This is a genomic window from Paraburkholderia sp. EG286A, from assembly GCF_040965375.1.
In the GTDB taxonomy this organism is placed as follows: domain Bacteria; phylum Pseudomonadota; class Gammaproteobacteria; order Burkholderiales; family Burkholderiaceae; genus Paraburkholderia.
In genome coordinates, this window is sequence record NZ_JBFRCB010000009.1 from 230,049 (window position 1) to 286,903 (window position 56,855).

Annotated in this window: 51 protein-coding genes and 2 tRNA genes (2 of these 53 cut by a window edge); 20 read left to right on the forward strand and 33 right to left on the reverse strand. The window is 65.6% G+C overall.

Translation table 11 applies throughout. From position 1 onward, the window contains the following. Both AB4Y35_RS34545 and AB4Y35_RS34550 read left to right on the forward strand, forming a co-directional pair. Positions 1-187, forward strand: the 3' end of a protein-coding gene (locus tag AB4Y35_RS34545) for a DNA-binding transcriptional regulator (protein ID WP_069268209.1). Its footprint begins 1,025 nt before the window's first position; only the last 187 of its 1,212 coding nucleotides appear in the window; its start codon lies beyond the left edge, outside the window; its stop codon occupies positions 185-187. Positions 188-245: 58 nt separating this feature from the next. After that, positions 246-1,346 carry an aldose epimerase family protein gene (locus AB4Y35_RS34550; protein WP_368707930.1) on the forward strand — a complete coding sequence of 367 codons (1,101 nt, stop codon included), beginning with the start codon at positions 246-248 and terminating at the stop codon, positions 1,344-1,346. Between the two features lie 16 nt (positions 1,347-1,362). Here AB4Y35_RS34550 and AB4Y35_RS34555 read toward each other — a convergent pair whose 3' ends face one another. From AB4Y35_RS34555 to AB4Y35_RS34565, 3 genes are all read right to left on the reverse strand, one after another. Further along, on the reverse strand, positions 1,363-2,223 hold the full coding sequence (locus AB4Y35_RS34555; RefSeq protein WP_069268182.1) for a 3-hydroxybutyryl-CoA dehydrogenase: 861 nt from the start codon (positions 2,221-2,223) through the stop codon (positions 1,363-1,365). 185 nt (positions 2,224-2,408) lie between these two features. Then, positions 2,409-2,729, reverse strand: coding sequence for a DUF190 domain-containing protein (locus AB4Y35_RS34560; protein ID WP_342923633.1), 321 nt, complete (start codon positions 2,727-2,729; stop codon positions 2,409-2,411). A gap of 107 nt (positions 2,730-2,836) precedes the next feature. Next, entirely contained in the window at positions 2,837-3,406 is a 570-nt protein-coding gene (locus tag AB4Y35_RS34565; RefSeq protein WP_368707931.1) for an acyloxyacyl hydrolase, read from the reverse strand. A gap of 637 nt (positions 3,407-4,043) precedes the next feature. Here AB4Y35_RS34565 and AB4Y35_RS34570 point away from each other — a divergent pair. Next, a complete protein-coding gene (locus AB4Y35_RS34570) occupies positions 4,044-5,447 on the forward strand; it encodes an MFS transporter (RefSeq protein ID WP_368707932.1) in 1,404 nt (467 codons plus the stop codon). 138 nt (positions 5,448-5,585) lie between these two features. On the opposite strand, the gene AB4Y35_RS34575 is transcribed toward AB4Y35_RS34570, so the two are convergent. The 16 genes from AB4Y35_RS34575 to AB4Y35_RS34650 all read right to left on the reverse strand — a co-directional run bounded on the left by AB4Y35_RS34575 (position 5,586) and on the right by AB4Y35_RS34650 (position 20,884). After that, a complete protein-coding gene (locus tag AB4Y35_RS34575; protein WP_368707933.1) occupies positions 5,586-6,524 on the reverse strand; it encodes a DMT family transporter in 939 nt (312 codons plus the stop codon). Between the two features lie 261 nt (positions 6,525-6,785). After that, positions 6,786-6,862 (reverse strand) — tRNA-Pro (locus AB4Y35_RS34580). A 93-nt stretch (positions 6,863-6,955) separates the two neighbouring features. After that, complete coding sequence (locus tag AB4Y35_RS34585; protein ID WP_133181584.1) at positions 6,956-7,354, reverse strand: MerR family transcriptional regulator; 399 nt, start codon at positions 7,352-7,354, stop codon at positions 6,956-6,958. Positions 7,355-7,551: 197 nt separating this feature from the next. Next, positions 7,552-7,962 carry an integration host factor subunit alpha gene (locus AB4Y35_RS34590; protein ID WP_028204248.1) on the reverse strand — a complete coding sequence of 137 codons (411 nt, stop codon included), beginning with the start codon at positions 7,960-7,962 and terminating at the stop codon, positions 7,552-7,554. Positions 7,963-8,053: 91 nt separating this feature from the next. Beyond that, entirely contained in the window at positions 8,054-10,510 is a 2,457-nt protein-coding gene (gene pheT / locus AB4Y35_RS34595) for a phenylalanine--tRNA ligase subunit beta (protein WP_368707934.1), read from the reverse strand. 109 nt (positions 10,511-10,619) lie between these two features. Next, positions 10,620-11,633 carry a phenylalanine--tRNA ligase subunit alpha gene (pheS, locus tag AB4Y35_RS34600; RefSeq protein ID WP_368686277.1) on the reverse strand — a complete coding sequence of 338 codons (1,014 nt, stop codon included), beginning with the start codon at positions 11,631-11,633 and terminating at the stop codon, positions 10,620-10,622. 223 nt (positions 11,634-11,856) lie between these two features. Then, positions 11,857-12,216 carry a 50S ribosomal protein L20 gene (rplT, locus tag AB4Y35_RS34605; RefSeq protein ID WP_004192938.1) on the reverse strand — a complete coding sequence of 120 codons (360 nt, stop codon included), beginning with the start codon at positions 12,214-12,216 and terminating at the stop codon, positions 11,857-11,859. A gap of 30 nt (positions 12,217-12,246) precedes the next feature. After that, positions 12,247-12,444: a 50S ribosomal protein L35 gene (gene rpmI, locus AB4Y35_RS34610; protein WP_004191477.1), complete on the reverse strand. Its 198-nt coding sequence runs from the start codon at positions 12,442-12,444 to the stop codon at positions 12,247-12,249. A gap of 289 nt (positions 12,445-12,733) precedes the next feature. Continuing rightward, the gene (gene infC, locus AB4Y35_RS34615; RefSeq protein ID WP_342923698.1) at positions 12,734-13,255 is read right to left on the reverse strand and encodes a translation initiation factor IF-3; all 522 of its coding nucleotides are present in this window, start codon (positions 13,253-13,255) and stop codon (positions 12,734-12,736) included. A gap of 50 nt (positions 13,256-13,305) precedes the next feature. After that, positions 13,306-15,213, reverse strand: a complete 1,908-nt coding sequence (gene thrS, locus AB4Y35_RS34620; RefSeq protein ID WP_368707935.1) for a threonine--tRNA ligase — start codon at positions 15,211-15,213, stop codon at positions 13,306-13,308. 289 nt (positions 15,214-15,502) lie between these two features. Continuing rightward, positions 15,503-15,579 (reverse strand) — tRNA-Val (locus AB4Y35_RS34625). Between the two features lie 87 nt (positions 15,580-15,666). Next, complete coding sequence (locus AB4Y35_RS34630) at positions 15,667-17,916, reverse strand: bifunctional (p)ppGpp synthetase/guanosine-3',5'-bis(diphosphate) 3'-pyrophosphohydrolase (RefSeq protein ID WP_368707936.1); 2,250 nt, start codon at positions 17,914-17,916, stop codon at positions 15,667-15,669. Between the two features lie 78 nt (positions 17,917-17,994). Further along, positions 17,995-18,348 carry a RidA family protein gene (locus tag AB4Y35_RS34635; protein WP_028216802.1) on the reverse strand — a complete coding sequence of 118 codons (354 nt, stop codon included), beginning with the start codon at positions 18,346-18,348 and terminating at the stop codon, positions 17,995-17,997. Positions 18,349-18,443: 95 nt separating this feature from the next. Then, positions 18,444-19,337 (reverse strand): alpha/beta fold hydrolase, encoded by an 894-nt coding sequence (locus AB4Y35_RS34640; RefSeq protein WP_368707937.1) that lies wholly within the window; start codon positions 19,335-19,337, stop codon positions 18,444-18,446. A 170-nt stretch (positions 19,338-19,507) separates the two neighbouring features. Further along, positions 19,508-20,149 carry a CoA transferase subunit B gene (locus AB4Y35_RS34645; RefSeq protein WP_324141618.1) on the reverse strand — a complete coding sequence of 214 codons (642 nt, stop codon included), beginning with the start codon at positions 20,147-20,149 and terminating at the stop codon, positions 19,508-19,510. Positions 20,150-20,164: 15 nt separating this feature from the next. Continuing rightward, on the reverse strand, positions 20,165-20,884 hold the full coding sequence (locus tag AB4Y35_RS34650) for a CoA transferase subunit A (protein WP_368707938.1): 720 nt from the start codon (positions 20,882-20,884) through the stop codon (positions 20,165-20,167). Positions 20,885-21,141: 257 nt separating this feature from the next. Here AB4Y35_RS34650 and AB4Y35_RS34655 point away from each other — a divergent pair, with 257 nt between their 5' ends. Beyond that, positions 21,142-21,714: a LuxR C-terminal-related transcriptional regulator gene (locus AB4Y35_RS34655; RefSeq protein ID WP_324160093.1), complete on the forward strand. Its 573-nt coding sequence runs from the start codon at positions 21,142-21,144 to the stop codon at positions 21,712-21,714. A gap of 47 nt (positions 21,715-21,761) precedes the next feature. On the opposite strand, the gene AB4Y35_RS34660 is transcribed toward AB4Y35_RS34655, so the two are convergent. Then, positions 21,762-22,202, reverse strand: a complete 441-nt coding sequence (locus tag AB4Y35_RS34660; protein ID WP_028204259.1) for a thioesterase family protein — start codon at positions 22,200-22,202, stop codon at positions 21,762-21,764. 64 nt (positions 22,203-22,266) lie between these two features. Next, positions 22,267-23,046 carry an SDR family oxidoreductase gene (locus AB4Y35_RS34665; protein WP_028204260.1) on the reverse strand — a complete coding sequence of 260 codons (780 nt, stop codon included), beginning with the start codon at positions 23,044-23,046 and terminating at the stop codon, positions 22,267-22,269. A 176-nt stretch (positions 23,047-23,222) separates the two neighbouring features. Here AB4Y35_RS34665 and AB4Y35_RS34670 point away from each other — a divergent pair, with 176 nt between their 5' ends. Next, on the forward strand, positions 23,223-24,896 hold the full coding sequence (locus tag AB4Y35_RS34670) for an electron transfer flavoprotein-ubiquinone oxidoreductase (RefSeq protein ID WP_368686284.1): 1,674 nt from the start codon (positions 23,223-23,225) through the stop codon (positions 24,894-24,896). Positions 24,897-24,992: 96 nt separating this feature from the next. On the opposite strand, the gene aroC is transcribed toward AB4Y35_RS34670, so the two are convergent. The 3 genes from aroC to AB4Y35_RS34685 all read right to left on the reverse strand — a co-directional run bounded on the left by aroC (position 24,993) and on the right by AB4Y35_RS34685 (position 28,774). After that, positions 24,993-26,093, reverse strand: a complete 1,101-nt coding sequence (gene aroC, locus AB4Y35_RS34675) for a chorismate synthase (RefSeq protein ID WP_368707939.1) — start codon at positions 26,091-26,093, stop codon at positions 24,993-24,995. Between the two features lie 135 nt (positions 26,094-26,228). Beyond that, positions 26,229-28,214: an MFS transporter gene (locus AB4Y35_RS34680; RefSeq protein WP_368707940.1), complete on the reverse strand. Its 1,986-nt coding sequence runs from the start codon at positions 28,212-28,214 to the stop codon at positions 26,229-26,231. Between the two features lie 104 nt (positions 28,215-28,318). Next, entirely contained in the window at positions 28,319-28,774 is a 456-nt protein-coding gene (locus AB4Y35_RS34685) for a CBS domain-containing protein (protein WP_069268653.1), read from the reverse strand. A 295-nt stretch (positions 28,775-29,069) separates the two neighbouring features. Here AB4Y35_RS34685 and AB4Y35_RS34690 point away from each other — a divergent pair, with 295 nt between their 5' ends. The 3 genes from AB4Y35_RS34690 (at position 29,070) to AB4Y35_RS34700 (ending at position 31,668) form a co-directional block, all read left to right on the forward strand. Continuing rightward, on the forward strand, positions 29,070-30,416 hold the full coding sequence (locus AB4Y35_RS34690; protein ID WP_368707941.1) for an O-acetylhomoserine aminocarboxypropyltransferase: 1,347 nt from the start codon (positions 29,070-29,072) through the stop codon (positions 30,414-30,416). Continuing rightward, a complete protein-coding gene (locus AB4Y35_RS34695; protein WP_368707942.1) occupies positions 30,413-31,252 on the forward strand; it encodes an alpha/beta fold hydrolase in 840 nt (279 codons plus the stop codon). Before AB4Y35_RS34690 ends, AB4Y35_RS34695 begins: the two co-directional genes overlap by 4 nt. Positions 31,253-31,347: 95 nt before the next feature. Beyond that, positions 31,348-31,668 (forward strand): Mpo1-like protein, encoded by a 321-nt coding sequence (locus tag AB4Y35_RS34700; protein ID WP_342924562.1) that lies wholly within the window; start codon positions 31,348-31,350, stop codon positions 31,666-31,668. A gap of 46 nt (positions 31,669-31,714) precedes the next feature. Here AB4Y35_RS34700 and AB4Y35_RS34705 read toward each other — a convergent pair whose 3' ends face one another. Further along, positions 31,715-33,016: a YihY family inner membrane protein gene (locus tag AB4Y35_RS34705; protein ID WP_368707943.1), complete on the reverse strand. Its 1,302-nt coding sequence runs from the start codon at positions 33,014-33,016 to the stop codon at positions 31,715-31,717. A 199-nt stretch (positions 33,017-33,215) separates the two neighbouring features. Between AB4Y35_RS34705 and wrbA the strand changes: the two genes are divergently transcribed. From wrbA to AB4Y35_RS34725, 4 genes are all read left to right on the forward strand, one after another. Then, positions 33,216-33,833 carry an NAD(P)H:quinone oxidoreductase gene (gene wrbA / locus AB4Y35_RS34710; RefSeq protein WP_368707944.1) on the forward strand — a complete coding sequence of 206 codons (618 nt, stop codon included), beginning with the start codon at positions 33,216-33,218 and terminating at the stop codon, positions 33,831-33,833. 68 nt (positions 33,834-33,901) lie between these two features. After that, positions 33,902-34,246 carry a DUF2069 domain-containing protein gene (locus AB4Y35_RS34715; protein ID WP_051481968.1) on the forward strand — a complete coding sequence of 115 codons (345 nt, stop codon included), beginning with the start codon at positions 33,902-33,904 and terminating at the stop codon, positions 34,244-34,246. Positions 34,247-34,390: 144 nt separating this feature from the next. After that, complete coding sequence (locus AB4Y35_RS34720; RefSeq protein ID WP_368707945.1) at positions 34,391-35,827, forward strand: FAD-binding oxidoreductase; 1,437 nt, start codon at positions 34,391-34,393, stop codon at positions 35,825-35,827. A 30-nt stretch (positions 35,828-35,857) separates the two neighbouring features. Then, on the forward strand, positions 35,858-36,664 hold the full coding sequence (locus AB4Y35_RS34725; protein ID WP_368707986.1) for a metallophosphoesterase: 807 nt from the start codon (positions 35,858-35,860) through the stop codon (positions 36,662-36,664). 22 nt (positions 36,665-36,686) lie between these two features. On the opposite strand, the gene AB4Y35_RS34730 is transcribed toward AB4Y35_RS34725, so the two are convergent. Next, positions 36,687-36,830 carry a hypothetical protein gene (locus AB4Y35_RS34730; protein WP_342924566.1) on the reverse strand — a complete coding sequence of 48 codons (144 nt, stop codon included), beginning with the start codon at positions 36,828-36,830 and terminating at the stop codon, positions 36,687-36,689. A gap of 172 nt (positions 36,831-37,002) precedes the next feature. Further along, the gene (locus AB4Y35_RS34735) at positions 37,003-37,941 is read right to left on the reverse strand and encodes a LysR family transcriptional regulator (protein WP_368707946.1); all 939 of its coding nucleotides are present in this window, start codon (positions 37,939-37,941) and stop codon (positions 37,003-37,005) included. A gap of 156 nt (positions 37,942-38,097) precedes the next feature. Between AB4Y35_RS34735 and AB4Y35_RS34740 the strand changes: the two genes are divergently transcribed. The 6 genes from AB4Y35_RS34740 to AB4Y35_RS34765 all read left to right on the forward strand — a co-directional run bounded on the left by AB4Y35_RS34740 (position 38,098) and on the right by AB4Y35_RS34765 (position 46,066). Then, a complete protein-coding gene (locus AB4Y35_RS34740; protein ID WP_368707947.1) occupies positions 38,098-39,726 on the forward strand; it encodes an efflux transporter outer membrane subunit in 1,629 nt (542 codons plus the stop codon). A gap of 11 nt (positions 39,727-39,737) precedes the next feature. Continuing rightward, positions 39,738-41,984 (forward strand): FUSC family protein, encoded by a 2,247-nt coding sequence (locus tag AB4Y35_RS34745; protein WP_368707948.1) that lies wholly within the window; start codon positions 39,738-39,740, stop codon positions 41,982-41,984. After that, complete coding sequence (locus AB4Y35_RS34750) at positions 41,974-42,174, forward strand: DUF1656 domain-containing protein (protein ID WP_042271036.1); 201 nt, start codon at positions 41,974-41,976, stop codon at positions 42,172-42,174. Before AB4Y35_RS34745 ends, AB4Y35_RS34750 begins: the two co-directional genes overlap by 11 nt. 40 nt (positions 42,175-42,214) lie before the next feature. Continuing rightward, on the forward strand, positions 42,215-43,078 hold the full coding sequence (locus AB4Y35_RS34755) for an HlyD family secretion protein (protein ID WP_069268663.1): 864 nt from the start codon (positions 42,215-42,217) through the stop codon (positions 43,076-43,078). 304 nt (positions 43,079-43,382) lie between these two features. After that, a complete protein-coding gene (locus AB4Y35_RS34760; RefSeq protein ID WP_368707949.1) occupies positions 43,383-43,979 on the forward strand; it encodes a hydrogenase maturation protease in 597 nt (198 codons plus the stop codon). 188 nt (positions 43,980-44,167) lie between these two features. Then, positions 44,168-46,066 (forward strand): propionate--CoA ligase, encoded by a 1,899-nt coding sequence (locus tag AB4Y35_RS34765; RefSeq protein ID WP_368707950.1) that lies wholly within the window; start codon positions 44,168-44,170, stop codon positions 46,064-46,066. Positions 46,067-46,085: 19 nt separating this feature from the next. On the opposite strand, the gene AB4Y35_RS34770 is transcribed toward AB4Y35_RS34765, so the two are convergent. Next, a complete protein-coding gene (locus tag AB4Y35_RS34770) occupies positions 46,086-46,904 on the reverse strand; it encodes a 5'-methylthioadenosine/adenosylhomocysteine nucleosidase (protein ID WP_342924572.1) in 819 nt (272 codons plus the stop codon). A gap of 43 nt (positions 46,905-46,947) precedes the next feature. Next, positions 46,948-49,326 (reverse strand): UvrD-helicase domain-containing protein, encoded by a 2,379-nt coding sequence (locus AB4Y35_RS34775; protein ID WP_342924573.1) that lies wholly within the window; start codon positions 49,324-49,326, stop codon positions 46,948-46,950. 285 nt (positions 49,327-49,611) lie between these two features. Here AB4Y35_RS34775 and AB4Y35_RS34780 point away from each other — a divergent pair, with 285 nt between their 5' ends. Together AB4Y35_RS34780 and galU are read left to right on the forward strand one after the other, a co-directional pair. Beyond that, positions 49,612-52,479 carry a valine--tRNA ligase gene (locus tag AB4Y35_RS34780; RefSeq protein ID WP_368707951.1) on the forward strand — a complete coding sequence of 956 codons (2,868 nt, stop codon included), beginning with the start codon at positions 49,612-49,614 and terminating at the stop codon, positions 52,477-52,479. A 79-nt stretch (positions 52,480-52,558) separates the two neighbouring features. Beyond that, the gene (galU, locus tag AB4Y35_RS34785) at positions 52,559-53,440 is read left to right on the forward strand and encodes a UTP--glucose-1-phosphate uridylyltransferase GalU (RefSeq protein ID WP_028208043.1); all 882 of its coding nucleotides are present in this window, start codon (positions 52,559-52,561) and stop codon (positions 53,438-53,440) included. Between the two features lie 85 nt (positions 53,441-53,525). Here the strand turns inward: galU and AB4Y35_RS34790 are convergent, their stop codons facing one another. The 4 genes from AB4Y35_RS34790 to AB4Y35_RS34805 all read right to left on the reverse strand — a co-directional run. Beyond that, positions 53,526-53,753, reverse strand: coding sequence for a sulfurtransferase TusA family protein (locus tag AB4Y35_RS34790; RefSeq protein WP_028208042.1), 228 nt, complete (start codon positions 53,751-53,753; stop codon positions 53,526-53,528). A gap of 106 nt (positions 53,754-53,859) precedes the next feature. Then, positions 53,860-54,927, reverse strand: coding sequence for a Gfo/Idh/MocA family oxidoreductase (locus AB4Y35_RS34795; RefSeq protein ID WP_368707952.1), 1,068 nt, complete (start codon positions 54,925-54,927; stop codon positions 53,860-53,862). 58 nt (positions 54,928-54,985) lie between these two features. Beyond that, the gene (iolG, locus tag AB4Y35_RS34800) at positions 54,986-56,008 is read right to left on the reverse strand and encodes an inositol 2-dehydrogenase (protein WP_368707953.1); all 1,023 of its coding nucleotides are present in this window, start codon (positions 56,006-56,008) and stop codon (positions 54,986-54,988) included. Continuing rightward, positions 56,001-56,855, reverse strand: the 3' portion of a protein-coding gene (locus tag AB4Y35_RS34805; RefSeq protein WP_342924577.1) for a MurR/RpiR family transcriptional regulator. 36 nt of this gene lie beyond the right edge of the window; the window shows 855 of its 891 coding nt (coding positions 37-891); its start codon lies beyond the right edge, outside the window; the stop codon is at positions 56,001-56,003. The genes iolG and AB4Y35_RS34805 overlap by 8 nt, the downstream gene beginning before the upstream one ends.

Below are 56,855 nucleotides of genomic sequence, written 5' to 3' on the forward strand. Positions count from 1 at the left end.
CCACAAACTCGACGCCGCCAAGGCGATGCTCGCGAGCCGCGACGCCTCGAGTGCGGAGGTGGCGATCCGCTGCGGATTCACGTCGCTGCAGTACATGTATGCCGTCTTCCGGCGCGAACTGGGATGCACGCCGCGCGAATATCAGGACAGCGTCGCGAACGCTTCGGGCCCGCGCCTGTCCACTTGATGAAGCGGCTTCGGCCACCCCGGACAATCACGCTTTCTTCATACGTTCTCTTCACCTCATGAACACTCTTGCTGCCCATCTGACTTCCGAACCGTGGGGCGCCCTGCCCGGCGGCGACGCCGTGCGGCTCTACACGCTGCGCAACGCGCAGGGCATGAAGGTGACAGTCAGCGACCTCGGCGCGACGCTCGTTTCATGGCTCGCGCCCGATCGCGCCGGCCGCCTCGCGGACATCATGCTCGGCCACGACACCCCCGCGGACTATCTCGCCGCCACCACGTACATGGGCGGCCTGGTCGGGCGCTGGGCCAACCGCATCGCCGGTGCGCATTTCACGCTGGACGGCATCGACTATCCGCTCGATCGCAACGAGAACGGCAATCTGCTGCACGGTGGCGCGAACGGCTTTCATCGGCAGATGTGGCACGTGGAAGAGGATCGGGGCTCGCTGGTGCTGCGGCTCGACTCGCCCGAAGGCGACGGCGGCTTTCCGGGCAACGTGAGCGTGCAGGTGCGCTATACGCTCGACGACGACGGCACGCTGACGCTCGAATACGAGGGGGTGACCGACGCGCCTACGCCGCTGAATCTCACGAGCCACGGCTACTTCAACCTCTCCGGCGAGGCGAGCCCGGACATTCGCGGCCACGTGCTGACGATCGACGCGGACGCCTTCCTCGAAGTCGATCCGCAGTTGATTCCCGTGCGCATCGCCGACGTCTCGGGCAGTGCCTTCGACTTCCGCCATGGCGCGCCGCTCGGTGCGCGGCTCGACTGGCCGCACGCGCAACTCGAGCGCGCACGCGGTTTCGACCACTGCTACGTGCTGCGCGCGCCCGAGAGCACGGCGGGCACGCTGCACGCCGCGCCGGGTCGCTGGCCCGTGCGGCCGGTGGCGCGCGTCTACGAGCCGGGCAGCGGACGCGAGCTTGCCGTCGCGACCGACCAGCGCGGTCTGCAGCTCTATACGGGAAATTATCTGGAGGGACAGCCGGGACGCCGCGGCGCGACCTGCGCGCGCTATGCGGGGCTGTGCCTCGAAGCGGGCGGCTTCCCGAACCAGATCAACATGGAAGCGCCCGCCTGCGACGAAGTGGTGCTGCAGCCCGGCAAGACCTATCGGCAGGTCACGCAATACCGCGTGAGCGTGCTCGCCTGATGCCGGGCGCCAGGCCTTACGACACCTTGTCGTACTGATACACGCCGCGGCCGGTCTTGCGGCCGAGCTGGCCCGCCGCGACCATCTCGCGCAGCAGCGGGCACGCACGATACTTCGAGTCGCCGAAGTCCTTCAGGAACACATCCATCACCGACAGACACACGTCGAGTCCGATCAGGTCCGCCAGCGCGAGCGGGCCGATCGGATGATTGGCGCCGAGCTTCATGCCGGCGTCGATTTCCTCGGCGCTCGCAATGCCCTCGGCGAGCACGAAAAACGCTTCGTTGATCATCGGCACCAGAATGCGGTTCACCACGAAGCCGGGCGCGTTCTTCACGGCGATCGGCGTCTTCTCGAGGCGCAGCGCCATTTCGCGCACCGACTCGGCCACCTCCGGGCGCGTCTGCAGGCCGCGGATCACCTCGACGAGCGGCATCATCGGCACCGGGTTGAAGAAGTGCATGCCGATGAAGCGCGACGGGTCGGCGAGCGTGGTCGCGAGCGCCGTGATCGAGATCGACGAGGTGTTCGACGCGACGATCGCGTCGGGGCGGGCCGCGGCTTCGATCTGCTTGAGAATGCGCGTCTTGAGCTCGGCGTTCTCGGTCGCCGCTTCGATCACGAGATCGACGCTCGCGAGGCGCTGGTAGTCGGTGGTCGTTTCGATGCGTGCGAGCGCGGCGTCGCGCGCGCCGGCTTCGAGCTTGCCCTTCGAGACGAGCCGCTCGAGGCTATGGGTGAGCGTGGCGACACCCTTGGCGAGCGCCGCATCGGTGACGTCGATCATCACCGCCTTGAGCCCCGCCACTGCCACCGCCTGGGCGATGCCGTTGCCCATCGTGCCTGCGCCCACGATCCCTACCGATTCGATTGCCATGCCTCGTCCTCACTCCTTGTCTGCGACCCCGGCGTGTCGCTATGGAAAATGCCGGTCGTGCGGCGCAACCCGTGGTGCACCGCACCAATACCCACAGTGTAACGGGTTGCGCGAATCGACTGGCACTCGCGTGACGGGGGAACCTGCGGCAAAGCGCCTGCGCGGCGACCTGAAGGGCCTGGCGCTCAGGCGCCGCCAAGCCGGCCGTATTCGATTGGCGTGCGCGTATAGAAGAGCTCGACGCCGCCCGCTTCGAGTGTGACGAGGAGCGCATCGATGGAGGGCTCGTCGGCGACGATCAGCACCACGGCGGGCTCGTCGGCCAGATCGAAGAAGTGGGCGGCGTGCATCTTTCCGTGGGCGTCGAGGCCTTCGTAGCCTTCCAGCACGGTGATGCCGAAGACGCCCTGCGCCCGCGCGGCGTCGATGATCCACGCGACCGCCGACTTGTGGCCCTTCTTGTGCTTGCGGCTCGTGTAGAGCGTGAGTTGACTGCCTGCGGGCATGGGCACCTCCATGCAGCCGGAAATAGCGTCATCAAGCGCCGCGCGACAGGCGGCATGAAAAAAGTCTAGCACGCGCCCTGATACGCGCCGGCACGCCCGCTGCCGCCCTAGAAGTTGTACTGGAAGTAGATCTGACTGAAGTTCGTACCCGGATTCGGCTCCTTGATATCGGCGTTCGACAAATGCTGGAAACGGAACCCGGCCTGATAGTTGCCGTGCTCGCCGAACTGCGCGCCGACGCCGATCACGTCGACGAACTGGAACGACGTCGACGTCGCGCGATCGGGCGTCTGCCGGACGTGCGAGAGAAAGTGAAAGCCCACGCCCGCCTCGATGAACGGCTTGAACCAGCCGCTGTCCTTGATGAAGCGAAAAACGGGCGTCACGCCGTATTCCCAGATATGCGAGTAGACGGCATCCGGCGCGTTCAGCTTCCAGTAGGCGACATGCGCCTCGCCCACCAGCGTGAAGTGATAGCCGCCGAGATGCCACCACTGCAGGCCCGGATCCCACACGAGGCCGAGATCGAGCTTTTTCACGTCGTGGTCCGCTACGCCCGCTCCGAGCTGCACGCCGAACGTGTTGTCCGCCTGCGCGCCAGCCGTGCCGAAGGCGCAAAGCGCGGTGAGCGCCCCACCCACTGCATGAGCGCGCCAGACGAATCTTCTTACTTTCATATATTTCCCCGATTCGCTCGATTCAGCATGACGCCATGCATCGGGCACTCCCACGCTTTGCGCGGATTCGGTACCAGCGCAAATGCCATACAAAATGCGCTACGCGCTTGTCATCTGGATAGAACAAATACCATCACACTCCAATATTCACTAATGACTGGCGCACATATGAGAGCGAAGTTTAGCGTCGAAAAATCGGGCACGCTCGCTGGCGTGCCAACAGACCGTGCCCGTGCAGGGCCTGCGGCTTGATAAAGACTGACTGGCAGCTTTCAGTTTCGATTATCGAGTCGCGTAAATGGTGCTGAACGATTATTTACGGAAGGATTTACGAAATATGGAATCACCTTGTTAACGAATCCGTCTCAATTACCGCCCGTCGATTTACCGGGTATTCACGTTTGTGATTAGCGATTTTCTGGTTAGCTGCCCATCCCGATAATCCTCAGCGTAAAGACGGCATGACATCTGGACCCGGGTATTCCCGAACATCGCGGAATGCGCTGCGCAGCTGTACCCAAATTGAGGACAGACAGCGCGCGGGCCCCTCGCATAATCCGCGTGAATTGTGATCCGCGGCAAACAACAACGTCATAACCCTTGCCACGCTCACGTCCCGGTGCTTAGGAGGAGACACATGAGCCCAATCCCGCAAGGGCATGCTTCGCGCGTGCCGCAAACGTCCGCGCAGGCGCAGTCGAACTGCGCAGCCGCCACCGAACAAGTCACGCGCAAGGTATCGCGCCATTTGCTCGGCTTCCTGTTCCTGCTGTTCGTCGTCTCGTTCCTCGACCGCATCAACATCGGCTTCGCGGGCCTGACGATGATGAAGGACCTCGGCCTGTCGAGCACGCAGTTCGGCTTCGCCACCACCCTCTTCTATGTCGCCTATATCGCGTGCGGCATTCCCGGTAATCTCATGCTCGCGCGCGTGGGTGCGCGCCGCTGGATCAGCTTCATCATGATTGCGTGGGGCCTCGCCTCCACCGCGACGATGTTCGCCACCAACGCCACCACGCTCTACTGGCTGCGCATGCTGGTTGGTGTGACCGAGGCGGGCTTCCTGCCCGGCATGCTGCTCTATCTCACCTGCTGGTTCCCGAGCGCGTGGCGCGCCCGGGCCAACGCCCTCTTCATGATCGCGATGCCCGTGACGGCCGCGCTCGGCTCCGCGGTCTCGGGCTTCATCCTCAAGCTCGACGGCCATGCGGGACTCGCGGGCTGGCAATGGCTCTTCGTGCTCGAAGGCATGCCGGCCGCACTGCTCGGCTGCGTGGCGTTCTTCTACCTGGACGACACGCCGCGCGCCGCGCGCTGGCTCAGCGCGCAAGAGAAACGCACGCTCGAAGCCGCGCTCGCCGAGCCGGCCGATGCCCTCGCTGCGCCCACGACGCACGCCGCGAGCGAGCGCAGCCTCTGGCAGCAACTGCGCTCGCCGGTGGTCCTGCGCTTCGCGGCGGCGTACTTCTGCCTCGTCAATACGCTCGCGATGGTCGCGGTGTGGGCACCGCTGATCGTGAAGGGCTTCAGCGCCGGGGCGAGCAACGTTACCGTGGGCCTCGTCGCGACGATTCCGCAGATCGTCACCATCGTCGCGATGATCGTGTGGGGGCGCCGCTCGGACCGGCGTCAGGAACGCAAATGGCACCTCGCCGCGCCCATGCTGCTCTCCGGGCTCGGCTGCGTGCTGACGGCGCAAGGCGGCGCGCCGCTCGTGCAGCTGCTCGGCGTGTGCCTCGCATCGGCGGGGTCGTACACGGCGATGTCGATCTTCTGGACCACGCCCGATCAGGCGTTCACGCCGCAGGCGCGCGCGGTGGGCATTGCCGTGATCAATGCGATCGGCAATATCAGTTCGGCGGCGAATCCACTCGTGGTCGGGTGGCTCAAGGATGCGACGCACAGCTATGCCGCGGGGCTCATCTATTCCGCGGTGTTGCTCGTGCTGGGGGCGGTGATCGTCGCGACGTTGCCGATCGGGCGCGGTGGCCGCAGCAATCGGGAGAAGGAAGTGAAAGCCGTGCCGCGTGCGGCGGCTTGAGCGAGCTTCGGAGTGCAAATCGCGCGACGGTGGGCGCCGCGCGATTTCGTTGAGGCAGCTCGCAAGGCAGTGCGTGGCGGTTCGCCCGCATCGCGCTCGCAGCACCCGCTTCGAGCGCGCCGTGCGGGCGCTACCCTGCTAGCGTTCCGCGCCTGCGCCGCTGCGGCGCGCGGTGAAGCCCGGCAAGCGCTTCACGAAACCGGTGGCGAGCGAGGTCCCCACGAGAATCGCCGCGCACGCCTCGACCATGCCCATCGACACGCGTTCGCCGAGAAAGAGCGCGCCCCACAGAATGCCGAAGATCGGGATCACGAACGTCACCGTGATCGCGCGCGCCGGGCCCACCGCTGCGATCAGGCGGAAGAACAACAGATACGCGATGCCCGTGCACGCCACGCCAAGGCAGAGCACCGCGCCCCACGCATGCAGCGAGATGGGCGTCGCCGGCCAGGTTGCCACGGCGAACGGCGCGAGGACGAGCGTCGCGCCCGTCATCGTCCCGGCAGCGACCGTGAGCGGATCGACGCCCGTGAGATGGCGCTTCGTGTAGCTCGCGGCAACGCCGTACAGCGCCGCGGCAACGAGCGCCGCGAGGGCGGCGAGCGCAGCGCTGGTGGATGACGCGCCGTCGCCGGCGTGCGTCACGACCTGATCCCAGACCAGTGCGAGCACACCGGCGAAGCCGATCGCGAGCCCGACCACCCGTAGCCCGCTCAGACGATCCTTGAGCCAGACATACGCGACGACCGCGCCCCACAGCGGCGTGGTCGCGTTGATCACGGACGTGACACCCGCGGAGAGCGTGAGTTCGGCCCACGCGAAGAGGCAGAACGGTGCGGCCGAATTGAGGATGCCGACGATGAAAAGCGGCCACGCGCGTTCGCGCAGCGTGCCGAGCGCTTCGCGTGCGGGGCGCCGGGAAAACAGCACGAGCAGCAGGAACAGCGCGCCGATGCCGACACGCAGCGCCATCAGCGGCGCGACGCCGAAGTCGGTCACGCCGACGCGGATGAACAGAAATGACCCGCCCCACAGGGCGGCGAGGATGACCAGTTGCGCGAGTTCGATCGGGTTCATGTGAAGTGGCGCTGAATGAGCACGGGTTTTGCGCGCGGGCGCGCGATTGCACGAATCACCGGCGCGAAGGTATGCGTATCGTAAGGCGAGCGGCACGCGCCGTATAACGAAGGATTCTCACCGATATGTGAGAAAAATTAACAGCCGGATCTTGCGGTCTCGTTCTACGCTTCCTGCGCTTTCTTGTGCTTGCTATGTATTTGCTTTGCGGCGCACAAAAGACAAAGCCCGCGTAATCTTTCGATTACACGGGCTCTATTCTGGTCGGGGCGAGAGGATTTGAACCTCCGACCACCTGCACCCCATGCAGGTACGCTACCAGGCTGCGCTACGCCCCGAGAGCTAGAAAGTATAACAGAGAGTTTCTCTAATTAGAACCGCTTCGCACGTAATTCGTGAACGACTCACATGCATGCGTTCAGCGAGGTGTTTCAGCGCCCAAGCAGATCGAGCACATGCAGCAATTCCTTGCGCAACTGATCGACGTCCACGAGGGCGGTCGTGCCTTCGGCAACCGGCGCTCCCACGGCTTCCGACTGCCCGGCTTCGTCGGCCGCCGCCCCGTGCGAGTCGAGCCGGTTGCGCGCGCCGTTGATCGTGAACCCCTGCTCGTAGAGCAGTTCGCGAATACGACGGATCAGCAATACTTCGTGATGCTGGTAATAGCGACGATTGCCGCGCCGCTTCACCGGCTTCAACTGCGTGAACTCCTGCTCCCAATACCGCAGTACGTGAGGCTTCACGCCGCACAGCTCGCTCACCTCGCCAATGGTGAAGTAGCGCTTGGCGGGGATGGGAGGCAAGACGACCTTTTCGCTTGTCGATGTCATCGCCGGGTTGCCGTCGTGGTGGTTGCGCAATGAGGCGTCGCCGCCTGGGTCCTTGAAGTCTGCTATTTCTACTTATACGTTCACGCCCGCCATATTGCCACCGGCGCGGGCATACCGGCGCGGGCATACCGGCGCGGGCGTACCGGCGCGGGCGTACCGGCGCGGGCATACCGGCGCGGGCAAACAACCTCAACGCATCAACGCGGGAAGCTCGCCTCGGCGCCGCTCTCCACGAGCGCCTTCAACTTCTGGCTCGCATGGAACGTCACCACGCGACGCGCCGCGATGGGTATCGCCTCGCCCGTCTTCGGGTTGCGGCCGGGTCGTTGCGGCTTGTCGCGCAACTGAAAATTGCCGAAGCCCGACAGCTTCACGCTGTCGCCGCTTTCAAGCGCGTCGCGAATCACTTCGAAGAAGGCTTCGACCATGTCTTTCGCTTCGCGCTTGTTGAGACCGACGTTGTCGAACAGCAGCTCAGCGAGTTCGGCTTTCGTCAGCGTGGGCGTGTCGTTCGTGGCGCTTGCCGACGAGGCAGGAATGTCGCGAATCATGGCGCTACGCTGTGCCGCAAGAAGGGCTTCGAAATCACTCGAGTTCATTTCGTTCATCTATCTATGCAATGGCGCGCTGCCGGTTGCGGGGTTCACTTGCTACCTCGCAAACCGGAAGCCGATGTCGGTACGTGAAGAGCCGAGGAGCTTATCCGCGCAACCGGGCGCCATACACTCGAGCCAGGCGATCCACCAGGGACTTGATGGCCGTATCGACCGTCTCGTCCTGAAGGGTTCCGCCAGTATCTTGCAGGGTCACCCGGAAGGCAAGGCTTTTCTCGTCCGCGCCAAGTCCGGAAGTATTTGATTTTGCACGAAATTCATCGAATAGCGCAACCCTCTGCACAATCCGGCAAGGCTCGTCTTGCATACCCTTCTGGAACTCGTCGAGCAACGCTTGCACCTCGATCTTTTGATCGACAACAAGAGCAATGTCACGGCGGACCGGCGGGAATTTCGAGACTTCGCCAGGCGCAGGCAGTTCGCGCGCCATCAGTGCGTCGGCCTCGACTTCGAAGAGCATCGGTGCGTGCGGCAGGTCGTACTTCTGCATCCAGCGCGGATGCAGTTCGCCAATCCAGCCCACGGCACGGCCATCGACTTCGATGCGCGCGCTACGTCCCGGGTGCAGCGCGGGGTGTTCCGCCTTCACGAAACGCGGCGTCTTCGCGGCGCCGAGCGATGCGAACAACGCTTCGAGATCGCCCTTCACGTCGAAGAAGTCCACGCCGCGCGTCTGCGCGCCCCACTGCTCTTCGAGCGCGGGACCATACGCGAGCGCGCCGATCATCTTCGGTTGTGCGAAGCCTTCCACCGTCAACTCGCTCGCCTTGATCGACGGATCGTGCAGGAACACGCGACCCGCCTCGAACACGCGCACGCGGTCCGCGCGGCGGTTGAGGTTGTGGCGCAGCACGTTGATGAGGCTGCCGAACAGCGTCGTGCGCATGACCGAGAGCTGGCTCGCGATCGGATTCAGCAGCTTCACGGGATTCGCGTTGCCGGCGAAGTCCTGCTCCCACTCGGCATCGACGAAGCTGAAGTTGATCGTCTCGGCGTAGTCGCGCGCGGCGAGCGCGTGGCGAATCGCGTGGATCGAGCGGCGCGTTTCGTGGGTCGCACGCATTTCGCTGCGCGCCACCGGCGGCAACGCCGGAATCTTTTCGACGCCGTAGATCCGCGCAACTTCTTCGATCAGGTCTTCTTCGATCTCGATGTCGAAGCGGTACGGCGGCGGCGTGACGCTGAAGCTCTCGTCGCCCTCATCGTCAACGCTACGCGTGAACGTGAGACCGAGGCGCGTGAAAATCTGCGCGATCTCGTCGGCGCCGATCTTCACGCCGATGATGCGGTTCGCGCGCGCCACACGCATCTTCACCGCTTCGCGCGTGGGTACGTTCACGGTTTGATCGTCGACCGGGCCGGCAGCGCCGCCGCAGATATCGAGGATCAACTGCGTGATGCGCTCGATGTGCTCGACCGTCGTCGACCAGTCCACGCCGCGCTCGAAGCGGTGGCCCGCATCGGTCGAGAAGTTGTAGCGGCGCGAGCGGCCACGAATGCTGTCCGGCCACCAGAATGCGGCTTCGAGATAGATGTTGGTGGTGTCGAGCGTGACGGCCGTGCTGTCGCCGCCCATGATGCCCGCGAGGCTTTCGATCTCGCGCTCGTCGGCGATCACGCCAACCGTTTCATCGACTTCGACGGTGTTGCCGTTGAGCAGCTTGAGCGTTTCGCCCTGCTTGCCCCAGCGCACGTCCATGGAGCCGTGGATCTTGTCGAGATCGAACACGTGCGACGGGCGGCCGAGTTCGAGCATCACGTAGTTCGAGATATCGACGAGCGCCGAGATGCTGCGCTGGCCCGAACGCTCGAGGCGCTCGACCATCCACATCGGCGTCTTCGCGTGCGCGTTCACGCCGCGGATCACGCGGCCCGAGAAGCGGCCGCACAGGTCCGGCGCCGAGATTTTTACGGGCAGCTTTTCATCGAGCTTCACTTCGACCTTCGGATACACGGGCGCCTGCAGCGGCGCGCCGGTGATCGCAGCGGTTTCGCGCGCGATGCCGTACACCGAGAGGCAATCGGCCTTGTTCGGCGTGAGCTTGACTTCAAAGATGGTGTCGTCGAGATTGAGCGCTTCGCGGATGTCCTGACCGATCGGCGTATCTTCCGGCAGGATCATCAGGCCGCTGTGGTCTTCCGAGAGCTTCAGTTCGCGAGCCGAGCACAGCATGCCCTGGCTTTCCACGCCACGCAGCTTCGAGAGCTTGATCGCGAAAGGCTTGCCGCCTTCTTCGGCGGGCGGCAGTTCGGCGCCCACGAGCGCCACGGGCACCTTGATGCCGGGCGCGACGTTGGGCGCCCCGCACACGATCTGCAGCGTCGCGCCGGTGCCGGCATCGACCTGCGTGACGTTGAGCTTGTCCGCGTCCGGGTGCTTCACGACTTCTAGCACGCGCCCTACGACAATTTTCGTGGTGGGGGGCGCCGCCGGGCTCAGGCCTTCGACCTCGAGGCCGGCCATGGTGAGCGCGTGGGCCAGTTCATCGGTCGTGAGCTTCGGATCGACAAAGCTTCTCAGCCAGGATTCGGGGAATAGCATTTGGTTTTACGTTCCAGACAGATTGTGACCGTCGCGTAGGCGGGTGCTCGCGCACCTTCTTCAGGTGCTGCGTCCGCCTCGCGCTCTGCAAGCGAATGCGTCGCTTCGCTCAGGCGAACTGACGCAAAAAGCGCAGATCGCCTTCGAAGAACAGGCGCAGGTCCTGCACGCCATAGCGCAGCATCGTCAGGCGTTCGAGGCCGCTGCCGAACGCAAAGCCGATGTAGCGCTCCGGGTCGAGGCCCATGTTGCGGATCACGGTCGGATGCACCTGGCCCGAGCCCGAAATCTCGAGCCACTTGCCGGCGTTCTTGCCTTGCTCGAACATCATGTCGATTTCGGCCGACGGCTCCGTGAACGGGAAGTACGACGGACGGAAGCGCACCTTGATATCGTCGCGCTCGAAGAACTTCTTGAGGAAGTCGGTGTAAACACCCTTCAGGTCTGCAAAGCTGATGTTCTCTTCGATCCACAGGCCTTCGACCTGGTTGAACATCGGCGAGTGCGTGGCGTCGCTGTCCACACGATAGGTGCGGCCCGGCACGATCACCTTGATGGGCGGCGTGTGCGTGCGCGCGTAGCGCACCTGCATCGGACTCGTGTGCGTGCGCAACAAAAGCTGACGGCCATCGGCGTCCTTGCCGTCCACGTAGAACGTGTCCTGCATGGAGCGCGCCGGATGGTTCTCCGGGCTGTTGAGCGAGGTGAAGTTGTACCAGTCGGTTTCGATCTCGGGACCGTCGGCCACGTCGAAGCCGATCGAGCCGAAAATGCGCTCGACGCGTTCCCACGTCTGCATCACGGGGTGCAGGCTGCCCGTGCCCGTGCCGCGGCCCGGCAGCGTGACGTCGATCGCCTCGGCGGCGAGACGCTGGTTCAGGAGCGCGTCCGCGAGCGCCTGGCGGCGCGCGGTGAGCGCAGCTTCCACTTGCTGCTTGACGGCGTTGATGCGTGCGCCTTCGGTCTTGCGCGTTTCCGCGTCGAGCTTGCCGAGACCCTTGAGCAGTTCGGTCAGCGCGCCGGACTTGCCGAGAAAGCGGGCCTTTTCGTTTTCAAGCGTGTTGACGTCGGGGGCGCAAGCGAACGCGCTTTGCGCGTCGGCGACAATCTGGTCCAGATCCATTGATCCCATCTTTTCAGCGTCAGAGTTTGAGACTTGGAGCCTCTCCGCGCTCACGGCACGCCATGATGACGCCTGGCAATGACGGTGCGAAGACACTCCATGAAGCGGCGCAAGAAGCGTAATTACCAACAAAAACGGGGCTCGGTGAGGAGCCCCGTTTTTGTTGCAGCATCACCGAGACTACCGGAATGTCTGCTGCAACGAACCTGCGCAATACCTGCTATCAGGCAGCGACGGCGGCCTTCACCTGCTTGACGATCGCAGCAAATGCAGCCTTGTCGAACACAGCCATGTCAGCCAGAACCTTGCGGTCGAGTTCGATCGAAGCCTTCTTCAGGCCGTTGATGAACACGCTGTAGGTCATGTCGTGCTGACGCACCGCCGCGTTGATACGCGTGATCCACAGTGCGCGGAACACACGCTTCTTGTTGCGGCGATCGCGATAGGCGTACTGGCCTGCGCGCATGACCGCCTGCTTGGCGATGCGATAGACGTTATTGCGACGGCCGCGGTAACCCTTGGCCAGGTTGATGATCTTCTTGTGGCGGGCCCGTGCGGTAACCCCACGTTTGACTCGAGGCATGTTTCGCTCCTATGAGTTATCGGTTGAGGATTACGCGAACGGCAGCATTGCGCGCACGGAGTTCAGATCGGAATCATGAACGGCCGTTGCACCACGCAGATGACGCTTGTTCTTGGTGGTCTTCTTGGTCAGGATGTGACGCTTGAAGGCTTGACCGCGCTTGACGGTACCGCCCGGACGAACCACGAAGCGCTTTGCAGCGCTCTTCTTGGTCTTCATCTTCGGCATGACAGACAACTCCATTATTTGATGGACATGGGTGTGCGGTTGGCGCGGTGTTCGCACACCTTGCCGGGACTCCGCCCTTCGAAACCCACTCCACTTGTTTTGGCGACTGGCTGGCCTTTTAAAACAAGCTCGCCGCCGCTTCCAGGAAAAACGCCCGTTTGCCGCACTTTACGTGCAGCGCGCGGGCGCCGTTCCGGAACCTGCTTGCCGCCTTCCGCGCCTGGGCGCCGAAGGCGGCATTGAAAACTGCTGTTGACCGCCGCGCAGGTCGAACCGCGCGGCGCGCCAATTACTTCTTCTTCTTCGGAGAGAGCACCATGATCATCTGGCGCCCTTCCATCTTCGGCATTTGCTCGACCTGACCGACTTCTTCGAGGTCGGTGCGCAGGCGCTCGAGCATGCGCATACCGATTTCCTGGTGGGCCATTTCGCGGCCCCGGAAACGCAACGTGATCTTCGTCTTGTCGCCATCGTCAAGGAAGCGCATGAGATTACGCAGCTTGACGTTGTAATCGCCATCGTCGGTACCCGGGCGGAATTTGACTTCCTTGACCTGGATGACCTTCTGCTTGAGCTTGGCCTCGTGCTGCTTCTTCGATTCCTGGTACTTGAACTTGCCGTAGTCCATCAGGCGGCACACGGGAGGCACGGCCTGCGGGGCAATTTCAACCAGATCGACGTCCTGCTGTTCCGACATGCGGAACGCATCGGCCAGCTTTACGATGCCGAGCGGCTCGTTCTCGATTCCGACGAGACGCACCTCGGGTGCAGTGATTTCACCGTTGATGCGATGCGACTTATCCGTAGCGATGTTACGTTTCCTCTAAAAATTAAAAAAACGAGCCGCGCTGCCGCAGTGGCTTACCTGAACGTCTTGATGTCTTCCGCAAGACGCGCTGTAAAGGCATCGACGGGCATGACACCCAGATCGACGCCGCCACGGGCACGCACGGCTACCGTTTGTGCTTCACGCTCCTTGTCGCCGACGACAAGCAGGTACGGGACCTTCTCAAGCGTGTGCTCGCGTATTTTATAGCTAATTTTCTCGTTGCGCAAATCGGCCACCACTCTAAGCCCTTGTTTTTGCAACGATTGGACCAGATTCGCGGCATATTCGGCCTGACTTTCCGCGATATTCATCACAACGGCCTGCACCGGAGCGAGCCACGGCGGCATCGCGCCGGCATGGTGCTCGATCAGAATTCCGAGGAAACGCTCCATCGAACCGAGGATGGCCCGGTGCAGCATGATCGGGCGGCGGCGGCTGTTGTCCTCGGCCACGTACTCGGCGCCAAGGCGCTCCGGCAGGACCATGTCGAGCTGCAGCGTACCGCACTGCCACGAGCGGCCGAGCGCGTCCTTGATGTGGTACTCGACCTTCGGACCGTAGAAGGCGCCCTCGCCCGGCAGCTCTTCCCACTGCAGGCCGCAGGCCGTGAGCGCCTCGCGCAGGCCCTGCTCGGCGCGATCCCACGTTTCATCCGTCCCCGCGCGCGAATCCGGACGCAGCGAGAGCTTGATGTCGATGTGATCGAACCCGAAATCCTTGTAGATGCTCATCGCCAGCGTGTTGAAGGCAATCGACTCGCTGATGATCTGGTCTTCCGTACAGAAGATGTGCGCATCGTCCTGGACGAAGCCGCGCACGCGCATGAGGCCGTGCAGCGCGCCCGACGCCTCGTTGCGGTGGCACGAGCCGAACTCCGCGTAACGCAGGGGCAGATCGCGATACGAGCGCAGGCCGTGGTTGAACACCTGGACGTGGCCCGGGCAGTTCATCGGCTTGATCGCGTAGTCGCGCTTTTCCGACTCCGTCGTGAACATGTTTTCACGATAGTTCTGCCAGTGACCCGACGCTTCCCAGAGCGAGCGGTCCATGATCATCGGCGTCTTGATTTCGTCGTAGCCGGCCAGGCGCAGGCGGCCGCGCATGTACTGCTCGACCTGCTGCCAGAGCGTCCAGCCCTTCGGGTGCCAGAACACCATACCCGGCGACTCGTCCTGCATGTGGAACAGGTCGAGCTGCTTGCCGAGCTTGCGGTGATCGCGCTTTTCGGCCTCTTCGAGCATGTGGAGGTACTGATCCTGGTCTTCCTTCTTCGTCCAGGCCGTGCCGTAGATGCGCTGCAGCTGCTCGTTCTTCGAGTCGCCGCGCCAGTAGGCGCCCGCGACCTTCATGAGCTTGAAGACCTTGAGCTTGCCCGTGGACGGCACGTGCGGGCCGCGGCACAGGTCCGTGAAGCCGCCGTGCGAGTACAGCTTGATTTCCTCGGCGCCCGGAATCGACTCGATGATCTCGGCCTTGTACTTCTCGCCGATGCTCTTGAAGTAGTCCACGGCTTCGCCGCGCGTGACGACGCGGCGCGACACCGGCTCGTCCTTCTTCGAGAGTTCCTGCATGCGCTTTTCGATCTTCTCGAGATCTTCGGGCGTGAAGGGACGGTTGTAGGCGAAGTCGTAGTAGAAACCGTTGTCGATGACCGGCCCGATCGTGACCTGCGCTTCCGGGTACAGCTCCTTCACCGCATAGGCGAGCAAGTGCGCCGTCGAGTGACGGATGATGTCGAGGCCGTCGGCGTCCTTGTCCGTGACGATGGCGAGCGATGCGTCGTGATCGATCAGCGTCGACGTATCGACCAGTTCGCCGTCGAGCTTGCCGCCGAGCGCCGCCTTGGCGAGGCCGGGGCCAATCGAAGCCGCCACTTCGGCGACCGTGACGGGATGATCGTACTGTCGAACCGAACCGTCGGGCAGACGTATCGCAACCATGTTTTTCTCCAGAAGTGCCAGGCAGGCACATCGTATTGTTCGTGGGAACAGACTGCGGAAAACTTCACAGCGAAAAAAAATGCGGCCCCGCTTTCGAGGGGCCGCATTCACTTTTCAAACCTGCCTACAGAGGCGAAAGAGGTCCTCGACTAGCGTCGCTCCGAAGTAGTTTCGGTAAACGTTCGCGGTGTCATAACCGTATTCGCCTTATGGCGCTTCCTTTGCAGGCGCAGCGCGCTGTGTGCATTTACTGCCTTGAGCCCCGGCAAAGCCAGGATCTCGATTTCGTTGGTAGGCTCGATTGGACTCGAACCAACGACCCCCACCATGTCAAGGTGGTGCTCTAACCAGCTGAGCTACGAGCCTGAAGAAGAGAGATTATATGAAGTGGCCGCAGACTTGGCAAGCATTTTTTTGCAGCGCGGCAATCTTTGGCTGCCTCGTGTGGCCGCTTCAGCCCCTGCGCGACGCCCGCTGCACCCCGCCCACCTCGCCGAGCAGCACGCAGGCGCGCTGGATCTGCGCCGAACTCGACACTTCCACCGTGAACTGCATGTACGCCGCATTGCGGCGAGACTGCGTCTTCACGCCGATCACGTTCATCTTCTCGCGCGCGAACACTTCGGAGATGTCGCGCAGCAAACCCTGGCGGTCGGTCGCCTCGATCGAGATGTCGACCGGATAGACCGACTGGCCGCGCCCGCCCATCACGTCGGCGGACCACGTGGTGTGCAGCACGCGCTCGGGCGCGCGGTTGGCCATGCGCCGGAAGGTCGGGCAGTCGCTGCGATGGATCGACATGCCCTTGCCGCGCGTGACGAAACCGCTGATCGCGTCGGGCGGCGCGGGCCGGCAACAGCGCGCGAGCTGCGTAAGAAGCGCGTCGACGCCCACCACCAGCACGCCCGACGACCCGCCATGCGCGACGTTCGCGCCGCTCGCGCGCTTGGTGAGCTGCTCGGGCGTCTCCTCTTCGGGCTCGGCTGTGGGCGCGTCGTGCAGCGCGTGCTCGACGTTGCGCAGGCTGAACTCTTCCTTGCCGACCACGCTGAAGAGGTCGTCGGGCGACTTGAAGCCCAGCTTGGCCGCGAGCTGGTCGAGACTGACCGACGTGCGGCCCTCGCGCTGCAGCGTCTTTTCCACCATCGCGCGGCCGTTGGCGATGTTCTCCTGCGCCTCGATCGCGTTGAACCATGCACGCACCTTCTGGCGCGCACGCGGGCTATGCAGATAACCGAGCTGCGGATTGAGCCAGTCGCGCGACGGGCCGCCCTCTTTTACCGAGACGATCTCGACCGTCTGGCCGTTGCGCAGCTGGGTGTTGAGCGGCACCATCGCGCCGTCCACGCGCGCGCCGCGGCAGCGATGGCCCAGTTCGCTGTGCAGGTGATAGGCGAAGTCGAGCGGCGTTGCGCCCTGCGGCAGCGCGATCACGCGCGCCTGGGGCGTGAGGACGTAGATGTGGTCGTCGTCGAGCGTGGCCTGGCGCAGCTGCTCCCACGGCTGGCGCCCATCCGACACATCGTCCTTCCAGGCGAGCAGCTGGCGCAGCCACGCGATCTTCTCGTCGTAGCTGCTGCTCGCGCTGAACTGCCCGCCATAGCCCTTCGCCCCGGCTTCCTTGTAGCGCCAGTGCGCGGCCACGCCGTATTCGGCGAACTGATGCATCTCCTGCGTGCGGATCTGCACTTCGAACGCGCGGCCGTCGTCGCCGATCACGACCGTGTGCAGCGACCGATAACCATTGGGCTTGGGCCGCGAAATATAGTCGTCGAATTCCCTCGGCACCGGCTGCCAGAGGTTGTGCACGATGCCGAGCACCGTGTAGCAATCCTTGATGTCGGGCACGATCACGCGGAACGCGCGCACGTCGTAGAGCTCGGAGAAGTCGATCTCCTTGCCGCGCATCTTCTTCCAGATGCTGTAGATGTGCTTGGGCCGCCCGCTCACCTCGGCCTGGATATGCGCCGCCGCAAGCTCGCTCTGCAGCCGCGCGATCGCCTCGGACACGTAGCTCTCGCGCTCCACGCGCTTTTCGTCGAGCAGCTTCGCGATGCGCTTGTAGGTGTCGGGCTCCTGGAAGCGGAACGCGAGGTCTTCGAGCTCCCACTTCAGTTGCCAGATGCCGAGCCGGTTGGCGAGCGGCGCGTAGATCTCGAGCGTCTCGTGCGCGATCCCGGGCGCCGGCTTGATCTTCGCCGCCGCATAAAAGCGCAGCGACTGCAGACGCGACGCGAGCCGGATTAGCACGACGCGGATGTCCTGCGCGAACGCCAGCAGCATCTTGCGCAGCGACTCGACCTGCGCGCGACGTGCCGCCTGGGCGTCGCGTCCTTCGCGGCCTCCTTCGGGCACGGCCTGCTGCGCCGCGCGCAGGCTCACGGTGCCAAGCCGCAACAGCTTGCGCACGTCGAACACGAGCTTCGCGACTTCCGCGCCGAAGCGCGCTTCGAGCGCGCCTTCCGGATCGTCGAGATGCGGCGCGAGATTGAAGAGCGCAGCGGCGAGCACCGCAGGCGGATCGACGTTGAGCCGGCTCATGATGAATGCCGTGCCCTGCGCATGCTCGATGAGCGGCTCGCCCGTGGAAAGACGTGCGTCACCGGCGTGCTCGCGCACGAACGCAAGCGCGTCGTCGAGCGACGGCAGCGCGCCGGTATCGGCGGAAACCGCGGGGGCGGGAGGAACGGTGTCGCTACTCATGAGGCGATGCCCGCCGGCTTGCCGGACGGGCGACAACGAAAAGGATCAAACCAGCTGCGCCGACTGAACGACTCGCGCTCAATCGCGCTGCGCAGCCACCACGACGATCTCGACGAGGCATTCCGGATTCGCGAGCTTCGCTTCGACCGTCGCACGCGGCGGCGTCGCGCCTTGCGCGACCCACTTGTCCCACTCGGCGTTCATGCCGGGGAAATCCTTCATGTCGGCGATATAGATCTGCACCGAGAGCAGCAGCGACTTGTCGCTGTTCGCCTCACCCAGCAGGCGGTCGATGTGGCCGAGCACTTCGCGCATCTGGCCGCCGATGTCCTGCTTCGTGTCTTCGGCGATCTGGCCAGCCAGGTAGACGGTGCCGTTGTGGATGGCGGTTTCCGAGAGACGCGGGCCAACGTGGTGACGAATGACTGCCATAAAATTCCTGTTGAGAAGTGAAAAACGGTCGACTTCCGGGCCGTTGCGATCCAGCGCGCATCGGCGCACGCCGGAATATGCCGGCCAATCTCATATTATGACGCGCGAAGGGCCTCGCCGTCGAAGAAACGGCGCGCGATCGCGATCTGGTCGGGCGCGAGGAACGCAGGCGCGTGCCCGACGCCCTCGATTTCGACGCTCGCTACCTGGCGCCCGGTCGCGACCATCTTCTCGACGGTTTCGCGCGAAAGCAGGTCCGAAAGCGCGCCGCGCACGACGAGCACAGGCCCTTCGAACGCGGCGAGCGAGCGCCACAGGAACTTCTCGCCCTCCTCGTTCTGCTCGGGCGTGAGCGACTTGAAGGGCTCCGCAATGCGCGGGTCGTACCGGTAGCGCCACGTGCCTTCCACTTCATGCAGCAACGGCGTATTGATCTCGCGCCATTCATCGGCACTCAGCGGGCCGAACGAGGCCGCGAGAAGCGCCGCATTGTCGATGCCTGCCTGGAGCGTGGCGAACGATCCGCCTTGGCCGACATACTCGCCGATGCGCGTGAGCGACGCGGGTTCGATATGCGGCCCGACGTCGTTGAGCAGCATGCGGCCAATGGGCGCGCCCGGCAGTCCCGCGAGCGCCATGCCGATCAGGCCGCCCATCGAGGTGCCGAACCAGTCCACCTTCTCCACGCCGGTGCGCGCGATCAACGTGACCATGTCCGCCACGTACTGCGCGACGCCATAGCCGCGCGGGTCGAGCAGCCACGATGACAGGCCCCGTCCGGCTACGTCCGGGCACACGACGCGATACTGGTCGGCCATCGCGGCGGCGAAGCGGTCGAAGTCGCGCCCCGAGCGCGTGAGTCCGTGCACGCACACGAGCACGCGCGGGTTGGCGGGGTCGCCCCACTCGGTGTACGCGATGCGGTGCAGGCCCGCGGGACTGAGGCACTGGACGTATTGCCGGCGCGGCACTGCGGTCGATTCGGTCATCGCGGAATCCTCGCTCGAAGGCGCATCAAGGCTTTCGGGCGATTGTAAACGGCTTTGCCGCCCGGCATCGCCGCTCAAGCCGCCCGCGAACCACGCGCAAGCCGTGCGCAAAAACGCAACGGGCGAGACCGAAGTCTCGCCCGCCGCAAATCGTGCTGACGCTACGACGTTCAGCCCACGGCGCTCACATCGAGCGGCGCGCCGGTCTTCGCCTTGATCTCGTCGACCGTCACGCCCGGTGCGAGTTCGGTCACCTTCAGCCCCGCGTCGCTCACTTCCATCACGCCGAGGTCGGTGATGATGAGATCGACCACGCCCACGCCCGTCAGCGGCAGCGTGCAGGCTTCGAGGATCTTGTGCTGGTCGCCCTTCGCGACGTGCTCCATCAGCACGACCACGCGGCCGACGCCGGCCACGAGGTCCATCGCGCCGCCCATGCCCTTGATCATCTTGCCGGGGATCATCCAGTTGGCCAGGTCGCCCTTCTCGCTCACCTGCATCGCGCCGAGGATCGCCAGGTTGATGTGGCCGCCGCGAATCATCGCGAACGAGTCCGCGGACGAGAAAATCGACGAACCCGCCAGCGTCGTCACGGTCTGCTTCCCGGCGTTGATCATGTCGGCGTCCACTTCGTCCTCGGTCGGGAACGGGCCGATGCCGAGCAGGCCGTTTTCCGACTGCAGCCACACTTCCATGCCCGCGGGCACGTGGTTGGCCACGAGCGTCGGCAGCCCGATGCCGAGGTTCACGTAGAAGCCGTCCTGCAGTTCCTTCGCCGCGCGCGCGGCCATTTCGTCACGATTCCATGCCATGGTCGGTCTCCTTCCTCAGTTGCCCGCGGGTTTGCCAGCTGCGGCGCGCACGGTGCGTTGTTCGATGCGCTTTTCCGGGTGCGCGTTGAGCACGATGCGCTGCACGAAGATGCCCGGCGTATGGATGGCGTCCGGATCCAGTGCGCCGTTCTCGACGATCTCTTCCACTTCCGCCACGGTGATCTTGCCCGCCATCGCGCACATCGGGTTGAAGTTGCGCGCCGTGCGGCGGAAGACCAGGTTGCCCGACTTGTCGGCCTTCCATGCCTTCACGAGCGCGACATCCGCCGTGAGCGAATGCTCGAGCACGTAGTGCTTGTCGCCGAACTGGCGCGTTTCCTTGCCTTCGGCGATCAGCGTGCCGAAGCCGGTATTCGTGAAGAACGCCGGGATGCCGGCGCCGCCCGCGCGCAGCTTTTCAGCCAGCGTGCCTTGCGGCGTGAATTCGAGTTCGAGTTCGCCCGACAGATACTGGCGCTCGAATTCCTTGTTCTCGCCCACGTAGGACGAGATCATTTTCTTGATCTGGCGCGTCTCCAGCAGCAGGCCGAGGCCGAAGCCGTCCACGCCCGCGTTGTTGCTGATGCAGGTGATGCCCTTCACGCCCGTATCGCGCAATGCGGCGATCAGGGCTTCGGGAATGCCGCACAGCCCAAAACCGCCAACCGCGAATGTCTGGCCGTCCTTGACGATGCCCTCGAGCGCGGCAGCCGCGCTTTTATAGACCTTGTTCATCAGTGTGTCCCTTCCTCGAATGGAAATCCGCCAATCCGGTTTGTCGCGCGGACGTCTGGCGCGTCCGGATGTTCAATTCTAGTCATGCCCCGGCGGCGTTGCCGTGAAGCCGGCAGCCCGCCCGGGTAGCGCGCACTGGCCCAAACGAGCCGCGCGAGCCTCGAAAACTGCCCCTCCGATGGGTGCAAAGCGTACGCTGGCCCCCTGTTGCGGCACAATACGCAAAACTACATAAAGCAATACCCGCACCGTCCGCCATGGCTGCTTCCATCCAATCCGTCGAACGCTCCGCTCTCGACTACCAGACCGCGTTCCATCTTGCGCCCATCGGCCTCGTGCTGGCGCGCGAGCGCACCATCGTCGATTGCAACGACCAGGTCGCCGCCATCTTCGGCTGCGCACGCGAGGCGCTGATCGGCCAGTCGTTCCAGGTGCTCTACCCTTCCGCGGACGAGTTCGAGCGCATCGGCGCACGCATCCCGCCGATCATGACGGCGCAAGGCAGCTACGCCGACGACCGCATCATGAAGCGCGCCAACGGCGAACTCTTCTGGTGTCACGTCACGGGGCGCTCGCTCGATCGCGCCGAGCCGCACGCGGCGGGCGTCTGGACGTTTGAAGACCTGAGCGCGACGCGGCGCGTGGCCATCGAACTCACGCCGCGCGAGCGCGAGATCGCCGCGCAGCTCGTGACCGGCAAGACCAGCAAGCAGATCGGGCGCATTCTCGAGATCAGCCCGCGCACCGTGGATGTCTATCGCGCGCGCCTCATGCGCAAGTACGACACCGGCAACGCCACCGAACTGCTGCAGCGGCTGCTCGGCCAGTAAGGGCGCCAAGGCCGCGCACTGCCGGGCAGCGCGCGACATCGGGGCGCTCAGCCTACCCGGTCGGACTTGACCAGCCCCGCATGCTCGATGGTGGCGCGCAGCATGTCGGGAATCGGCACCGATTTGCCTGCCGCGTAGTCGATCCACACGCAGCGTGCGTTCCCGCGTGCGTAGAGCGTGTCCGGCTCGTCGGCGCGGCGCAGTTCGAAACCGGTGTCGAAGCTGCTGCGGCCGGGCTGGCCGACCGTCATCGTGCAGACGATGTCGCCGGGGTAATGCAGCTGCTTGAGGAATTCCATCGAAGCATTGACGATCACGGGGCCCTGTCCGTCGCCGCTCTCCGCGGCCACGCCCAGATGCTCGAACCAGGAAATCCGCACCTGCTCCATGTAGCGGAAATAGACCGTGTTGTTCACATGGCCGAACGCGTCCATGTCGCCCCAACGGATCGGCATGGTCATTTCAAATACGGGGTGGTAGTCACTCATTGCACTTCAACTTCGTGTTGTTGCGAAAAACAGAATGCCGGCGGGCGGCCGGACTCGCCTCAGTTCAGGTGAGCCCGAAGCCGTCGTCGGCGGTGATGATCGAACCGTTGATGAACGACGACTCGTCGGCGGCAAGCAGCAGCAGCAGGCCGTCGAGGTCTTCGGGTTTGCCGACGCGGTGGCGCGGCAGCATCGAAACGAGCTTTTGCCCCTGCTCGGTCGACCAGTGGTGGTGGTTGATCTCCGTGTCGATGTAGCCCGGGCAGATCGCGTTCACGTTAATGCCGTGGCGGCCCCACTCAAGCGCCATCGCCTTCGTCATATGGACGACCGCGGCCTTGCTGATCGCGTACAGGCCGATTTGGGGCAGCACCCGCAGACCCGCCACCGAAGCGATATTGATGATGCGGTAGGCCGGCTTCGGGCCGCCGCCGTTGCCGCGCATGATCATGCGCTTGGCCACTTCCTGGGCCACGAAGAAGGCGCCGCGCGTGTTGGTGTCGAACACGTATTCGAAGTCGGCGGGCGTGACGTCGGCGAGCTTTTGCGTCGTGGAGACGCCCGAGTTGTTGACGAGGATGTCGATGGTCCCCGCCTCGGTTTCCGCGTGCGCGACCGCCGAGCGAATGCTCTGGTAGTCGGTCACGTCGAGCGAAACGACGTGCGCGGCGCCCCCGCTCGCCTCGATTTCGGCGCGCAGTTCCTTGAGCCGCTCCACACGACGGCTCGCCAGCACGACCTTTGCACCCGCCTGCGAGAGCACCTGCGCGAAACGCTTGCCGAGCCCGCTGGAGGCCCCCGTGATCATCGCGACCTTGCCTTCCAGATTGATCGAACGGCCCATTTCCGGTTCCTGTTCAGAAGTAAATAAGCGCCAGAACGCGGCGGGGTCGGCCCGCCAAATCTGACGCCACAGAATAGAACGGTCGTGCTAATGTTAGCCTGTTGGGTTGCGGCACGGGGAACGTTACCCGACAATACGAACCCGAAAAAAGCATTCTAATGGCAAGAGGAGCATTGATGACCCCCGCAAGTCTTTTAGAGCAATACGGTCCACGCGAGTCGATGGAATACGACGTGGTGATCGTTGGTGGCGGCCCCGCCGGGCTGTCCGCCGCGATCCGCCTGAAGCAGCTGGCCGCGGAAAAAGGCACTGAAATCGGCGTCTGCGTGCTGGAGAAAGGCTCGGAAATCGGGGCGCATATCCTCTCGGGCGCGGTCATGGATCCGCGTGCCCTGAACGAGCTGATCCCGGACTGGAAGGAACAAGGCGCACCGCTGAACGTGCCCGTGACCGAGGACAAGTTCCTTTTTCTTTCCGAAACGGGGGCTAAGGCTGTGCCGAACTGGGCACTCCCCGACAACTTCAAGAACCACGGCAACTACGTCATCAGCCTCGCGAACGTCACGCGCTGGCTGGGCCAGCAGGCCGAGGCGCTGGGCGTGGAAATCTTCCCCGGCTTCCCCGCTGCCGAAGTGCTCTACAACGACGACGGGTCGGTCAAGGGCGTCGCCACCGGCAACATGGGGGTCGGCAAGGACGGCGAGCCCACCGAGAACTTCCAGCTCGGCATGGAGCTGCACGCGAAGTACACGCTGTTCTGCGAAGGCTGCCGCGGGCATCTGGGCCGTCAACTGAACGAGAAGTTCAAGCTCGGCAAGGATTCGGACCCGCAGGTCTACGGCATCGGCATCAAGGAACTGTGGGAGATCGATCCCTCGAAGCACCAGCCCGGTCTCGTGATCCACACCGCCGGCTGGCCGCTGGAGTCGGATACCTACGGCGGCTCGTTCCTGTACCACATCGACAACAACCAGGTGATGGTGGGCTTTGTCGTGGGTCTCGCGTACCAGAATCCGTACCTCTCGCCGTTCGAGGAATTCCAGCGCTACAAGACGCACCCGGAAATCCGCAAGTACCTGGAAGGCGGCAAGCGCGTGTCGTATGGCGCGCGCGCGATCACGGCGGGCGGCCTGATGTCGCTGCCCAAGCTCGTGTTCCCGGGCGGCGCGCTCGTGGGCGACGATGCGGGCTTCCTCAATGCTTCGCGCATCAAGGGCAGCCACGCGGCGATCAAGACCGGCATGCTGGCAGCCGATGCGGCGTTCGAAGCCGTGCAGGCGGGCCGCCAGAGCGACGAACTCGCGGCCTACCCGGAAGCGTTCAAGCAGTCGTGGCTCCACACGGAGCTGTACAAGGCGCGCAACTTCAAGCAGTGGATGAGCAAGGGCCTGTACCTGGGCACGCTGATGGTGGGCATCGAGCAGAAGCTGCTCGGCGGCAATGTGCCCTGGACGCTGCATCACCAGCATCGCGACCACGAGATGCTGAAACCGGCTTCGCAGTGCAAGCCGATCGAGTATCCGAAACCCGACGGCAAGCTCACGTTCGATCGTCTGTCTTCGGTGTTCATCTCGAACACGAATCACGAAGAGAACCAGCCGGCGCACCTCACACTCAAGGACGCGAGCGTGCCCGTGAACGTGAACCTGCGCACCTACGCGGGTCCCGAAGCGCGCTTCTGCCCGGCCGCGGTGTACGAGTTCATGAAGAACGACGACGGCAGCGACCGCCTGCAGATCAACGCGCAGAACTGCGTGCACTGCAAGACCTGCGACATCAAGGACCCGACGCAGAACATCGTGTGGGTCACGCCGGAAGGCGGCGGCGGTCCGAACTATCCGAACATGTAAGTCCGGTATGCGAAAAAAAGCCGCTTCAGGTGTGGGCCTGAAGCGGCTTTTTTGTTGCCCGCGCAACGCGTGCGGCTCACGCCGCACCGACCGACTTTACTCGTCGCTGGCCGCGATCTTCGGCGTCGTCACGACGACGTCGGCATTCTGCGCACGGTGGCGCAGCGCGTGATCGATCAGCACGAGCGCGAGCATGGCCTCGGCGATCGGCGTCGCGCGAATGCCCACGCACGGGTCGTGGCGGCCGAAGGTCTCGACCGTCGCGGGATCGCCCGCCTTGTCGATCGAGCGTCGCGGCGTGCGGATGCTCGAGGTCGGCTTGATGGCGATCGAGACGGTGATGTCCTGCCCCGTCGAAATTCCGCCGAGCACGCCGCCAGCGTGGTTGCCATGGAATCCATTGGGCGTGAGTTCGTCGCCGTGCACCGAGCCGCGCTGTGCGACGCTCGCGAAGCCCGCGCCGATCTCCACGCCCTTCACCGCGTTGATGCCCATCATGGCGTGCGCGATGTCGGCGTCGAGCCGGTCGAACAGCGGCTCGCCCCAGCCCACCGGCACCCCGCTCGCCACCACGTTCACGCGCGCGCCGATCGAGTCGCCGTCCTTGCGCAGCGCGTCCATGTAGCTCTCGAGCTGCGGCACGACGTCGGCGTTGGGCACGAAGAACGGATTCTCGTGCACGTGCTCCCAGCTCACGAACGGCACGTCGATCTCGCCGAGCGCGCGCATGTAGCCGCGCACTTCCACACCGAAGCGCTCGCGCAGCCACTTCTTCGCCACCGCGCCCGCCGCGACCGTGGGCGCCGTGAGGCGCGCCGACGAGCGGCCGCCGCCGCGATAGTCGCGAATGCCGTACTTCTGCCAGTAGGTGTAGTCGGCGTGACCGGGGCGGAAGGTCTCGACGATGTTGCCGTAGTCCTTGCTGCGCTGGTCGGTATTGCGGATCAGGAGCGTGATCGGCGTGCCCGTGGTGCGCCCTTCGAACACGCCCGAGAGAATCTCGACCTTGTCCTCTTCCTGGCGCTGCGTCACGTGGCGCGACGTGCCGGGGCGGCGGCGGTCCAGGTCGATCTGGATGTCGGCTTCGGTGAGCGCCATGCCGGGCGGGCAGCCGTCGATGACGCAGCCAATGGCCGGGCCGTGGGATTCGCCGAAGGTGGTGACGGTGAAAAGCGTACCGAGCGTGTTGCCGGACATGGCGGTCGTCCAAAGTGAATCGGGGAATCCAATATTATGCCAGCCCGCGCGCGGCGACGCCCGACCGGGCGGTCGGGCCTTCTGGCGAAAGGAGGCGACGTGTTGGGTGGCGCGTACGCGCCGTATGGCCTGGCGTCAGCGCCGCGCACCGCGCAGTTCCGCCACCGTCTCCTGCAAGCGCTCAAGCGTAGCGTCCGCCGCCGCGATCGGCTCGCCCACCGCGAGCGTCAAACGGCTCGTCAGACCGCGTCGCAATGGCCGCTCCTGGCCGGACCCCGCAAAACGCGAGAACGCACTGCCCCACAGCCCGCGCAACGCCATCGGCACGACCGTCACGGGCGAGCGCCTCAAGATTTCGCTCACGCCGTGGCGAAACGGGTTCATCTCCCCGGTGCGCGTGAGCTTGCCCTCGGGAAAAATGCAGACGAGGTCGCCCTCGGCCAGTGCGGCCGCACACGCATCGTAGGCAGCAACGAGCGCATCCGGGTCTTCGTGCGCGGGCGCAATCGGAATGGCCTTGGCGTGGCGGAACACCCAGCCGAAGAACGGCGAGCGGAAGATCTGCTGATCCATCACGAAGCGGATCGGCCGCGGGCTCTCGGCCATGATGACGATCGCATCGACATAGCTCACGTGATTGCAGACGAGCACGGCGGCGCCCTCGGCCGGTATGCGTTCGGTATGCACGAGCCGCACGCGGTAGACCGTATGCACGAGCACCCACGCCACGAAGCGCAGCAGGAACTCGGGCACGAGCGTGTAGATGTAGGCCGCCACGACGATATTGAGCAGCGCCGTGGTCAGAAAGATGCCGGGAATGCCGACGCCCGCGGACGTGAGCGCCATCGCCATGAGCGCCGAGACGATCATGAAGAGCGAATTGAGGATGTTGTTCGCGGCGATGATGCGCGCGCGGTGGCTGGGCGCGCTGCGGCTCTGGATCAACGCGTAGAGCGGCACGCTGTAGAAGCCGCCGAACATGGCGAGCAGGAACAGGTCGGCGAGCACGCGCCAGTGCGCGGCGGTGCGCAGGAATTCGCCTACCGAAAGCAGATGGGACGCGGGAGGCAACGCGTGGCTCGCAAAGAACAGATCGATGCCGAACACGCTCATGCCGATCGAGCCGAGCGGCACGAGACCCACCTCGATGCGCCGCCGCGAGAGCCGCTCGCAGAGCAGCGAACCCGAGCCGATGCCGAGCGAAAACATCGCGAGCAGCACGGTCACAACGTCGGGGTCGGCCGACATCACGTCCTTCGCGAAATTGAAGAACGAGGCGAGAAACGTTGCGCCGACGAACCAGAGCCACGAGATGCCGAGCAGGCTCAGGAACACGGTGCGGTTGCCACGCGCGAGGCGCAGATTGCGCCAGGTTTCGGAAACCGGATTCCAGTTGATGCGCAGGTCCGGCTGCGACGGCTCGCACGGCGGCACGAAGGCCGACGCCACGCGCCCCACGAGCGCGATCACGATGCACATGCCACCGAGCCACCACGCGCCCAGCGGCGGCCCAAGGTCCGCATGCGCCGACGCGGGATCCATCGCCCCGATACCCGCGGCCACGCCCCCGACGATCGTGCCGAGCAGGATTGCGACGAACGTGCCCATTTCGACGAGCCCGTTGCCGCCGACCAGTTCATCGGGCGTGAGGCGCTGCGGGAGGTACGCGTACTTGACCGGCCCGAACACGGTCGAATGCACGCCCATCAGGAAGGTGCACGCGTACAGCAGCGGCGCGCTGTGCATCCAGAAGCCGGCCGCGCCGATCAGCATGACCGCGATCTCGAAGGTCTTGACCCAGCGCGTGAGCGTCGCCTTGTCGTACTTGTCGGCGACCTGGCCCGAGGTCGCGGAAAACAGCACGAACGGCAGGATGAAAATGGCCGAGATGAGGAACGCGACCGTCTTCGGATCGACGCCCGAAAAGCGCGCGGCCTGATAGGTGACGAGCGAGGTGAAGCCGATCTTGAAGACGTTGTCGTTCATCGCCCCGAGGAACTGCGTCCAGAAAAACGGGGCGAAACGGCGCTGGCGCAGCAGCGCGAACTGCGAAGCGTGGTCACCCTCAGGGTGCGCTTTGCGCTTGTCGCGCTGCGCCGCGGGCATCGGTCTATCGTTCATCGAGCAGGAATCGCACTGACGGAATTCATGGGGCCCAGACGCGAAAAAGCGCGCCTGAGGCGCGCTTTCCCATACTGATCAATCTGGCGTTAGTCGGGCCGCGCTCAGCGCGCCGGCTGACGCTCCTCTTCGGGCCAGTCGCGAATATACGCCTTGAGCAGCTTGTTCTCGAAGCCCTGCGCTTCCACCACGGCCTTCGCCACGTCGTAGAACGAGATCACGCCCATGAGCGAGCGGCTTTCCATGACCGGCAGGTAGCGCACATGGTGCTCGAGCATCATGCGGCGCACTTCGTCGACCTCGGTTTCCGGCGTGCAGGTGATGGGATGATCGTCCATGACCTTGCGGATCGTCGTGGTGCCGACGCTGCCGCCGTTTGCACGCAGCGTGAGGATGATCTCGCGGAACGTGAGCATGCCGACCAGATCGCCATATTCCATGACGACGAGCGAGCCGATATCGTGCTCGGCCATGGTGTTGACTGCCTCGTTCAGCGCAGTGTCGGGCGTGACGGTGTAGAGCGTGTTGCCCTTCACCTTGAGGATGTCGCTGACACGCATGATGTGTCTCCAGGAATGCCGCTAGTAATGGGGGAAATGCTGAAAAGATGCCTACCTGATTCGATCCTAGCGGAAAGATTGTTAAAAGGAAAGCCGCGCGGCGGGCGCTCCGGGGCTTACCGAAACGTCTGCCGAAAGCCGTGGCGAGGGGTTTTCCGGCACGCATCCGGCCACGCGGGATGCCCTCCATCCGGCCCGAAAAACGCCCGGCCGGGCGTCCCCGCGCCCCGCTGCCGGTGTTACGATGCCCTTCACCCCCGACACCAGGCCGGTTCGCGCCGGCCGCGCCGCCACGATGTCATCAAATCCTGGATCGACTCCCGATAGCCGCTTCGACACGCTCGCGCTGCATGCGGGCGCAGCGCCCGACCCCGCCACCGGCGCTCGCGCGACGCCGATCTACCTCACCACCTCGTTCTCGTTTCGCGACACCGACCACGCCGCCGCGCTCTTCAACATGGAGCGCGCGGGCCACGTGTACTCGCGCATCTCGAACCCGACCGTCGCCGTGTTCGAAGAGCGCGTGGCCGCGCTCGAAGCCGGCGCGGGCGCGATCGGCACCGCGAGCGGCCAGGCGGCGCTGCATCTCGCGATCGCGACGCTGATGGGCGCGGGCTCGCACATCGTCGCCTCGGCGGCGCTTTACGGCGGCTCGCACAACCTGCTGCACTACACGCTCAAGCGCTTCGGCATCGAGACGACCTTCGTGAAGCCCGGCGACCTCGACGCCTGGCGCGCGGCGCTGCGGCCCAACACGCGTCTGCTGTTCGGCGAAACGCTCGGCAACCCGGGCCTCGACGTGCTCGACATCGAAGCCGTCGCGCAGATCGCGCACACCCATGGCGTGCCGCTCCTCGTCGATTCGACGTTCACCACGCCTTACCTGCTGCGCCCCTTCGAGCACGGCGCGGATCTCGTCTATCACTCGGCCACCAAGTTCCTCGGCGGCCATGGCACGACGATCGGCGGCGTGCTGGTCGATGGCGGCACCTTCGACTTCGAAGCGTCGGGTCGCTTTCCCGAACTCACCGAGCCCTATGCGGGCTTTCACGACATGGTGTTCAGCGAGGAAAGCACGGTCGCGCCCTTCCTCCTGCGCGCGCGCCGCGAGGGCCTGCGCGACTTCGGCGCGTGCCTGCATCCGCAGGCCGCGTGGCAATTGCTGCAAGGCATAGAAACGCTGCCGCTGCGCATGGAGCGACATGTGGCGAACGCGCGGCGCATCGTCGAATTTCTCGCCACGCACGAAGCGGTCGAATCGGTCGCGTGGCCGGAACTGCCGAGCCATCCCGACTACGCGCTTGCGAAGCGTCTGCTGCCGCGCGGCGCGGGCGCCGTGTTCAGCTTCAACCTGCGCGGCGGCCGCGCGGCGGGCAAGCGCTTCATCGAAGCGCTCACGCTGTTCTCGCATCTGGCCAACGTCGGCGACGCGCGCTCGCTCGTGATCCACCCCGCCTCGACCACGCATTTCCGCATGGACGCCGCCGCGCTGGCCGCCGCCGGCATTGCGGAGGGCACGATCCGGCTCTCGATCGGGCTCGAAGACCCCGCCGACCTGGTCGACGACCTCAAGCGCGCGCTGAAGGCGTCGCAAAAAACGGAAGCAGCGAAAGCCAAGCCCACTGGCAAGGAGGCGTCATGATCGTCGATGTCGCCGGCAAGCCGGTCTATGCCTACACGGCCTCGCACGCGATCGACCCCGCGCTGCCGTTCGCGGTGTTCGTCCACGGCGCGCAGCACGACCACAGCGTCTGGGCGCTGCAATCGCGCTATTTCGCCAACCACGGCTTCAACGCGCTGGCCGTCGATCTGCCCGGCCACCTGCGCAGCGCGGGCCCCGCGCTCACGAGCATCGGCGCGCTCGCCGACTGGCTCGCCGCCCTGCTCGACGCACTGAACGCCCCGCGGGCCTTCGTCGCCGGCCATAGCATGGGCTCGCTCGTCGCGCTCGAATTCGCGGCGCGCCATCCGGAGCGCGCACAGCGCATCGCGCTGCTCGCCACTGCATTCCCGATGACGGTCGCGCCAAGCCTGCTCGAAGCCGCGCGCGAGCGTGAGCCGGAGGCGATCGCGCTCGTCAACGCGTGGTCACACTCGACGCTCGCCGCCAAGCCGTCGAGCCCCGGGCCGGGCTTCTGGCTGCGCGGCATGAACCAGCGGCTCATGGAGCGCGTCTCCGCGCGCGGCGAGCCGCAGCTGTTCCATACCGATTTCGCGGCGTGCAACGCCTATGCGGACGGCCTCACCAGCGCCGCGAAAGTCCGCTGCCCGGTGCGCCTGATCCTCGGCAAACGCGACGCGATGACGCCCCCGCGCGCCACGCGCGCCCTCGCCGAGGCCTTCGCGCAAGCGCGCACACCCGTGGACACGGTCACGCTGGACGCCGGCCACGCGCTGATGACCGAGCAGCCCGATGCGACGCTCGACGCGCTCTACGCTTTTGCAACGCAGCAAACACCGCGCGTGGGCAACGGCTGACGGCTGTGACTCGCCCGGGTTGCACGGTCGTTCGGAACGCTGGAGAATGGCTGAATCAACCATCCCCTGCGTACTTGCGCAGAAAGGAGGAGACGATGCAACCCACCACGCATACCGAGCATTTTTCGAGCTTCGCGCAGTTCTATCCGTTCTACCTGAGCGAGCACAGCAATCTCATGTCGCGGCGGCTGCATTTCATCGGCTCGCTTGGCGTGATCGGCTTCGTCTGCATGGCGATCGCCACCGGCAACTGGCTCTGGCTGCCGCTTGCCATCGTGTGCGGCTACGGCTTCGCGTGGTTCGGCCATTTCAAGTTCGAGAAGAACCGCCCGGCCACCTTCCGTCACCCCATCTACAGCTTGATGGGCGACTGGGTCATGTTCGCGGATATCTGCCGCGGCAAGATTTCTCTTTGATTCGAATCTGATGCGAGGGCGCGCCTGTCAAGGGCGCGCCGCATCGTCACGCCGCCGGATGCGGGAGCACCGGCGGATGCTCCTCCGTGAGCGCCGGGAAACGCCGCGTCGCGAGCAGCGACGCGAGTGAAATCGAGAGCTTGTCGTTGTCGAGCGCACCGAGCAGCAGGTGCGCATCGATACTGCTCGACTTGAGCTGATACGCCAGTTCCTCGCGATCGATCGCGAAGCGGTCGAAGATGCGCGTTACCGAAATGCGCGCGGGATTGCCGAGCAGCAGGAACAGCGTTTTCGCGCGTTCCTCCTGCTCGAGACGCCCCACCAGTTCATCTTCTTCGAGGCCGTCGATCAGGCGCGTAACCGTGGCCAGGTCGCGCCGCAACAACACTGCCAGCTGTTCGATCGTGCGGCCCGGCTCGCCCGCTTCCCGCGCATCGGCGAGACCCGCGAGCAGTTCGAGCGCGTCGAGCAGATCGCTGCCCGGAAAGCGCGGTCGGTCGAAGCGCCCGGTGCGGATTTCGGGCAGCGCCGAGGTGATCATCGCGCCCACCAGCGTGATGAACCAGCTCAGGTACATCCACAGCAGGAACATCGGTGCGGCCGCGAAGGCGCCATAAACCGCCGTGTAGGTCGGAATGCGCCGCACGTAGTAGCCAAAGCCGCGCTTGGCCGCCTCGAAGGCGATCGCCGCGGCGATGCCGCCCACCAGAGCGTCGCGCCACTGCACGCGGCAGTTCGGCAGATACACGTAGAGCATCGTGAACGCGAGCGACGTAAGCGGCAGCGAGGCGCCGATCAACATCCAGTCGAGGATGCCCGAAACGTGCTGCTCGGTCGCGATCACGGCCGAACGCGTGAACACGTACGACGAGATCGACAGGCTCACGCCGATCAGGATCGGCCCGAGCGTGAGAATGGCCCAGTAGACGAGCACGCGCTGCGCGAACGGGCGCGCCTTGCGCACGCGCCAGATCAGGTTGAAGGCCGACTCCACGGTCATCATCGTCATGACCGACGTAACGAAGAGCACGATCATGCCCATCGTCGTGAGGCCCTTGGCCTTCGAGGCGAACTGGTTCAGGTACTTGAAGATCTGGCTGTTGATCTGCGCCGGCATCAGGTGGTCGGCGAGAAAGGCCTGCAGCGAGTTCTGGAACGAGGCGAAGATCGGGAACGCGGTAAAGAGCGCGAATGCGACCGTGGCGAGCGGCACGAGCGAGAGCAGCGTGGTGAACGTGAGGCTGCCCGCGACCTGCGGAATGCGATCTTCGCGGCTGCGCCGCGCCGCGAAGCGCGCGAGCCGCTTCACGATGTCCAGATCGAACTTCACCCTCGACAGCACATCCATTGGCCTGCTTTCCTCGCCACCGTGAACACTTTGATTGCCGCGCTTTCGCTCTCTTGACGCCGCGTTTTGCCGCCGATTCGGCGCGCACGCAGTGTACCTATTTGCCGATGATTTGCACGTGACATGCGCCTCACTCGCCGGTGCGCCGCTGCGGCGGCAGACCCAACCCCTATAATATCCCGTCCACCGACGAGGCCCGATGAAACCGATTCTTGTGCTCTATTACAGCCGGCATGGCGCAACGCGCGAACTCGCGCGCGCCATCGCCCAGGGTATCGACAGTGTTCCCGGCGCCGAAGCGCGCGTGCGCACGGTGCCGCCCGTCTCGACGGTCTGCGAGGCCACCGCGCCCGACATCCCCTCCGACGGCCCGCCCTACGTCGAGTTGCGCGACCTCGAAGAATGCGCGGGTCTCGCGCTCGGCTCGCCCACGCGCTTTGGCAACATGGCCGCGCCGCTCAAGTACTTTCTCGACGGCACCACGCCGCAGTGGCTGTCGGGTGCGCTCGCGGGCAAGCCCGCTTGCGTGTTCACGTCGACGGGCAGCCTGCACGGCGGCCAGGAGAGCACGCTGCTCTCGATGATGCTGCCGCTGCTTCATCACGGCATGCTGCTCGTGGGCATCCCCTACACGGAAAGCGCGCTCACGACCACGCAGGGCGGCGGCTCGCCCTACGGCGCCTCGCATCACGCGCGCCAGGACGCGCGCGGCCACGGTTTGAGCGCCGATGAAAAGACGCTCGCGAGCGCGCTGGGCGTGCGCCTTGCGCGCGCGGCGCTCGCACTCGCTGGCACCGAGCAAGGCGAGCGGCTGTGAACACCCGCGTGAACGAGGTCACCGAGCCCATCGTCCAGCGTCGCGGCGCCGCGCTCGGCGCTTTTGCGATGCTCGCCGCGCTCACGCTGCTGTGCATCGCGTGGGAGTGGCGGCTCGCACCGCTGCGCCCCGGCGGCAGCGCGCTCGTGCTCAAGGCCGTGCCGCTCGCCATCGCCCTGCCCGGCGTCCTGCGACGCAGGCTCTACACGCTGCAATGGGCGGCGATGCTCGTGCTGCTCTACTTCGCGGAAGGCATCGTGCGCGGCATGACCGATCCCGCGCCCGGCAACCGGCTTGGCTGGGTGGAAGTCGCGCTGGCTCTCGGCTTCTTCGCGTGTGCGCTGGCCTATGTCGCGCCGTACAAGCGCGCTGCAAAGCGTGCCGCAAAGCCCGCAAAGCGCGAGTCGGCCTAAGCGCCCCCTGCCACGCCGCGTCCGCCTTGTCCGTGAGCGCTGCATGAAGGCTATCGCCGTGTCAAACTAACCGTTTGAGCCTCGCGACTTCATGACAATCGCGCCGCGAGCCGGCCCAGCCCAGGCGCGAATTTCCGAGACACCATGACCGACTCCACCCCGACCGCCTGCCAAGCCTTTTTAGACGCCTGCGCCGCCACCATCGGCGTGCAATACGTGCTGACCGACGCCCACGACACCGCGCCCTACCTCGCCGACTGGCGCCGCCGCTACCAGGGCGCGGCCTGCGCCGTGCTCTGCCCGGCCAATGCGCAGGAAGTCGCCGCGGTCGTGAAGCTCGCGCACGAGCATCGCGTGGCGCTCGTGCCGCAAGGCGGCAACACGGGTCTCGCGGGCGGCGCGACGCCGGACGCGAGCGGCAAGCAGGCCGTGCTGAGCCTGCGCCGCCTGAACCGCGTGCGCGAAATCGATCCGCACAACAACACGATCACCGTCGAAGCCGGCGTGATCCTCGCCGAAGTGCAGGCGCGCGCAAAAGATGCGGGCCGTCTCTTCCCGCTCTCGCTCGCGGCCGAAGGCAGCTGCACGATCGGCGGCAATCTCTCGACCAATGCAGGCGGCACCGGTGTGCTGCGCTATGGCAACACGCGCGAGCTGTGTCTCGGCCTCGAAGTCGTCACGCCGCAAGGCGAGGTCTGGGACGGCCTGCGCGGACTGCGCAAGGACAACACCGGCTACGATCTGCGCGACCTCTTCATCGGCGCGGAAGGCACGCTCGGCATCATCACCTCCGCGGTCATGAAGCTGCACCCGCTGCCGGCCGCGCGCGTCACCGCGCTCGCCGCGCTCGGCTCGGCACATGCGGCGCTCGACTTCCTCGCGCTCGCGCAGCGCTACGCCGGGCCGCTGCTCACCGGCTTCGAGCTGATGTCGGACTTCTGCATGGCGCTCGTCAGCCGTCATTTCCCGCAACTGCGTTATCCGTTCGCGGAGCATCACGCGCAGGTGGTGCTGCTCGAACTGTCGGACAACGAAAGCGAAGAACACGCGCGCGCCCTCTTCGAGCGGCTCATGGAAGAAGCGCTGGAGCAAGGTCTCGTGGAAGACGCCGTGGTCGCGGAAAGCCTCGCGCAGTCGCAGGCGTTCTGGAACATCCGTGAGCACATTCCGCTCGCGCAGGCGCAGGAAGGGTTGAACATCAAGCACGATATCGGCGTGCCGATCTCGCGCATCGGCCATTTCATCGAGGAAACCGACGCCGAAATCGCCCGCGCGGTGCCCGGCGCGCGCATGGTCACCTTCGGCCATCTCGGCGACGGCAATCTGCACTACAACGTGCAGGCGCCCGAAGGCGGCGACCCGAAGCGCTTCCTCGCCGACAACGAGAAGACGCTGAACCGCATCGTCTACGACAGCGTGGATCGCCATCGCGGCACGATCAGTGCGGAACATGGCCTTGGGCAGTTGAAGATCGACGAGAACATGCACTACAAGAGCGAGGTCGAACTCGCGCTGATGCGCGCGATCAAGACCGCGCTCGATCCGCTGAACCTGATGAATCCGGGGAAAGTGCTGCGCTGAACGCGCAGGACGCAAGGAGCCGACATCGTGTTGAAGATCCGCGTGCTGTCCGACCTGCATCTGGAAAACGACGAGCCCGACACGATCCCGCACGCGCAGGCCGATCTCGTCGTGCTCGCGGGCGACATCCACAATCACGGGCTGGGCTTGCGCTGGGCGGCGGAAACGTTCGATCCGCAGGTGCCGGTGGTGTACGTGCCCGGCAATCACGAGTACTACGACGGCGATCTCGGCGCGCTGGAAACGGCGATGCGCGACGCCGCCTCCACGCTCGACAACGTGCACTTTCTCAACGACGGCGTGTACGTCGATCCGGCGGGCCGCTTTCGCGTGCTCGGCACGACGCTATGGGCCGACTTCGCACTCTTCGGCGCCGACGATAGCACGCGTGAGGCCGCCATCGCAGCGGCGATGCGCGTGATGCTGGACTTTCGCGGATTGATCCAGGTGTCCTGGCCGGATAGCCCGCAAGCGCTCGCGCGCGACTTCACGCCGGCCGACTCGCTCGCGCTCCACGCGCGGTCGCGCGCATGGCTCGAAGCGGAACTGGCAAAGCCCTTCGCGGGCGAGACGATCGTCGTCACGCACCACGCCCCGCACAAAGGGAGTCTGGCGCCGCGCTACGCGGAAGATCGGGTATCGGCGGGATTCGTGAGCGATCTCGACGCGCTCGTGCGTGCGCCGGTCGCGCTATGGATACATGGCCACACGCATACGTGCTTCGACTACACGGTCAACGGCACGCGCGTGGTGTGCAATCCGCGCGGCTATCGCGATCGCCGCACGGGGCAGCCGGAGAATCCGGCCTTTGCGTGGGACAAGGTGGTGGAAATCTAGCGAGGCAAACGTGCCCGAAGCTTTAGCGCAGGCGTGCGTCGTCGCGGCGCACGCGCAGCGTCACGGGCTGCAGTTGCGCGCGGCGCATGCGCAGCAGATCGCGCGATGCCGCGATGCCGATCAGGCCCATCATCACGGCGATGCCGATCATCAGATGCGTATCCATTCGAGTTCCCGGTATTGGCAAGAAGAGGGTTGCGTAAATCAGTCCCGCTACCTTACCAAGCCGCCGCGCCGCCGGGCGTAAGGAAGTGTTGCCATCTGCGCAAGCTGTAACAGGCTGTCACAGCCCGCGCGCGCCCGCGCGCACCTGTTGATCGGCTGCGAGCGCAACGGGCTCAGGTGCGCGCGAACTGGCGCAGCTCGTTCTGATCGCGGGCAAGCGTCGACGGCATGCTCTCGCGCAGCAGTTCGACCCACGTGCGGATCTTCGCGTCGAGATACTGGCGCGACGGGTACACCGCAAAGACGTTCATCTCCTGCGACTTGTACTCCGGCAGGATCCATTGCAGCTCGCCGCTGCGCAGACCGCTGATCGCCGAATAGATCGGCAGCAGGCCCACGCCCATGCCCTCGCGCACGGCCACCGCCATCGCCTCCGCCACGTTCACCTGGAAGGTCGCCGGGCCGAGGTCGATCGTGGTCTCGCCTTCGGGGCCCGTGAACTGCCACTGCGAGGTCGGGAACACGGGCGTCACCATCTGCAGGCAGGTGTGGTTCGCGAGATCGGCGGGCTTTTGCGGCACGCCGCGCTTTTCCAGATACGCCGGCGAGGCGACCGCGATGCTGCACGCGCTCGCGAGCCGCTGCGATACGAAACCGGAATCCGGCAGATCGGTCGCGACCACGAGGGCCACGTCATAACCCTCGTCGAGCAGGTCCGGCATGCGCTGGGCGAGCGTGAGTTCCACGTGCACGTCCGGATAGAGCTGCTGATACTGCCCCACCGCCGGCACCACATAGTGCTGGCCGAAGCTCGTCATCGCGTGGACCTTGAGCTTGCCCGAGGGGCGCGCATGCGCGTCGCCGGCTTCCGCTTCGGCCTGATCGACGTAGGCGAGGATCTGCTCGCAGCGCTGCAGGTAGCGTTCGCCCGCCTCGGTGAGGGCGATGCGGCGCGTCGTGCGGTTCAGGAGGCGCGTGCGCAGGTGCGCCTCCAGATCGGAGACCGCGCGCGAAGCGTAAGCCGTGGTCGTGTTCAGGTATTGCGCCGCGCCCGTGAAGCTGCCCGCCTCCACCACCCGGACGAATACACGCATGTTTTGAAGCGTATCCATACCAATCCTCTATCTGACACACGAATTGTTTCATATTTCGTAAGATCGATTGTCTCACGTTTCGTAAAAATGCCTTGCATCCTTACCGGTTATTCATCAATCGCGCAAAAAATATAATGACGCACAGTGATTCATAGTCAAGATAAGGAGTAAATCGTGCAGTCTCCGGTACCGAAAGGACTAGCCGCACTCACGGTTCTTACGTTCTCGTTGATAATCGCGGGCTGCGCCAGTACCGGGGGCATCGCACCGCAAGCGAAACAGGCCGAAGCCGCGCAACTCGACGCCGGCTCGGCGATCCGCGCGGCCGACACCGACGCCGGCTGGCCCGCCAGCGACTGGTGGCGCGGCTATAACGACCCGCAACTGAACGCCTGGATCGAAGCCTCCGTGGCCGGCAACCCCTCGCTTGCCGCCGCCCAGGCGCGTGTGCGCGAAGCGCGCTCGATGGTGGGCGTGGCCCAGGCCGGGCTCCTGCCGCAAATCAACGGCAGCATGTCCATCCAGCGCCAGCAATGGTCCGACAACGTCTACTACGGGCCGGGCCCGCTCGCGGGCGCGAACACGTGGAACAACACGGCGACGCTCGGGCTGTCGTATCACCTCGACCTCTGGGGCCAGGACAAGAACAACGCCGAGCGCGCGCTCGACGTGGCCCACGCCACCGCCGCCGACGCGCGCGCGGCGCAGCTCGAACTCGAAGTCAACGTCACGCGCACTTACATCGAGATGTCGATGAACTACGCGCTGCTCGACATTGCGAAGCAAACGCTCGCCCAGCAGCAGCGCATTCTCGCGCTCGCGCAAAAGCGCCTGGCGGGCGGCATCGGCACCCAGCTCGAAGTGAGCCAGGCGCAAACGCCGCTGCCCGAGTACGAACGCCAGATCGACGCGCTCGATGAATCCATCGCACTCGGCAAGAACCAGCTCGCGGCGCTCGCGGGCAAGGGCCCGGGTGCCGGTGAAGCGATCGAGCGCCCTGCGCTTTCGCTCGCCGCGCCCGCGGGCCTGCCCTCGGCGTTGCCCGCCCAGTTGATCGGCTATCGCCCCGACGTGGTCGCGGCGCGCTGGCTCGTCGCCGCGCAGGCGCGCGGCATCGACGTCGCGAAGGCCGACTTCTATCCGAACGTGAACCTGCTCGTTTCGATGGGCGGCTACGCGGCGGCCGGCCCGCTGTTCCAGTTCCTCAAGTCGATGAGCGGCAGCTATGCGGCAGGCCCCGCGTTCTCGCTGCCGATCTTCGACGGCGGACGCCTGCGCGCGCAGCTCGGCGCGCAGTCCGCCGCATACGACATCGCGGTCGATCAGTACAACCAGACGATCGTCACCGCGCTCAAGGAAATCGCCGATCAGGTGGTGCGCATGCGCTCGCTCGCGACGCAGGAAGACGACGCGCACCGCTCGGTCGCGGCCGCGCAGCGCAATTACGATCTCGCGCAAGAAGGCTTCCGCCGTGGCCTGACCGACTATGTGAACGTGCTGATTGCGCAAACGCAGTTGCTGCGCGCGCAGGAAGGCGTCGCCCACATCCAGGCCGAGCGGCTGGCCGCACACGCCACGCTCGTGGCGGCGCTCGGCGGCGGCATGATCGACGCATCGAGCGATGCCGCGGCGAAAGGCCCGACCGAAGCCGAGCAACTGCCCGCGCACGGCAAGAAGACGCGCGACGTGCCGCTCATGCCCGCGGCACTGCTCGCGCCGCACGGCTCGCATGCTTCGACAGGACCCGACGCCGCCGATGCGAGCGCATCGGGCAACGCCAGCGCAACCGGCGCGGCGCACTGAGGCAGACGACGATGCAAGCGTCCACCTCCTCACCCTCGCAGCCGGGCGGCCAAGGCCTCTACGCCGCGCTCGCCGACTGGGCGCGTACCGACGGCCTCGTCTGGATCTATCTCTTCAAGGCGATCGCCGCTGCACTGCTCGCGCTCGGCATCGCCATGAAGCTCGATCTGCCGCAGCCGCGCACGGCCATGACGACCGTGTTCATCGTGATGCAGCCGCAAAGCGGTCCCGTGTTCGCAAAGAGCTTCTACCGGCTGTGCGGCACGCTCGTGGGCCTCGTCGTGATGCTCGCGCTGATCGGCCTCTTCGCGCAGCAGCCGGAGCTCTTCATCGTCTCGACGGCGCTGTGGGTCGGCCTGTGCACCGCGGGCGCCGCGCGCAACCGCAACTTCCGTTCGTACGGCTTCGTGCTCGCGGGCTATACGGCGGCGCTGATCGGCATTCCGGCCTCGCAGCATCCCGACGGCGCGTTCATGTCGGCGATGACGCGCGTGGGCGAGATCTCGATCGGCATTCTTTGCTCGGGCTTCGTCAGCGCCGTGATGTTTCCGCAGTTTACGGGCGAGCTGCTGCGCTCGAGCGTGCGGCGCCGTTTCTCGTCGTTCGTCGATTACGTTTCGGCGGCGCTTGCCGGGCGTATCGATCGTTCGCATATCGAAGCGAGCCATGCACGCTTCGTCGCCGACGTCGTGGGTCTCGAAGCGAACCGCAGCACGGCCGTATTCGAGTCGCCCGACGCGCGCATGCGCTCGGGGCGCCTCGCGCGCCTGAACACCGAGTTCATGACGGTCTCGACGCGCTTTCACGCGCTGCATCAGTTGATGAACCGTCTGCGCGCCGATGGCTCCTCGGCCACCGTGGCTGCGCTCGAACCGTACTTCCGCGAGATCGCGCCGCTGTTCGCCAAAGCGGGCGAGCCGGTGCTCACGGCCGCCGACGCGACGCACGTCTCGAAGCAGCTCGACGACTATCGCTCGGCGTTGCCAAAGCGCGTGCGCGCCACGCGCGCCGAGCTCGAAGCACAAGGCGATGCGCGCCTGCTCGACTTCGACACCGCCACGGAACTGTTCTACCGCTTCGTGCACGAGATGACCGAGTACACGGCCACCTACGCCTCGCTCGCCGTCGATACGCACTCGCGCGAGAAATGGATTTCGCGCTACGTGCCGAAGACGAACCTGATCGCGGCGGGCGTGGCGGGCCTGCGCGCTGCGATCGTGATGACATTGCTCGGCGCGTTCTGGATCGCCACCGCATGGCCGAGCGGCACGAACCTCGTGCTCAATGCCGCCGCGACCTGCGCGCTCGCCTCGTCCGCGCCGCAGCCCTCGCGCATGGCGACGCAGATGGCGCTCGGCACCGTGCTCGCATCGATCGTCGGCATGATTCTCACGTTCGGCGTGTTTCCGCATATCGACGGCTTCGTCATGCTGTGCGTCGCACTCGCACCCGCGCTTGCGTTCGGCGTGTTCCTCACGACGCGCCCGAAGTATGCCGGCTACGGCGTGGGCTACTGCATCTTCCTGTGCTTTCTCGCGGGGCCGGACAACGTCGTCCAGTACAACCCGAGCAGCTATATGAACGACGCGCTCGCGCTCATCGCGTCGATGGCGGTCTCGGCATTCGCGTTCGCCGTGCTCCTGCCGCCCTCCACGCCGTGGCTGCGCCGGCGACTGCTGGCCGACCTGCGCGGCGGCGCCGTGCACGCTTGCCGCGCGCGCCTGAAGGGATTGCGCAACCGCTTCGAGAGCGGCGCGCGCGACCTGATGTTCCAGCTCTCGGCGATCGCCGGCAACGACGACGCGCAACGCCGTGACACGCTGCGCTGGCTCTTCTCGACGCTCGAAGTGGGCAACGCCGCGCTCGATCTGCGCCATGAACTGGCCACGCTGCCCGCGCATCCGCAGTACGCGCGGGGAACGGCGTGGCGCGTGGCGATCGACGCGACACTCAAGGCCGTGAGCGCGCTCTTCGATCGCCCGGGCGAGGCGCGCTACCGCGACGCGCTCGCGACAACGGCGCGCGCCATCGACGCAAGCCAGACCGTGCTGCAGGGCATGTGGAAGCCCGCTGCAACGAGCGCTGCCGAGCGTGGCGACATGCCGCCGCGTGAAGAGCGCCACCAGTTGCAGCGCATCCAGAGCCATCTGCACTTCATCCGCACCGCGCTCATCGACCCGCAATCGCCGCTCGCGGCGTATGCGGGCAACGAAGGCGCGAATCCTGGCGCGAGCCAAGGAGCCAACCATGCCTCGTGACGTCGCGTTTCTCGACGCCTATATCCCGGCGATCGTGCTGCTCTTCATTCTGGGCGCGGCGATCACCTGGGTGCTCGATTCCGTACTGGCCCGAACCGGCCTCTACCGGGTCGTGTGGCACCCGTCCCTCTTTCGCGTGAGCCTGCTCGTGGTCGTGTGCTGCCTGCTCGGTCTCGCGGTCTATCACTAAATGCGTCGCTGCATGCATCGCTGAACGAATCAACCGAATCATGACAATCCGCAACCTCATTGGCTTTATCGCGACGGCCATCATCTTCGTCGTCGCCATTCTGGTCGGGCGCGTCCTGTGGGTTCACTACATGGACGAGCCGTGGACCCGCGACGGCCGCGTGCGCGCCGAAGTGGTGAACATCGCCCCCGACGTCTCGGGCGCCGTGGTCGAGCTGCCCGTGAAGGACAACCAGTTCGTGCACAAGGGCGACCTGCTCATGCAGATCGACCCGTCGCACTATCAGATCGCCGTGGAGCAGGCCGAGGCCGCCGTCGCCGCGCGCAAGGCCGAGCTGACGATGCGCCAGGACGACGCGCGCCGCCGCGCCGACATGGACAGCGAAGTGGTCTCGGCCGAAAACCGCGAAAACGCCTCGCATACGGCGAACTCGGCACAGGCGCAGTACCAGCAGGCAATCGCCGCGCTCGACGCCGCCAAGCTCAACCTCGAACGCACGCGCGTGGTCTCGCCGGTGGACGGCTACATCACGAACCTGCAGGTGTTCCAGGGCGACTACGCGATCTCGGGCCAGGCCAAGCTTGCCGTGGTGGACAGTCATTCGTTCTGGGTCTACGGCTACTTCGAGGAAACCAAGCTGCCGCACGTGAAGGTGGGCAACAAGGCCGACATCAAGCTGATGAGCGGCGGCACGCTCCAGGGCCACGTCGAGAGCATCTCGCGCGGCATCTACGATCGCGACAATCCGCAAAGCCGCGAACTGCTCGCCGACGTGAACCCGACCTTCAACTGGGTGCGCCTCGCGCAGCGCGTGCCGGTGCGCATCCACATCGACAAGGTGCCGGACGACATGGTCCTCGCCGCGGGCACGACCTGCACGGTGGTCGTCAAGCCGGGCACGTGATGGAGCCGTGACCGCGCGTACTGCCGGCCAGGCGACGCAAAAGCGCACGCAAAAAAGGGAACGTCAGTTTGACGTTCCCTTTTTTGTTGCTGTGCGCATACGGAGTGTTAGCGATTGCCGCACAGTGCGCCGACAGCGAATCGATGAGCATTGCAAAACAATGTCTTTATCACGTTAAAGCCTATCTCGCTTGATCCGTATCAACGGAAGTTTGTCGGATTACTCGGATTATTCCTATTCCCCACTCATCCAATCAGCCATCACCGTGATCCTTCGCTTCCATCGACCTCACGACATCGGCGCCATGCCGCGGACGACGCGCGACGACGGCGCGGTGCGCGCGTTCGCGCGCCGCGCCCTGGCCGGACTCGCGAAGCGCCAGGCCCTCGCGCCGCAACGGGTGGTCGTGCTCGGCCTCGGCAACGTTCAATGGGGCGACGCCGGTTTGGGCGTGCTCGCGCTCGAGCGGCTGCGGGCGACCTGGCAATGCCCCGCGCAGGTCGAGCTCGTGGAGGGCGGCACGCGCGGCCGCGCACTCCTGCCCGTCGTCGAATCCACGCAGCGTTTGCTCGTGCTCACAGCAATCGATTTCGAGCTCGAACCGGGCGCGCTGCGCGTCCTCACCGGCGATGCGGCGGCCGAGCACCTCTACACGCGCCGCCCGAGCCGGCCCGGCATGGGCTTCGCCGACGCGCTCGCCTGCGCGCAGCTGAGCGGCCGCTCGCCGCGCGAGATCGTGCTGATCGGTGTGCAGCCACAAGGCAGCGACCGTTACGGCGCGGGCTTGTCGAGCACGGTGCGCGCGCAGCTCGATGCAACTGTCGATGCCGCCCGGCTCTGGCTGCGCCGCTGGCGCGTCGAACCGCTGCCGCGTGTCGAGCGTCCTGAAATCGGCGGCTGAACGCCACGCAGGGGTTGCGCAGGCTTTGCACGAACCCGACGGGCGCGCCGCATGCGCCCCTACCCGGAAAGCTGCGAGAGAATCCGCGGGAGAACCCGCGTTGCCCGCCCGCATTGCACTGCACTATCCTGAAAAACTGCGCCAGATCCGGCCAACGGCTGCACCATCAGCACGGGAGGAAGGTAGTCATGCGTTACCGCGATTTTCACCGCGAGTCGGTCGCGAACCCCGACGACTTCTGGCGCCGCGAGGCCGGGCGCATCCATTGGGAAACGCCGTTCGACCAGGTGCTCGACCGCTCGAACCCGCCGTTCGCGCGCTGGTTCTGCGGCGGCCGCACGAACCTGTGCTTCAACGCCGTGGACCGCCATCTCGCGTCGCGCGCGCAACAAAACGCGCTCGTCTACGTTTCGACCGAGACCGGCATCGAGCGGCGCTACACCTACGCCGACCTGCACGCCGAAGTGAACCGCATGGCCGCCGTGATGCGCTCGCTCGGCGTCGCGCGCGGCGAGCGCGTGCTGATCTATCTGCCGATGATTCCCGAAGCCGTGTTCGCCATGCTCGCCTGCGCGCGCCTCGGCGCGATCCACTCGGTGGTGTTCGGCGGCTTCGCCGCGCCGAGCCTCGCCGCGCGCATCGACGACGCGAAGCCCGTGCTGCTCGTGACTGCCGACGCCGGCGCGCGTGGCGGCAAGGTGATCGACTACACGCCGCTCGTGGACGAAGCCATGGCGCGCGCCGAATACGCGCCGCCCAAGGTGCTGCTGATCGACCGCCAGCTCGCGCCCGAGCGGCTGAACGCGCCCTATCTCGTCGACTACGAGCCGCTGCGCGAGCAGCATTACGACGTGCAGATTCCCTGCGAATGGCTCGAATCGAACGAGCCTTCGTACATCCTCTACACCTCGGGCACGACGGGCAAACCCAAGGGCGTACAGCGCGACGTAGGCGGCTACGCGGTGGCGCTCGCGGCATCGATGGAATACATCTTCGAGGGACGCGCCGGCGACACCATGTTCACGGCGTCGGACATCGGCTGGGTGGTGGGTCACAGCTACATCATCTATGCGCCGCTGCTCGCGGGCATGACCACGGTGATGTACGAAGGCACGCCGGTGCGCCCCGACGGCGGCATCTGGTGGCGCCTCGTCGAGCAGCACCACATCAACCTGATGTTCACGGCGCCGACGGCCATACGCGTGCTCAAGAAGCAGGACCCGGCGCTGCTGCACTGCGCCGATCTGTCGAGCCTGCGCACGCTCTTTCTCGCGGGCGAACCGCTCGACGAGCCCACGGCCGCATGGATCTCCGATGCACTCGGCAAACCCGTCGTCGACAACTACTGGCAGACCGAAACCGGCTGGCCGATGCTGGCGATCCAGCGCGGCGTCGATCCGCTGCCGCAAAAGCTCGGCTCGCCGGGCGTGCCCTGCTACGGCTACGACCTCGTGCTGCGCAACGAACATACGGGCGAGCCCTGCGCGCAGGGCGAGAAAGGCGTGATCACGCTCAGCTACCCGTTGCCGCCCGGCTGCATGCAGACCGTGTGGGGCGACGACGCGCGCTTCGTGAAAACGTACTGGGACAGCGTGCCCGGCCAGCAGGTGTATTCGACCTTCGACTGGGGCGTGCAGGACAGCGACGGCTACGTGACGATCCTCGGCCGCACCGACGACGTGATCAACGTGGCCGGCCATCGTCTCGGCACGCGAGAGATCGAAGAGGCGATCTCGTCGCATGCGGCAGTCGCGGAAGTGGCCGTGGTGGGTGTGAACGACGCGGTGAAGGGTCAGGCGGCGCTGGCGTTCGTCGTGCTGCGCGACGCGAATGCGGCCGCCAGTCCCGCCGATGCACAGAAGCTCGCGGCTTCGCTCACCGCGACGGTGGACCGTCAGCTCGGCGCGATCGGCCGGCCCGCGCGCGTGCACTTCGTGCCGATGCTGCCCAAGACGCGCTCCGGCAAGCTATTGCGCCGCGCGATCGCGGCGCTCGCCGAAGGGCGCGACCCGGGCGACCTGCCGACCATCGAGGATGCCTCGGCGCTGCAGTCGATTCGCGAGGCGGTCAGCGCAGGCGGCAGCTGAGGCCTGCGCGTACGCCCGCTCAGCGTGCGAGCGGGCGGTAGGCGGCCAGGAAGCGCTTGAGGATGCCCGTCGAGTACGTGCCTGCGATATCGGTGAGGAAGCTCGAGAACGAGGTGCTCGCGTGCTCGTCGGCGGTATCGGAGATCGTGCGCACGATCGCGCACGGCACGTCGTACTCGTGGCAGACCTGGGCGATCGCGGCGCCTTCCATCTCGACGGCGAGTGCATCGGGCAGCAGCGCGCGCAGTGCGCCCACGGCCGCCGCGCTCGCCACGAACTGGTCGCCGCTGATCACGAGCCCGCGATGCACCTGTGGCAGCGCGGTCTCGAGGCGCGGCAGCGCGGCCTTGAAGCGCGCGGTCAACTCCGGCCCCTCCTCCGCGATGAAACGCTCGCACGCCGCGGCGAGCGCCTGCGCCAGCGCATGATCGGCATCGAAGCGCGAGCGCGCGAGCAGCGGAATCTCGTGGCGCGGGAACAGCGGCTCGGCGTTCATGTCGTGCTGGAGCAGCGTTTCGCCCACCACCACGTCGCCCACGTGGACGCCCGAGCCCACGCCGCCGGCGACGCCCGTGAAGACGATCGCTTCCACATCGAACGCATGGATCAGCGCGCTCGCGGTGGCGGCGGCCGCCACCTTGCCGACGCGCGCGAGCGTCACCACGCACGGCGCGCCGTGCACGGTGCCGAGGTGATAGTCACGCCGGCCGAACGTGCGCGTCACGACACCCGATTCGGCCTGCATGGCCGCGATCAGATCGCCGAGTTCCTGGGGCAGCGCGGCGAGCACGCCGAGCGGGCGGGCGGCACTGCCGCTCGCTTGGGTCGAGAGGTTCATCTTCGAATGATTTCCGTCTGGGTCGTTTGAGGCTGACTCGTGCTCACTCCACCGGCTGCAGCTTGGCCACCGCCAGCGCGAGCCATTTCTCGCCGTGCCGCTTGAAGCGCACCTGCGCCTTGGCGTCGGTGCCGCTGCCTTCGAGCGCCGTGATCGTGCCTTCGCCGAACTTCGTGTGGAACACGCCCTGGCCCACCCGGAAACCCGTCTCGGCGGCGCGCTGCTCGTTGGCGAACGCGGGTGCCGGGCTCTTGTCGGCGATATAGGCGTCGCGCTCGCGACGGCCGCCTTCGCTGCCGCCACTGCCGCCGCCCGGACGCGCGAACCAGTCGCGGCCCCAGCCGGCGTTGTCGGAACGCCCGCCCCAGCGCGCGCCCGCCTCGACCTTGGGCGTGAGCCACTTGAGCGATTCCTGCGGCAGCTCGTCGAAAAAGCGCGAGCGCACGTTGTAGCGCGTCTGGCCGTGCAGCAAGCGGCTCTGCGCGAACGAGATATAGAGCCGCTCCTTCGCACGCGTGATCGCCACGTACATCAGGCGGCGCTCTTCTTCGAGGCCGTCGGCCTCCATCGCGCTGTTCTCGTGCGGGAACAAGCCCTCTTCGAGACCGGTGATGAAGACCGCCGTGAATTCGAGGCCCTTCGCCGCGTGTACCGTCATCAGCTGCACGGCGTCCTGGCCTGCCTGCGCCTGGTTGTCGCCGGCTTCGAGCGACGCATGCGAGAGGAAGCCCGCGAGCGGCGTCATGACGTCGGGGTTCTGCGCGGGGTCGGTGATCGTGGGCGCGTCGAGCACTTCGATCTCGCCGTCCTGCGAGACGATCTCGGGCACCGCGCTCGCGCCCGGGCGCAGCGGAATCGAGCGCGCGGGCGTGTCGAGGCCGTAGCCCTCTTCGCTCACGAACGCCGTGGCCGCGGTCACGAGTTCCTGCAAGTTCTCGAGGCGATCCTGGCCTTCACGCTCGTTCTGATAGAACTCGGCGAGACCGCTCATGCGCACGGTGTATTCGACCGTTTCCGGCAGGCTCATCTGCGCGGTCTCGGCGCGCATCTTCGCGACCAGACTGGCGAACGAACCGAGGCTCGTGCCCGCCTTGCCCGTGACGTACGGAATGGCCGCGGCCATCGAGCAGTTGTAGAGGCGCGCGGCATCCGCCAGCTGCTCGATCGAGCGCGCGCCGATGCCGCGCGTGGGGAAATTCACGACGCGCGCGAACGCCGTGTCGTCGTTCGGATTGTCGATGAGACGCAGATACGCCAGCGCATGCTTCACTTCCTGACGCTCGAAGAAGCGCAAGCCGCCATACACCTTGTACGGCACGCCCGCGTTCACGAGCGTGTGCTCGATCGTGCGCGACTGCGCGTTGCTGCGATAGAGAATGGCGATCTCGTTGCGCGCGAGCCCCTGGTTGATGAGCGCGCGAATTTCCTCGACGATCCAGCCGGCTTCCTGCGAGTCGGTGGCCGCTTCGTACACGCGCACCGGCTCGCCGTGACCCGCATCGGTGCGCAGGTTCTTGCCCAGACGCCGCGAGTTGTGCGCGATCAGGTAGTTGGCCGCATCGAGAATATGGCCGTGCGAACGGTAGTTCTGCTCCAGCTTGATCATGTGCTTCACGCGGAACTCGTTCTCGAAGTCGCGCATGTTGCCGACGTTCGCGCCGCGGAACGCATAGATCGACTGGTCGTCGTCGCCCACCGCGAAGATCGCGTTGCCCGGCCCTGCGAGCAGCTTGAGCCACGCGTACTGGAGCTTGTTGGTGTCCTGGAACTCGTCGACCAGGATGTCGCGAAAGCGCCCCTGATAGTGCGCGCGCAGCGGCGGGTTGTACGCAAGCAGCTCGTAGCAGCGCAGCAGCAGCTCCGCGAAATCGACCACGCCTTCGCGCTGGCACTGCTGGTCGTAGGCTTCGTAGAGTTCGACGAACTTGCGGTTGAAGTCGTCGCTCACATCCACGTCTTTCGGACGCAGGCCCTGCTCCTTCGCGTTGTTGATGAAGTACTGCAGGTTCTTGGGCGGGTACTTCTCGTCGTCGACGTTCAGGCCCTTCATCAGACGCTTGATGGCCGAGAGCTGGTCCGCGGTGTCGAGGATCTGGAAGGTTTGCGGCAGGCCGGCGTCGCGGAAATGCGCGCGCAGCATGCGGTTGCACAGGCCGTGGAACGTGCCGATCCACATGCCGCGCGTGTCGATGGGCAGCAGCGCCTGGAGGCGCCCCATCATTTCGCGCGCGGCCTTGTTCGTGAAGGTCACGGCGAGGATGGTCGAGGGCGAGGCCATGCCCTGCTGGATCAGCCACGCAATACGCGTGATCAGCACGCGCGTCTTGCCGCTGCCGGCCCCGGCCAGAATGAGCGCCGGTTCGTTGGGCAACGTGACGGCGGCGAGTTGTTCGGGGTTCAGGTTCGCGAGCAGTTCGGGCATGGGCTGAAAAGGAGCGTGACCCCAGGGCGGGACCCCGGGGACGTGGCGCGCGGCACAGGCGCGCCGTCGTTGAATGGCAGACCGCCATTATAAGTGCGCACGCACGCGGCGGCTTGGGCGACCCGGGCACGGCGCGGCTCGCGCGCGGAACGCCCGCACGACGGCCCGCACTACAGCGCGCACCAAGGCCCGCCCATCGCCCCAGCGCGGCTGACGCGTCGGCTCCGGCAGGACTTCCCCTTATAATCGAACGTTTCCGCATCCTTTTTTCGGCAGATTCCACCCATGAGCGACAGCACGCTAGCGAAAAGCTTCGAGCCCCAGACGATCGAGGCCCACTGGGGCCCCGAATGGGAGCGTCGAGGCTACGCCGCCGCGACCTTCGAGCCCGGCCGCAACAACTTCTCGATCCAGTTGCCGCCGCCCAACGTCACCGGCACGCTGCACATGGGGCACGCGTTCAACCAGACGATCATGGACGGCCTCGCGCGCTACCACCGCATGCTCGGCGACAACACGCTGTGGGTGCCGGGCACGGACCACGCGGGCATCGCCACGCAGATCGTGGTCGAGCGCCAGCTCGACGCGCAGAAGATCTCGCGCCACGACCTGGGCCGCGAAAAGTTCGTCGAGCGCGTATGGGAATGGAAGCAGCAGTCGGGTTCGACCATCACGGGCCAGGTGCGCCGTCTGGGCGCCTCGATCGACTGGTCGCGCGAGTACTTCACGATGGACGACAAGATGTCGACCGCCGTGCGCGACGTGTTCGTGCGCCTCTATGAACAGGGCCTGATCTACCGCGGCAAGCGCCTCGTGAACTGGGACCCGGTGCTGGGCACCGCCGTTTCGGATCTCGAAGTCGTGAGCGAAGAGGAAAACGGCAACCTGTGGCACCTGCGCTATCCGCTCACGGACGGCTCGGGCCACCTCACGGTCGCGACCACGCGCCCGGAAACCATGCTCGGCGACACGGCCGTGATGGTCCACCCGGAAGACGAGCGCTACGCGCACCTGATCGGCAAGACCGTGAAGCTGCCGCTCGCGGACCGCGAGATCCCGATCATCGCCGACGAATACGTGGACCGCGAGTTCGGCACGGGCGTCGTGAAGGTCACGCCCGCGCACGACTTCAACGACTACCAGGTGGGCCTGCGCCACGGCCTGCCGATGATCGAGATCCTCACGCTCGACGCCAAGGTCAACGACAACGCACCTGAAAAGTACCGCGGCCTCGACCGCTTCGAGGCGCGCAAGCAGGTCGTGGCCGACTTCGAGGCGCTCGGCCTGCTCGACTCGGTCCAGCCGCACAAGCTGATGGTGCCGCGCGGCGACCGCACGGGCGTCGTGATCGAGCCGATGCTCACGGACCAGTGGTTCGTCGCGATGACGAAGCCCGCGCCCGAAGGCACCTTCAACCCCGGCAAGTCGATCACCGAAACCTCGCTCGACGTGGTGCGCAGCGGCCAGATCAAGTTCGTGCCGGAAAACTGGACCACGACGTACTACCAGTGGCTCGAGAACATCCAGGACTGGTGCATCTCGCGCCAGCTCTGGTGGGGCCACCAGATCCCGGCGTGGTACGGCGAAAACGGCGAGATCTTCGTCGCGAAGAGCGAGGAAGAAGCGCGCGCGCAGGCCGAAGCCAGGGGCTACACGGGCGCACTGAAGCGCGACGAAGACGTGCTCGACACGTGGTTCTCGTCGGCGCTCGTGCCGTTCTCGTCGCTCGGCTGGCCTGCGGATACGCCTGAACTGAAGGCCTTCCTGCCCTCCTCAGTGCTGGTCACGGGCTTCGACATCATCTTCTTCTGGGTGGCGCGCATGGTCATGATGACCACGCACTTCACCGGCAAGGTGCCGTTCGACACGGTGTACGTGCACGGCCTCGTGCGCGACGCCGAAGGCCAGAAGATGTCGAAGAGCAAGGGCAACACGCTCGACCCGATCGATATCGTCGACGGCATCGGCCTCGAAGCGCTGGTCGCGAAGCGCACCACCGGCCTCATGAATCCCAAGCAGGCCGCGACCATCGAAAAGAAGACGCGCAAGGAGTTCCCGGAGGGCATTCCGGCGTTCGGCACCGACGCGCTGCGCTTCACGATGGCTTCCATGGCCACGCTCGGCCGCAACGTGAACTTCGACCTCGCGCGCTGCGAAGGCTATCGCAACTTCTGCAACAAGCTCTGGAACGCCACGCGCTTCGTGCTGATGAACTGCGAAGGCCACGACTGCGGTTTCAGCAAGCCGGGCGCATGCCAGCCGGGCGATTGCGGCCCTGGCGGCTACACGGACTTCTCGCAGGCCGACCGCTGGATCGTCTCGCTCCTGCAGCGCGTGGAAGCCGAAGTCGCGAAGGGCTTCGCGGACTATCGCTTCGACAACGTGGCCAACGCCATATACAAGTTCGTCTGGGACGAATACTGTGACTGGTATCTGGAACTGGCGAAGGTGCAGATCCAGACGGGTACGCCCGAGCAGCAGCGCGCCACGCGCCGCACGCTGCTGCGCGTGCTGGAAACGGTGTTGCGCCTCGCGCACCCGGTGATTCCGTTCATCACCGAAGCGCTGTGGCAGAAGGTGGCGCCGCTCACCGACGCGTACCCCGAGGGTGTCGCCGAAGGCGCAGCATCGATCATGGTGCAGCGTTACCCGGTCGCGGAAGCCAAAAAGATCGACGAAGCCGCGGAACAGTGGGCCGCCGACCTGAAGGCCGTGATCGACGCGTGCCGCAACCTGCGTGGCGAAATGGGCCTCTCGCCCGCCACCAAGGTGCCGCTGCTCGCCACGGGCAATGCCGAGCGCCTCGCGACGTTCGCGCCCTATGCACAGGCGCTTGCAAAGCTTTCGGAGGTCCAGATCATCGCCGACGAAGCGACGCTCGATGCGGCCTCGGCAGGCGCGCCAGTTGCTATCGTAGGGACGGACAAGCTCGTGCTGAAGGTGGAGATCGACGTAGCCGCCGAACGCGAACGCCTGTCGAAGGAAATCGCCCGCCTCGGCAATGAGGTAACGAAGTGCAAGGCGAAGCTCGGAAACGAGAGTTTCGTAGCAAAAGCACCGCCCGCAGTCGTTGAGCAGGAGCAGAAAAGACTGGCAGAATACCAGGCAACGCTGGACAAGCTGACCGCGCAACTCGCGCGGTTGCCGGCCTGAGCGCCATACCGGCCAAAGGCTGTAACGCGTGACGCCGCACCCGCGGCGTCACACGAGCACCAGGACAGGGACAAAAGACATGCTGAAAGTGACAAAGGCGGTATTCCCGGTAGCGGGCCTCGGCACGCGCTTCCTTCCGGCCACGAAAGCCAGCCCGAAGGAAATGCTGCCCGTGGTCGACAAGCCGCTCATCCAGTACGCGGTCGAAGAAGCCGTGGCTGCGGGCATCACTGAAATGATCTTCGTGACCGGGCGCAGCAAGCGCGCGATCGAGGACCATTTCGACAAGTCATATGAGATCGAGGCCGAACTCGAAGCGCGCGGCAAAGCCAAGCTGCTCGAACTGGTGCGCAACATCAAGCCGAACAACGTCGACTGCTTCTACGTGCGTCAGCCCGAGGCGCTCGGCCTTGGTCACGCCGTGCTGTGCGCGGAAAAGCTCGTGGGCGACAACCCGTTCGCCGTGATTCTCGCGGACGACCTGCTCTACGGCACGCCGCCCGTCATGCAGCAGATGGTCGAAGTGTTCGACCACTACCATAGCTCGGTGCTCGGCGTGGAAGAGATCCCGCCCTCGGAAACGCGCTCGTACGGCATTGTCGACGGCAAGGAGTGGGAAGACTCGATCGTCAAGCTCTCGGGCATCGTCGAGAAGCCGGCGCCTGAAGTCGCACCGTCGAACCTCGGCGTGGTCGGCCGCTACGTGCTCAAGCCGCGCATTTTCGAGCATCTGAAGTCGATCAAGCCGGGCGCGGGCGGCGAGCTGCAGCTCACCGACGCGATCCAGTCGCTGCTCGCCGACGAACAGGTGCTCGCCTACAAGTACCACGGCACGCGCTTCGACTGCGGCAGCAAGCTCGGCTACCTGAAGGCGACGGTGGAGTTCGCGCTGCGTCATCCGGAAGTCGGCGCGGATTTCGACGAGTATCTGCGTACGCGCAAACCGGTGCTGGAAGGCTAAGGCGCCCCCGGTTGAGACCTTCCGCTGTGCGCAAATGAAAATGGCCCGCATTCTCATGCGGGCCATTTTTTATCTGCCGATGCGCTTAGCGCCGGCGCATCAGGAACACGAACGTCTTGTCCTGCTGCGAGCTTTCCACGATCTCGTTGCCGGTTTGCTTCGCGAAGGCGGCGAAATCGCGCTGCGAGCCTGGATCGGTCGCGAGGACCTTGAGGATCTGGCCGCTTTCCATGTCGGCGAGCGCCTTCTTGGCGCGCAGGATCGGCAGCGGGCAGTTCAGCCCGCGCGCATCCACTTCCTTGTGAACCTGAATCTGCATCGGGGTTGGATCCTTCGGTGGCGCACCGTCACGGCGTGAGACGGCGCTGGCAATAGCGTCGATTTTACCGCAGCCACGCCAGCCCCCGCTTGCGTCCCGATCACGGCACGGCTGACAGCGTGACCGCCGCCCCCGTATGCAGCGATTCGCGCAGCGCCTGGCCGATGCGCGTGGCCTCCAGGGCGTCTTCGAGCGTCGCGCCGAGGCTCCCCTTCTGCGCGCCGCCCGCCTTGCGCGCCGCGACTTCCGCGACGAACGCCTGCGCTTCGATCAGGAACGCCTCTTCGAAACGGTCGAAGAACGTGGGTGTGCATACGCTGCGCACGCCGGTCGAATCGTAGACATCGACGCGATTCGCGCGCGGGATGCGGCCGATCGCCAGCGCGCCCGCCGTGCCGATCACCTCGCTCGACGTGTCGTTGCCGTGCGCCATCGTGCGCGAGGCGTAGAACATCGCGAGACGGCCGCCCTCGAACTCGCAGATCGCCACGCCGTTGTCCACGTCGCCCGATTCGCGCAGGCCTTCGTGCAGCGCGATCGCGCCCGCGGCGTACACCCGCGTGGCGCGCGGCTTGCCGAGCAGCCAGCGCGCGACGTCGATGTCGTGGACCGTGCAGTCGAGAAAAATGCCGCCCGAAGTCGGCGCAAAGCGCACGAAAAAGCCTTCGGGATCGTTGAGATCGCAGGTCTGCGAGCGCACCAGGAACGGCTTGCCGATCGCGCCCGCCTGCACTTTTGCGTAGGCATCCTGATAACTCGGATCGAAGCGGCGCATGAAGCCGATGGTGACCTGCCGGTCGGTATGACGACGCGACACATCGACCACCCGCTCGCATTCGGTCACGTCGAGCGAGAGCGGCTTCTCGCAGAACACGTGCTTGCCCGCTTCGAGCGCCTGCACGATCTGCTCGGCGTGCAATGCCGAAGGCGTGACGAGCCACACGGCATCGACCGATTGATCGGCCAGCAAATCGGCATACTCGCCGTACAGCCGCGCGGCGGGCAGCGCCTCGCGCGCCCATGCGAGATCCGCGTCGAGCGGACTGCACGCGGCCACGAGCGTTGCACCCGGCACGCGATACGCCAGGTTCTGCGCATGCCGCCGCCCCAACCTCCCCAGTCCCGCCACGCCCACGCGCAACGGCTGGGCACGATCGATTGCCTGCATCCTTGCTCTCCTCGCTTGATCCGCACTTGATCCGCGCTCGATTCGCGCTCGATCCGTTTCAGTCGCCCAGCGTCACCACCCGGCCCTCGCGCCACGACAGCGAGGCGGCTTCGGCCAGCTCCAGCGCCTTCAGGCCGTCCGCGACCGAGGTGCGCACCGGCACGCCCTGCGTCACCGCTTCGTGAAAGTGCGCCATTTCGCGCGCGTAGGCCGCGCGATAGCGCTCGAGGAAGAACGCCTCCGGCACGTCCTGCGCGACAGCAGTCTTCGACCACGCCACCACTTCGGTCGGCTTCATGTTGCCCGCCTGCAGCATGCCCTCGCTGCCGAGCACCTCGAAGCGCTGGTCGTAGCCATAGGCCGCGCGCCGCGCCGTGTTGATCTGGCAGAGACGCCCGCGTTTCGTGCGGATCGTCACGGCCGTCGAATCGATGTCGCCCGCGTCGGCAATCGCCGGATCGGACAGGCAGCTGCCCGTGGCGTGCACGCTCAGCGCTTCGTCGTCGAGAATCCAGCGGAAGATGTCGAAGTCGTGGATCAGCATGTCCTTGAAGATGCCGCCCGAGTGCTTGATGTACTCCACCGGCGGCGCGCCCGGATCGCGGCTCGTGACGATCAGCATTTCCGGCGTGCCGATCTCGCCTGCGTCGAGGCGCGTCTTGAGCGCGGCGAAGGTGGGATCGTAGCGGCGCTGAAAGCCGATCATGGCCACGACGCCCGCGCGCTGAACGGCTTCAGCACAGGCGCGCGCGCGCTCGATGGTCAGGTCGACGGGCTTTTCGCAGAAGATATGCTTGCCCGCGGCGGCCGACTTGAGGATCAGTTCGGCGTGCGTATCGGTGCTCGAGCAGATCACCGTGGCGCCGATCGAAGCGTCGCCGAACGCGGCGTCCACATCCACGACCTGCGCACCGTGCTGTGCGGCAAGCGCGGCGGCCGCTTCGCGATTGACATCGATCACGTACTTCAGACGCACGCCCGGCTGGCGCGCGAGATTGCCCGCATGAATGCGGCCAATGCGCCCCGCGCCGAATACCGCCACATCCAGCGTTGTCGCTGCGCCGCTTGCTGCACTAGTCATCGTATCCTCCGGTGTCGGTCGATTCTTCCACGTTGAGTTCGAGCCGGTACGCGAGCGCAATGAAGAGCGCCTGGCACAGGCAAAAGGTGCTGGTGAGCGAGCGGAACGCGAACGCGCTCCCCTCCTTCACATAAAGCTGCGCGTTCGCGTGGCGCGCGAGCGGCGAGAGCTGGCTGTCCGTGATGACAAGTGTTTTAGCGTGATGCTGCTGCGCCACGCGCAGGCAGTACTGCGTTTCTTTGCCATAGGGCGCGAAGCTGATGGCGATCACCACGTCGCCCTTCTTCACGCCGCGAATCTGTTCGTGATACATGCCGCCGAGCCCCGAGACGAGATGCACGCGTTTGCGCGTGTGCTGCAGGGCATAGACGATGTAGCTCGCCACCGGAAACGAGCGGCGCACGCCGATCACGTAGATGTTGTCCGCCTGCTCGAGCATCTTCACGGCCTCGTCGAACTGCGCGCCGTCGAGGCCGGCTTCGAGTTCATCGAGCCCGCTGCGGCACGCGCCGATGAACTCGCGCGCCACGGCGCCGCCCATGTCCGGGCTCGCCTCGCCCTCCTTGGCGTCGATCAGCTGGCGAATGCGCTGCTGATAGCTCGTGGCCGAGGCGCCCTGCCCCGCATAGGCCTGGCGGAACACGGCCTGCAGGTCGGAGAAGCCCGAGAAGCCGAAGCGCTGCGCAAAGCGCACCACTGCCGAAGGATGCACGCCACAGCTCGCGGCAATGTCGCTCGTGCGGTCCATCATCACGCTCGCGCGGTGCTGCTCGATGTAGGTCGCGATGCTTTTCAGCTGACGCGGCAGCGCCTCGTAATCGTGCGCGATGCGCTGCATCAATTCGTC

Coding starts and splice junctions, on each gene's coding strand:
- AB4Y35_RS34550 (WP_368707930.1), top strand. CDS start 246: ATGAACACTCTTGCTGCCCATCTGACTTCCGAACCGTGGGGCGCCCTG.
- AB4Y35_RS34555 (WP_069268182.1), bottom strand. CDS start 2,223: ATGGCAATCGAATCGGTAGGGATCGTGGGCGCAGGCACGATGGGCAAC.
- AB4Y35_RS34560 (WP_342923633.1), bottom strand. CDS start 2,729: ATGCCCGCAGGCAGTCAACTCACGCTCTACACGAGCCGCAAGCACAAG.
- AB4Y35_RS34565 (WP_368707931.1), bottom strand. CDS start 3,406: ATGAAAGTAAGAAGATTCGTCTGGCGCGCTCATGCAGTGGGTGGGGCG.
- AB4Y35_RS34570 (WP_368707932.1), top strand. CDS start 4,044: ATGAGCCCAATCCCGCAAGGGCATGCTTCGCGCGTGCCGCAAACGTCC.
- AB4Y35_RS34575 (WP_368707933.1), bottom strand. CDS start 6,524: ATGAACCCGATCGAACTCGCGCAACTGGTCATCCTCGCCGCCCTGTGG.
- AB4Y35_RS34585 (WP_133181584.1), bottom strand. CDS start 7,354: ATGACATCGACAAGCGAAAAGGTCGTCTTGCCTCCCATCCCCGCCAAG.
- AB4Y35_RS34590 (WP_028204248.1), bottom strand. CDS start 7,962: ATGAACGAAATGAACTCGAGTGATTTCGAAGCCCTTCTTGCGGCACAG.
- pheT (WP_368707934.1), bottom strand. CDS start 10,510: ATGCTATTCCCCGAATCCTGGCTGAGAAGCTTTGTCGATCCGAAGCTC.
- pheS (WP_368686277.1), bottom strand. CDS start 11,633: ATGGATCTGGACCAGATTGTCGCCGACGCGCAAAGCGCGTTCGCTTGC.
- rplT (WP_004192938.1), bottom strand. CDS start 12,216: ATGCCTCGAGTCAAACGTGGGGTTACCGCACGGGCCCGCCACAAGAAG.
- rpmI (WP_004191477.1), bottom strand. CDS start 12,444: ATGCCGAAGATGAAGACCAAGAAGAGCGCTGCAAAGCGCTTCGTGGTT.
- thrS (WP_368707935.1), bottom strand. CDS start 15,213: ATGGTTGCGATACGTCTGCCCGACGGTTCGGTTCGACAGTACGATCAT.
- AB4Y35_RS34630 (WP_368707936.1), bottom strand. CDS start 17,916: ATGAGTAGCGACACCGTTCCTCCCGCCCCCGCGGTTTCCGCCGATACC.
- AB4Y35_RS34635 (WP_028216802.1), bottom strand. CDS start 18,348: ATGGCAGTCATTCGTCACCACGTTGGCCCGCGTCTCTCGGAAACCGCC.
- AB4Y35_RS34640 (WP_368707937.1), bottom strand. CDS start 19,337: ATGACCGAATCGACCGCAGTGCCGCGCCGGCAATACGTCCAGTGCCTC.
- AB4Y35_RS34645 (WP_324141618.1), bottom strand. CDS start 20,149: ATGGCATGGAATCGTGACGAAATGGCCGCGCGCGCGGCGAAGGAACTG.
- AB4Y35_RS34650 (WP_368707938.1), bottom strand. CDS start 20,884: ATGAACAAGGTCTATAAAAGCGCGGCTGCCGCGCTCGAGGGCATCGTC.
- AB4Y35_RS34655 (WP_324160093.1), top strand. CDS start 21,142: ATGGCTGCTTCCATCCAATCCGTCGAACGCTCCGCTCTCGACTACCAG.
- AB4Y35_RS34660 (WP_028204259.1), bottom strand. CDS start 22,202: ATGAGTGACTACCACCCCGTATTTGAAATGACCATGCCGATCCGTTGG.
- AB4Y35_RS34665 (WP_028204260.1), bottom strand. CDS start 23,046: ATGGGCCGTTCGATCAATCTGGAAGGCAAGGTCGCGATGATCACGGGG.
- AB4Y35_RS34670 (WP_368686284.1), top strand. CDS start 23,223: ATGACCCCCGCAAGTCTTTTAGAGCAATACGGTCCACGCGAGTCGATG.
- aroC (WP_368707939.1), bottom strand. CDS start 26,093: ATGTCCGGCAACACGCTCGGTACGCTTTTCACCGTCACCACCTTCGGC.
- AB4Y35_RS34680 (WP_368707940.1), bottom strand. CDS start 28,214: ATGAACGATAGACCGATGCCCGCGGCGCAGCGCGACAAGCGCAAAGCG.
- AB4Y35_RS34685 (WP_069268653.1), bottom strand. CDS start 28,774: ATGCGTGTCAGCGACATCCTCAAGGTGAAGGGCAACACGCTCTACACC.
- AB4Y35_RS34690 (WP_368707941.1), top strand. CDS start 29,070: ATGTCATCAAATCCTGGATCGACTCCCGATAGCCGCTTCGACACGCTC.
- AB4Y35_RS34695 (WP_368707942.1), top strand. CDS start 30,413: ATGATCGTCGATGTCGCCGGCAAGCCGGTCTATGCCTACACGGCCTCG.
- AB4Y35_RS34700 (WP_342924562.1), top strand. CDS start 31,348: ATGCAACCCACCACGCATACCGAGCATTTTTCGAGCTTCGCGCAGTTC.
- AB4Y35_RS34705 (WP_368707943.1), bottom strand. CDS start 33,016: ATGGATGTGCTGTCGAGGGTGAAGTTCGATCTGGACATCGTGAAGCGG.
- wrbA (WP_368707944.1), top strand. CDS start 33,216: ATGAAACCGATTCTTGTGCTCTATTACAGCCGGCATGGCGCAACGCGC.
- AB4Y35_RS34715 (WP_051481968.1), top strand. CDS start 33,902: ATGCTCGCCGCGCTCACGCTGCTGTGCATCGCGTGGGAGTGGCGGCTC.
- AB4Y35_RS34720 (WP_368707945.1), top strand. CDS start 34,391: ATGACCGACTCCACCCCGACCGCCTGCCAAGCCTTTTTAGACGCCTGC.
- AB4Y35_RS34730 (WP_342924566.1), bottom strand. CDS start 36,830: ATGGATACGCATCTGATGATCGGCATCGCCGTGATGATGGGCCTGATC.
- AB4Y35_RS34735 (WP_368707946.1), bottom strand. CDS start 37,941: ATGGATACGCTTCAAAACATGCGTGTATTCGTCCGGGTGGTGGAGGCG.
- AB4Y35_RS34745 (WP_368707948.1), top strand. CDS start 39,738: ATGCAAGCGTCCACCTCCTCACCCTCGCAGCCGGGCGGCCAAGGCCTC.
- AB4Y35_RS34750 (WP_042271036.1), top strand. CDS start 41,974: ATGCCTCGTGACGTCGCGTTTCTCGACGCCTATATCCCGGCGATCGTG.
- AB4Y35_RS34755 (WP_069268663.1), top strand. CDS start 42,215: ATGACAATCCGCAACCTCATTGGCTTTATCGCGACGGCCATCATCTTC.
- AB4Y35_RS34760 (WP_368707949.1), top strand. CDS start 43,383: ATGCCGCGGACGACGCGCGACGACGGCGCGGTGCGCGCGTTCGCGCGC.
- AB4Y35_RS34765 (WP_368707950.1), top strand. CDS start 44,168: ATGCGTTACCGCGATTTTCACCGCGAGTCGGTCGCGAACCCCGACGAC.
- AB4Y35_RS34770 (WP_342924572.1), bottom strand. CDS start 46,904: ATGAACCTCTCGACCCAAGCGAGCGGCAGTGCCGCCCGCCCGCTCGGC.
- AB4Y35_RS34775 (WP_342924573.1), bottom strand. CDS start 49,326: ATGCCCGAACTGCTCGCGAACCTGAACCCCGAACAACTCGCCGCCGTC.
- AB4Y35_RS34780 (WP_368707951.1), top strand. CDS start 49,612: ATGAGCGACAGCACGCTAGCGAAAAGCTTCGAGCCCCAGACGATCGAG.
- galU (WP_028208043.1), top strand. CDS start 52,559: ATGCTGAAAGTGACAAAGGCGGTATTCCCGGTAGCGGGCCTCGGCACG.
- AB4Y35_RS34795 (WP_368707952.1), bottom strand. CDS start 54,927: ATGCAGGCAATCGATCGTGCCCAGCCGTTGCGCGTGGGCGTGGCGGGA.
- iolG (WP_368707953.1), bottom strand. CDS start 56,008: ATGACTAGTGCAGCAAGCGGCGCAGCGACAACGCTGGATGTGGCGGTA.